This is a genomic window from Actinacidiphila guanduensis, assembly GCF_900103985.1.
GTDB classification, from domain to species: domain Bacteria; phylum Actinomycetota; class Actinomycetes; order Streptomycetales; family Streptomycetaceae; genus Actinacidiphila; species Actinacidiphila guanduensis.
In genome coordinates this window covers 168,429-225,932 of the sequence record NZ_FNIE01000004.1, presented here as the reverse complement: position 1 = coordinate 225,932, position 57,504 = coordinate 168,429, and the positions used below count along the sequence as shown (strand labels likewise).

Sequence of the window (57,504 nt, the reverse complement as noted above, 5' to 3'; positions counted from 1 at the left end):
GCGGCGTGGCGATCGGGTGGCGCTCGACGGCCATTCGGTGCGGGCGCGCATTCTCCGCCCGACACAGGATGATGCCCGCCCTACCCGCCGTGGCCCGTCGCCTTGCCCGCCACGGCAGCGCCCGGGTGACCCTCCGACGCCGTTTGACCTTGACACGGTGACAAGGTCTTGACTGCTTCCCGAGGAGGTGGTCCCGATGACCATGATGAGAGGGGACACGGACGCCGTACGAGCGCTCCAGGGGCTGGAGGACAGTCGCTCGTCCGTGCGGCTGCGGGCCGCTCTGGCGGTCGGTACGGCGCCCGACCCGTGCTTCGTCGACAAGCTCATCGAACGATGCGCGATCGAGCCCGAGTTCTTCGTCCGCGACATGCTGACCTGGGCACTCACCCGTCACCGGGTGTCGCTGACGCTCCCCTTGCTGCTCCGCGAGGTCCGCTCCGAGCGTGCGCAGGCACGCAGCCAGGCGCTGCACACACTGTCCAAGATCGGGGACCGGCGGGCGTGGCCGGCGATCACCCCGGCACTGTTGTCCGACGCCGACGACGAGGTGGCGCGCAGCGCCTGGCGGGCCGCGGTCGTGCTCGTCCCGGAAGGCGCGGAGCCTGCCCTGGCCACGAGCCTGGCGACGCAACTCGGGCGCGGTGAGCGGGAGACGCAGCTGAGCCTCAGCCAGGCGCTGGCGGCACTGGGTGAAGTGGTCGGGCCCGCTCTGCACGCCGCGACGACGGCTGAAGACCCGCGCGTGCGTGCACACGCGCTCGCCACCCAACGGCTGCTGCGGGACCCCGACGCCGGATTCGCCCCGGCGATCAAGGAGGCCAAGCGCGTCGCGGCCCTCGACGGATCCCCCACGGCAGACGATTGACCTGTGTTGATCGGTGAGGTGGCCAAACGGTCCGGGGTCAGTGCCCGCATGCTCCGGCATTACGAGTCGCTGGGCCTCGTGCGGCCTTCGGGCCGTACGGGATCCGGTTACCGGGAGTACTCCGCGGGGGATATCCGGCGGATCTTCCACATCGAGAGCCTGCGGTCGCTGGGCCTGTCGCTGCGTGAGATCGGGCGCGCGCTCGACGATCCCGAATTCAGGCCTTCGGCGCTCGTGGGCGACCTCATCCGCCAGACGCGCGATCGCATCGCGGCTGAGACCGAGCTGCTCACGCTGCTCCGCCGGATCAATGCCGCGGACCCGGTCGGCTGGGAGGACGTGCTCCAGGTCGTTGCGCTCCTCCAAGCGCTGGGGGCGAAGAGCGCCGACACGCGTCAGCGAGCGGTCCTTTCCTCGGGCGACGAGGTTCCGGTGCCGGTGGAGGCCCTGGTCGAGGCGGCACTCAGAGAGACGGAGCCGAACGTCGCCGGGGCCCTGCGATGGGCGTTGGCGCGATCCGACGGCGACGCCCTGTCGCTGCTGGCAGAGGGCCTCGACTCACCGGTGGCCGCGGTGCGGGAGCGTGCCGTTCAGGCCCTCGTCGAGATGCCTGGTGATGAAGCTGCCGCGCAGCTGCGGGATGCCCTTGCGAACCCCGACGCCGTGGTCCGCGGGTATGCGGCTTTGGCGCTCGGTACATGTGGTGTGGCTGATGCGGTCCCGGCGCTCATCGACCTGATCGTGGAGGGAAGGAACGACACCGACGCAGCCGACGCACTGAGCGTGGTGGCGAGCGACACCGGGACGGCAGATCAGATCGCGACCAGGCTTGTCGACCGCCTCGCCGACGACACAACCACGGCACCCGCACGCGGGCGGCTGACTCAAGCGCTGGCGGACATTCCGGGGACGGCAGCGTCACGTGCCCTCGTGGAGCTGTCGCATGACGAGGACCGTGCTGTTGCGCTGACCGCCGCATACCTTCTTCGGCTCCGCGACGTGAGATGCGAGTCGACCGAACCGAACCGGGGCGGTCCTGAAACGCCCTCGTGAAACGCTCCGTGAGCGACGACGTCAAGCGCGTGGAATCGCGAGACTGCCCGATGTCCACCTGTGCGGCCCCCCGCAGGCTCCCCCAGGAAGTTTCTGGTCCATGGCCGCCGGCGGGTGCCCGGCGGTGTCCGCCCCGGGAGTCGGGGCGGCCCCCCCAACCCGCCTCCACCCGACTCCCGTTGTGCCGCACGACCTGGCCCGGAGAGTCTGCGCGGCGGGTGCGAGCCTGCGGTGATCGTATTCAGAGTCCTCGGGGGACGTGGCCCAGGTGTGGGTCGGTGGCTGCGTGCAAGGCCCTGACCTCGGCTGATCGTAGAGGACCGGATCGGATCGTCCCCTGACCAGGGATTTTCATACTTATGTGGATTGGCTGCGCTCTCGCTTCCCTGGCTCATAGCCTGCTCTCGAAAGGGCTCTGAGCAACGGAAGGTAGGAGACCGGCATGGACGTGGCGGAGGACGAACTGCCCGAGGCTTCGTGGTTGCGCTTCTTCGGGGAGGAGCTGCGCCTGATGCGGGAGGCGAGGGGGCTGACCCTGCGGGAGTTGTCGGCGATGACGACGTACAGCTTCCAGCAGATCTCGAACGTGGAGGCGGCACGGCGTACTCCGTCGGAGGCGCTGGCCCGGGAGTTGGACCGCGCGCTCGGCACGGGCGACCGCTTCCAGCGCATCCTCAAGCGGGTCCTCGCCAACCCGTACCCGGACTGGTTCAAGGGCGCGGCGGTGGAGGAGCAGCGGGCGACGGAGATCCGCATCTACGAGGCCCGGGTGGTGCCCGGTCTGTTCCAGACGGAGGAGTACACGCGGGCACAGACACAGTGGATGCAACCGCGTATGCCGGTTGGGCGGGTGGACTCCGTGGTGGCCGGTCGAGCGGCGCGGCAGGAGGCGTTGGCCCGCGAGCAAGGACCCTACGTCTGGGTCATCCTTGACGAGTCGGTACTGCGAAGGCCCATCGGCGGTCCGGAGGTTATGGCAGCCCAGCTTGAACGTCTACTTCTGGAAGCAGAGAAGCCGAAGATCGTGCTCCAGATCGTTCCCTTAAGCATTCCGAACCACGCGGGACTCGACGGCTCATTCACGATCTGGAGCTACAGCGATCGCAGCGATGTCGTGTACGGCGACGGCTGGCACTCCGGGCGGTTGTTCGAGCGTAAGGAGGACATCGCCTTCGCGAACCTGTCCTACGATCTTCTTACGGCGGTGGCCCTGGACCCGGCCAAGTCGCTTGACCTCATCCGCACTCTTGTGAAGGACGAGTACAGCACATGATTGATCGGACCCTGCACGGCGTTGAGTGGTACAAGTCCAGTTACAGTGACAGCTCTGGCGGCGCCTGCGTCGAGGTAGGTCGTTGGCGCAAGTCCAGCTACAGCGACAGCTCCGGCGGCAACTGCATCGAAGTCCAGGACGGCGTGCCCTACCTCGTCCCCGTACGCGACAGCAAGGACCCGCAGGGGCCCGCACTCGCCTTCTCGCGTGAGGCGTGGTCCGCCTTCGTGGGTGCCGTCAAGGACGGCCGCTTCGAGGTCTGAACCTCGTACGTACGCAACCGCCGCCCCCGGCAGGCCCGTTGGCCCGCGTGGGGGCGGCGTCGTATGCGGCACCATGGTCAACGGGCCAGGCGGTGCAGCCAGTCGCGGAGCAGCGCCGTCTCGGTCGGGCGCAGCGGCAGGTCGTCGGCGTCGGCCTGGGTGAGTGCCGCGTCGAGGGCAAGGGCCTTGGGGGCGAGGGCCGTTGGGGAGGCCGGACGCGCTTCGGTCCCCTTCGCCGTACGCTTCCCGGCACCCGTACCGGCTTCGGCTGCCGCGTCCGTGGTGAGCGTGGCGATGACGGCGTCGCGCATCCGCGCGGAGGTCTGCGGGTCGCGGTCCTCGGCGGGCGTGCCGATCAGGGTGAACGTGACGCCCGTGGCGGCGGCAAGCAGGAGCCGGGCGGCCTCGGCGGACGGCACCCGCAGGCGGCCCGCGGCGGCGGTCCGGTCGAGGAAGGCCATCAGCAGGCGGTGCGCCTCCTCGGCCGCGGGCGGGCGGCGGCCGGGCCGGTCGGTGCCGTACATCAGCAGGTAGAACGCCGGGTGGCGGAGCCCGAAGTCGACATGGGCGTCCCAGCCGCGGGCGAGGTCGGCGACGGGGTCGTCGGTGTGCGCGAGCGCCTGCTTCTCGGTGAGGTAGGTCTCGAAGGCGTGGATGGCCAGGGCCGTGAGCAGGCCGTCCTTGTCGCCGAAGAGCTGGTAGAGCGAGGCGGCGCGGATGCCGGCGGCCGCCGCGACCGAGCGCGTCGAGACCGCCTGCGCGCCCTCCCGCTCCAGGAGGTCCGCCGCCACGTCGAGGATCTGCCGCCGGGTCCGGGTCTTCACATCGTCCACGGTTGCGATGCTACGGCATTCCGCGTAACACTGATACGGGGCAGTGCTACGCGATCCAGTGAGGCACTGATACGCCCAGGTGCTTTCGACGACTGAGGAGCAAGCCGTGAACCGGATCGGGTACGGAGCCATGCAGCTGGCCGGGCCGAACGTGTGGGGGCCGCCCGCCGACCCCGAGGCAGCCCGGGGGGTGCTGCGGCTGGCCGTCGAGCTGGGCGTCACCTTCTTCGACACCGCGAACGCCTACGGGCCGCGTGTCGTGAACCGGCTGATCGGGGAGGCGCTGCGGCCCTTCCCCGAGGACGTGATCGTGGGCAACAAGGTCGGCGCCGGGCGCGGCCCCGACGGCTCCTGGCTCATCACCGGCCACCCCGACACCGTCCGCCGCCAGGTGCACGAGGCGCTGGCCGATATGGGCACCGAGACAAGCGAGTTGACGTATCTGCGGCTGTGGGGCGACGCGCCCGTGCCGCCCAGCGACGTGCCGATGGAGGAATCGCTGGGCGTCCTGGTCGAGTTGCGCGAGCAGGGACTGATCCGGCGGATCGGCCTGTCGGGGGCGACCCCGGAGATGCTCGCCCGCGCACAGGACATGACGCCGATCGCGGCCGTGCAGAACCGCTTCAACCTGCTCGACCGCAGCGGTGTCCAGGTCCTCGCGGACTGCGAGGCCCAAGGCATCATGTTCGTGCCGTACTTCCCGCTCGGCGCCGGCAAACTCACCGCGCACGACGCCCTGTCGGGGCCTGCCGCCCGCCTGGGCGCCACCCCGGCGCAGGTCGCGCTGGCGTGGCTGCTGCGGCGGTCCCCTTCGGTCGTGGCGATCCCGGGTACGGCCTCTCCGGACCACCTGCGGTCCAACGTGGCGGCTTCCTCGTTCGCCGAGGAGCTGACCTCGGCGGAGGTGGCGGCGCTGACCGCCCTGGCCGACGAGTCGGCCGCCACGCTGTCCGGGGCCGACTCGTCGGCGAACTAGCCCCGTTGGGCGGCCTTCGCCGCAACCGCGCCTGCGTTTCCACGGGTCGGCTGCGCCGGTGCCCCCGCTTGTGCCGCCGCCCCCGTTTCTGCCCGCGCCGTCGCTTCTGCCTCGGCGGTGCGGGCCAGGCGCTCGACCCAGTCCTGGTGGTAGCGGTAGAGGGCCCCCGGGCGCTTGTGGCCCAACTCCTCCAGGAAGAAGGGGCCTTGCTGAGTCTCCTCGGTCAGCACATGGCAGCCGTCCGCCGTGGGCGTGATCACCCAGCCGTGATACGCGCTGGACCCCGTCTCGTCGCCGTCGACCACCGTCTCCCACGAGAGCCTGCGGTACGGCTCGAACTCCGTCACGTGCAGGCTCATCGGGAAGCCGACCGTCACCCGCGTGTAACGCGTGCCGAGCGCCAGTTCCGTACCTCCGCCCAGGACCTTCACCTGGTCCTCGGGCGGGAACCACCCGGCCCACTGCTCGGCCTCGACCAGCAGCTTCCACACGACCTCGGCCGGCGCGGCCACGTCGATGTCATTGAGCGCGTAGATCGCCGAAGTCTCCGGCCTGTACCGCTCGGGCCACACGACCTTCTCGTACACGGCTCGCCTCTCCTCGTAGCTCCACCCCCGGCCACCGCGGCCGAAAGGGTCCTGCCGAAAAGAGCAACCGCGGCCCGCCGGGCCATCCCTCCACGCCATTCATGTTCCAAGGGCAAGCGATAGATCCAGCGAATACCCTGCTCAGTCCCACCAGAAGGACCACACCTCGTGGTCCAGCACCTGGTTGGCCGCGTAATCGCGGAGGGTTTCGTCGTCGCCCTGGGTGATGGTGTCCGAGGAGAAAGCGAAGTGCTCGGCGGCGACCGCCTCGGCCTGCGCCGGAGTGCGGGGCGGGGCCGCCACCGAGACGGCGAGGCGATCGCCGTCCAGGGTGACGAGCCGTGCCCCGTAACGCTCCTCCCACGAGCGCAGGATCACGCGCAGCTCCTCGGTCTCGAAGAGCCAGCCGCCGGCGAGGCCCAGCTCGTCCAGGAGCCGGGGCACGTCCTCGCTGCGGTACGGGCGGTCCAGGAGGAACGTCAACTCCTCTTGGCGAAGTCCGGCGTGAACGCGGACGGCAACCCGTTCGGCGATCTCCTCCGCGTCCGCTCCGAGTTCGCCGGCGGCGGGCGCGAGTCCGGGCCAGCGCTCGCCGAAGGGCGCGACCACCTCGCCGAACTCCAAGGGCTCCCCGAAGAGTTCGACCACACGTTCCCGCCCGGGGTAGTCCTGCCCCGCCGCTGCGATCGCCTCCCGCGCGTACCGCTCCCAACTTTCGCCCAGCACCTCGTCCGCGCTGCGCACGCCCATGTGTCCTCCCGCCATCCCTCCCACCATCGCCCCACACGCTAACCGCACCCACCGACACCGCCCGCCTCTCGTGGGGCCATCTCAGCGCGCGCTCATGGGCTGTGCCGACGGAATGACCGGCAGGGGCGCGGGTGCCCTTGGTACGGTGCTCCGATGCCGGCGATCAAGAAGTTCCAAGTGACCTTCGACTGCGCGGAACCCGAGCGTCTCGCCCGTTTCTGGTGCGAGGTGCTGGGGTACGTCGTGCCGCCGCCACCGGAGGGCTTTGCCACCTGGGACGACTACCAGCAATCGCAGCCGCCCGAGCAGCGGGGTTCATGGTTCGCCTGCGTGGACCCCTCAGGCGTGGGACCTCGGCTGTACTTCCAGCGCGTCCCCGAGGGGAAGGCCGTCAAGAACCGGGTGCACCTTGATGTGCGGGTCGGTACCGGGCTCGTGGGCGCGGAACGCCTGGCTGCACTGGAAGCCGAATGCGCACGGCTGCTGCCGCTCGGCGCAGTCCACGTGCGCACGCTGTACGACGGCGAGGATTCCTGCATCCCGATGCTGGACATCGAGGGCAACGAGTTCTGCATCGACTGAGCGCACGGCTTCCCTCGGCCGGCGACGGAGGCACCGATGAGTATCGAGTTCACGATGTGGCGCATCAGCCCGGCGACGTACGCCCAGGCGGTGGCGGCCGGCGAACTGGGTCCGGATCACGTCGCCGAGAACCTGCGCGTGGGGAAGGAGTGGGATGTCCTGGCCCGCATCCTCGCGGACGGCCCGGTGCCGGTGCCGGTCACGGGACCGGCGCGGGCCGTCGCCGGAGGCGAGGTGCTGCCGGAGGACCTTCCCGACTACGGAGGCACCCGGGTGCTGTCACCCGCCCTGGTACGGGAAGTGGCCGCACAGCTGTCCGCACTCGGCGACACCGACATCGAGGACCGCTACCGCACCCTCGACTTCACCGGCAGCTACGGCGCGCGCAACGGCGTCCATACACGGCCGGTCGAACAGTATGTGGCGGCCTTCCGGGAGGTCCGAGACTTCTACGCCGCGGCGGCGGAGGCCGGGGACGCGATGGCCGTCTGGCTGGGCTGAGCCGCCGCCGGGAGCGAGCGCGGGACCCGTGCCCGTGTCGGCGGCCTACTCCAACCCGTCAACCGGAACGTTCCGCCTGTTCGGAGCGCCGGCGCAGCTCGTCCAGGTATGCCGCGACGGCGTCGCGGTTGCGCGTCAGCACCTCGATCCGCGCGGTCAGCCGGTCCCGCTCCCGCTCCAGTCTCGCCGTCGTCTCGGGCAGGACCCCCTCGAAGACGATCGGGTCCCGCGGTGACTCCAGGCACGGCAGGATCGCGGCGATCACCTGCGTCGACAGCCCCGCGGAGAGCAGTTCGCGGATCTGCTGGACCCGCCCCAGTGTGGCCTCGCTGTAGTCGCGGTAGTTGTTCGCCCCGCGCCGCGAGGTGATCAGGCCCTTCGCCTCGTAGAACCGCACCTGCCGGGTGGAGGCGCCCGCCCGCGCGGCCAGTTCGCCGATTCGCATACCGATCATCGTACGGCTTGACCTTGACGCACGTGTCAAGGTCGGAGCCTGCTGCCATGACCGAACTGAACGGAACCGTCAGCACCCGTTTCGCGCCTGTCCGCGACGCGGTGGAAAAGCAGCTGCTCAGCGGGGCGGAGGTGGGGCTCTCGCTGGTCGTGGACGTCGACGGCCGGCAGGAGGTGGACCTGTGGGGCGGCCACCGGGACGCCGCCCGTACGCAGCCCTGGGAGCGCGACACGATCACCAACGTGTGGTCCCTCACCAAGACCGTGACGAGCCTGGCCGCCCTGCTGCTCGTCGATGCCGGCGAACTGGACGTCCACGCGCCGGTCGCCCGCTACTGGCCCGAGTTCGCGGCGAACGGCAAGCGGGACGTCGAGGTGCGGCACCTGCTCTCCCACACCTCCGGCCTCTCCGGCCTGGAGCAGCCCGCGCGCATCGAGGACCTGTACGACACGCGCGCGGCCGCGGCCCGGCTGGCCGCGCAAGCGCCCTGGTGGCGGCCCGGTTCGGCGTCCGGATACCACCTGCTCACCTACGGCCACCTCATCGGCGAGCTGGTGCACCGCCTGACCGGCCTGCCGCTGCGCGACTTCGTGGAGCGGCACCTGGCGCGGCCGCTCGGCGCCGACTTCCGGATCGGGGTGGGGGACGCGGATCTGCCGCGGGTCGCGGACGTCGTCCCTCCGGCGGTCGCCTTCGACCCCTCGGCGCTCGATCCCGGTTCCGTCGCCCACCGGACGCTCACCGGGCCGCCGATCGAGGCCGGTGCCGCGAACACGCGGGCGTGGCGGACCGCGGACCTGGGGGCGGCGAACGGGCACGGGAACGCGCGGGCGCTCGCGCGGATCCTGGCCCCGCTCGCCCTGGAGGGCGCCACGCCGGGCGGCCGGCTGCTCGGGCCCGACACCATCGCACTCGTCTTCGACCGGCAGTCCGCGGGGGTGGACCTCGTCAACGGCCTCCCCCTGACGTGGGGCATCGGGTTCGCCCTGGCCTCGGGGCGCACACTGCCGTGGATACCCGAGGGGCGGATCGCCTTCTGGGGCGGATGGGGCGGCTCGATGGCGATCGTGGACCTGGACCGCCGTATGACGATCACCTATGTGATGAACGATATGGGGGCGGACATTCTGGGCTCGGCGCGGGCGGCGGCTTACGTGAGGGCCGTGTACGAGGCGATGGGGGTTGCGTCCGGGCAGGGGTGAGGGTGGTACCGGGGTCGGGGGTGGGCCTGCTGTGGGGCGGCGGCCCCGTAGCGCCTGGTGGGGGCCCGTACCGGGGTCAGGGGCGAGCCCCCCCGTGGGGCCGCGACCCGGCCAGCCCGAGAGGAGCGAGCGCCGTACGAGGGTTGCTGCCGACGCCGACGGGTGGCCCCCGGGACAGGGCCGCGGCCTCCTTCGGGCTGCTCGCCGCGGCCGCCCGCGGGGCCAGGGCCGCCGTCACGGCCGCCCACCCCAAGCGCCCCGCTTGCCACCCCGCCGTCACCGCCGCCCAACCCCGGAGCGCGCGGCTCGGCGCCTCCTCGCTTCCGGGCGCGGCAGCGACACGCGCCTGCCGCCCGTTTGCCGAAGCGGAGGTCTCTCCGTTACCTTGGAGGAACAAGCGGAGAACCCTCCACTTGTTTGCCGAATTGATCGTCCGAGGAGGACGCACCCATGGCTGAAGTGCTGGTGACGGGCGGGTCGGGCTACATCGGAAGCTGGTGCATCCTCGCACTGCTGGAGGCCGGGCACTCCGTGCGCACCACCGTCCGCAGTCTGTCGCGCGAGCCGGAGCTGCGGGCGATGCTGCGGCACGGTGGCGCCGCGCCGGACGCGCCCGTACGCGTCCTGACCGCCGATCTCACGAAGGACGCGGGCTGGCCGGAGGCGGTGAAGGGGTGCGACGCCGTCCTGCACGTCGCCTCGCCGACGCTGACCAGCGTCCCGCGCTCCGACGACGAGATGGTCGGCCCGGCCCGCGACGGTGTGCTGCGCGTCCTGCGCGCGGCCCGCGACGCGGGCGTACGGCGGGTGGTCCTCACCTCGGCGATCGGCGCCGTCGCCTACGGCCACCCGGAGCGGGACACACCGTTCACGGAGGAGGACTGGACGGACGTCGACGCGGGCATCCAGCCGTACCAGAAGTCCAAGACGCTTGCGGAGCGCGCCGCTTGGGACTTCGTCAGGACGCAGGGTGAAGGGCTGGAGCTGGCCACCGTGAACCCCACCGGCGTCCTCGGCCCCGTGCTGGGCCCCGACTACTCCCCGTCCCTCGGGCTCGTCAAGCGCATGCTGGACGGTGCGATGCCGGCGACGCTGAAGTTCGCCACCGGGTACGTGGACGTGCGCGACGTGGCCGACCTGCACCTGCGCGCGATGACCGATCCGGCGGCCGCGGGGGAGCGGTTCATCGCGACCTCGGGGCGGAGCCTTTGGCTGCGCGAGGTCGCCGAGATCCTCCGCGAGCGCCTCGGCGAGCGTGCCGCGGGGGTGCCCACGAGGGAGCTTCCCGTCTGGGCGACCCGGGGCCTGTCCCTGGTCAACTCCGAGCTGCGTCCGCTGCGTTCGATCCTCGGCAAGAACCTCGACGCCACCTCGGCGAAGGCCCAGCGGGTGCTGGGCTGGAAGCCGCGCCCGATCGCGGACACGATCACCGAGACCGCCGAGAGCCTGCTCGCCCTGAACGTGGCCCAAGCGGTCTGACCCGGAAGGAACGGAGCCGAAATGAGCGAGCCCATCGGCCGGTTGGGATCGGTGTCCCTGGACTGCGACGACCCCCGCGCCCTCGCGGAGTTCTGGGTGTCGGTGCTGGGCGGCACGATCACCGTCGAGACGGATTCCTTCTGCGGCGTCGACCTCGGTGGCCTCCTGCTGGTCACGGTCCGCGTCCCCGACCACAAACCCCCGCGGTGGCCCGACGGGGAGCCCAAACAGTTCCATCTGGACGTGGCGGTAGCCGACTTGGACAAGGCAGAGCACCAGGCCCTGGCAGCGGGCGCCACGAAGCCGTCCCACCAGCCGAACCCGGCCGGCTGGCGCGTCCTCCTCGACCCCGCCGGCCACCCCTTCTGCCTCACCACCCTCCTCCCGGCGTAGCGGCGCGGGCCGCTCCGGCGAAGGAGGGCATGCCGGGAGCGACGGAGCACCCCGTCGGTTAGGGTGATGATCATGGTGGAGTGGGGGATGCAGGCTGCCGTCGCGGGGGATGTCGAGGCGGTGGCCGCGTTGAAGGCCGTGGTGATGCGGGGGGATCTGGAGCGGCTGGGGCGGTGGGACGAGGACCGGGCGCGGCAGCGGGTTCGTGAGCGGTTCGATCCGGCGTGGACGTGGATCATCGAGGTGGACGGGGCGTTCGGCGGGTCCGTGGCGCTGCGCCCCGAGGGGGACGCCCACTGGCTCGAGCACTTCTACCTTGACCCGCGGTACCAGGGCGCGGGCATAGGGGCGGCCGTGCTGCGCCGGCTGCTGGACCGCTGCGACCGCGACGGCACCCTGGTCCGGCTGGACGTCCTCCAAGGCAGCGCGGCCCGGCGCCTCTACGAACGCCACGGCTTCGTCTTCGTATCCGAGGACCCCATCGACGTCTTCATGGCCCGCACACCACGGACCGTGACCCCGCAGCGATGATCGTACGGTCGACCCATGGATGAGCCGTCACAGCGGAAGGTCCGCCCCCGTCTCCGTATCCACCAGCCCGACGCCCGTGACGTGCCCGGTGATCAGGGGCAGCGGATGCAGTAACGCGACGGCCTCGCCCTGGGCCGGACCGTCCAGTCCGGTGGCCAGCGTGCAGTGCGGGACCCAGATGTCCGGCCGGAAGTGGCCGAACGGACCGCCCGCGTCACCCCCGATTGCCGCGTGGACGGCCGCGTGCGCCTCCAGCAGCGCCCGCGTGACGGTCACCCCGAGGAACAGCACCCCCTGCGCCCCGCCGAACACGCCGACCGACTCCATCCGCACGGCCAGCGTCTGATCGGCGATCTGCCCCGGCACCCCAGGTTCGCCCAGCACGATCCGCTCGGCCACGGCCACGGTGATGTGCGGCCGCCCCAGGACCGGCGAGCCGCCCGCCCCGAGAACCCCGCCCCCCACCAACCGCTCCCGCAGCCCCTCGACAGCAGCCTCGGCCGAGCCGTCAAGAAACATCACCAGCGCCTGCCCCACGACCGGCCACCCTCCCACACCCCTGCCGACCCGCGCACAAGGAACCTCTGTCGGTGGGGTGTTGTACGTTCGGTGAGGTGATCGTCGGCGAACAGGACCGGCGTTTTACGGAACGGGGGACGGGGCCCGGTGAGCATCGAGCTGACCCTGTGGGGCGTGACTCCGGCGGCATTCGAGGACTGGCTCGAGGGGAATCCGTCACGCGCGGGCCTCACCCGCGAGTGCCAGGAGATCGCCAAGGGATGGGCGGTCCTCCACCACGTCCTGGAATCCGGCAGTTTCCACCCGGGCCTGGCCGCTGTCGCCCTCGGCGGCGGCCTCCCCCTGCTCGACGGCCACGCGGACTACGGCGGGACCTTCGGCATCACGCCCCGCGTCGTGCGGGCCATCGCCGAGGAGTTGCGCGGCGGCGCAGCCGGGAGCTACGAGGACGACGACATCCGCGAGAGGTACGAGAAGCGGCGCGCATCCCTGCGCGGCCTGTACGGCGCGGCCCCGGAGGACCCGCACGAAGTCGAGGTGGTGGTGGACAACTTCCACACCTTGCGCGACTTCTACGCCGCGTGCGCCGCGTCCGGCGATGCCGTGGTGAAGTGGCTCGGCTGACCGCAAGCCGCGCCCCGGGCCGCAGCAGACGCGGCACCGGTGGCCTATTGGTCGTTTCGGAATCACGAGGCCGCTGAAAGGGACCGGGGACAGGTCGGCTCATCGGTCACGGGTGGCTCAGCTTGTTATTTAACCTTTGCGAGCCTTTGATCCGATTACGTTCGGCGATGGAGTCAGGGCGCCTGGTCGTTCTGCCCACGTCGTGACGGGTGGCCGGGTGTCGGTTCTTCGAGCCGACTGGCCTGCCTGGTCCGGGAGTTGAGAGTTTCGGCGCACGGGCCGGGCCCGGGTGGGTGATCCAGTGCGAGCCCCGTTCGGGACCGGATCGGCTCGTGGTCGTAGGTCCGATGGCCAGTCGCTCCTGAAGCTCGGGGCCGATGCCGTGGCGGGTCCCCGCGCATACGCTGCCACAGCCAGAACATGATCACTGACGAGGAGCATTCCATGCCTGCCACCGGCCAGAGCCACATCCGCATCGCCCGGCCGTCGCGCGACCTGGTCGCTGCAGAAGACTTCTGGGTCGGTGGGCTCGGACTGAGCGTTCTGTTCCGCGCGGAAAGCGCAGGAAGGCCGGACCACCACGATCTGTTGATGATCGGCTGGCCGGACGCCTCCTGGCACCTGGAACTCGTCCACGACGCCGCCGTAAAACCGCGGCCTACCGAGGAGGACCTGCTCGTCGTCTACCTCGACGGCCAGGTACCGGAAACGCTTCTCTCACGTCTGGAAGCCCACGGCGGCAAGCGTGTGCAGGCTCGTAATCCGTACTGGGACAACTGGGGCGCCAGCATCGAAGATCCAGATGGCTACCGATTGGTTCTCAGCACCCGCAGCTGGACCAACTCCTGACCTTCGGAAGGTCGAGGTCGTAGAGCCCTTGACGCCGATCTCGATGTAGATCCGCCGCAGGAGTGCGGGCAGCGGACGTCCGATGACGTGCTCCGCAGCGTCGACGTCCCGTGGCGTGATCGGCGGGAACAACGGGCCGCGCGCCGCGTCCACGAAGTAGGCCGTCACCTCCTCGGCTTGCGACCTGAGCGTGATCGTCCCGTTGCTGCCGTACGCGACGATCCGGCTTCGAAGGTGTTCCAGGCGCTCAACGCCGAAGCGCTCCTCGATCCACGCCCGGGGGACAACCGCAGTGTCGAACCGCCGCCCCGGGTCCCATGCTAAAGGGCTCGCTCGTAGCGGACTTCGGGGATGGGGACTCCGTCGTAGGACTCCGTCTGGGCGGTGCCGTCCGGTGTGTAACCCGCTCGCTCGTAGAAGCGGCGGGCCCGGGTGTTGTCGCGGAGGACCCACAGGCGGATCGAGGTGAAGCCGTGGGTACGGGCGTGGGTGTGGGCCGTGTCCATCAGGGCGCGGCCGATTCCGGAGCCGATCAGCGGGGGCCGTACGTAGAGGGCGTACAACTCGCCCGGGGCCACCTCGCCCCGATAGGGGCCGACGCACGCCCACCCCACCACCTCGCCGGCACCGTCCACCGCGACGAAGTCGGCCACCCCCTCCCGCGCATGCGCGAACCGTCGGTGGCGCTCCCGCGCATCCCCCTCCACCGTCATACCGTCCAGGTACGACTGCGGAAGGAGCCCGGCGTACGCCGCCTGCCACCCTGCCACCCGCAGCGCCGACACCGCGCGGACATCGGCCTGCGTCATCACCCGTACGGTCGTCATACCGGCACCGTAGAGGGCGCGGCGGCGAGCGCGCCTCCGGAATAAGGGTGAGCGCCCCCGACAAGGATGCGCCCTCGGGAATCAGGCGGCCGACCGTTCACCCAGGAAGCGCCGCCGCAGGCCCGGGACCGTGAGGGGCGGCGGCGCGTAGGACTGGTCGAGGGCGCCGACATCCGTACCCGGCGGGACGATCGCGTCGATCCGGTCGAGGAGATCGTCGGTGAGGGCGACGTCGAGCCCGGCGAGCAGGGCGTCGAGATGGGACATCGTCCGGGCGCCGACGAGTGCGCTGGTCACGCCCGGGTGGGCGATCACGAACGCCAGGGCGAGCTGCGCCGGGGCCAGCCCCGCCTCCTGGGCGAGCGCGGCGAACCGCCCCGCGGTCTCGATCCGGTGCTCGTCGTTGAGGTGGCGGAGGAACTTCGCACGCCGCAGCCCGTTCGCCTCGCCCGCGCGGACCCGCCCGGTGAGCAGCCCCTGCGCGAGCGGACCCCACACCAGCGTGCCCATCCCGTAGCGCTGCGCGACCGGCAGTACCTCGCGCTCGGCACCGCGGTTGAGCAGCGAGTACGCCGGCTGCTCGGTGCGGAAGCGGACGAGGGCGCGCCGCTCGGCCGCCCACTGGGCCGCCACCATGTCGGACGCGGGCATCCCCGAGGTGCCGATCGCCCGCACCTTCCCGGCGCGGACCAGGTCCGTGAGCACCGACAGGGTCTCCTCGACATCCGTGTCGGGGTCGGGGCGGTGGATCTGGTAGAGGTCGATGTGGTCGGTCTGCAGGCGGCGCAGCGAGTTCTCGACGGCGGTGGTGATCCAGCGCCGCGAGGCACCCTGCTGGTTCGGGTCCTCGCCCACCGGGCGGCCGCACTTGGTGGCGAGGACGACGTGCTCGCGCCGCCCCTTGAGCGCCCTGCCGACGATCTCCTCGGAGTCCGCGTAGGCGTCGGCGGTGTCGATGAGGTTGATCCCGGCGTCCAGCGCCTTGTGGATGACACGGACCGAGTCCGCGGGGTCGGGGTTGCCGACGGACGTGGCGAACATCAGCGCGCCGAGCCCGTAGGGGCTCACCTTGATCCCGGTCCGGCCGAGTGAACGGTACTGCATGCGAAAACGCCTCTCCTCGCAGGTGAAGGGGGGTGGATACCGCTCCGGGGCCACCGCCGGCGCAAGCCGTACGGCGGTCTGCCCGCAGCCCGGCGGCAGCCCCGCCGGTGGTCGGGCCCCGTACGGACCCCGGTCCGCCTCCCAGCCTGCGGCAGCTCCCGCGCCCCCGGGAGGGACGTCCTTGTCCAGGGACCCGCTCTCCCTGGCTGGGCCCGCCGCCGCGCGGCATGGTGGAGGTGTGGACAGAAACGAGCTGGCCGGCTTCCTGCGCCGCTGCCGCACCCGACTCGCCCCCTCCGACGTGGGCCTCCCGCAGGGCGCCCGCCGCCGCACCCCGGGGCTGCGCCGGGAAGAGGTCGCGCAGCTCGCGGGGATGTCCACCGACCACTACACCCGGCTGGAGCAGGCCAGGGGCTCCCGTCCCTCCCGCCAGATGCTCACCGCCGTCGCCCGCGCACTGCGGCTGAGCGACGACGAGCGCGACCACCTCTTCCACCTGGCCGGCGAGGAGCCGCCGAGCAACCGCGCGCCCACCGAGCACGTCCGCCCCGGCCTGCTCCTCGTCCTCGACCGGCTCACCGACTCGCCCGCGCAGGTGGTCAGCGACCGCGGTGACGTCCTCGCGCAGAACGCCATGGCCAAGGCGCTGCACGGCGACGCCTCCGCCCGGCCCGAAGCCGAACGCAACGTCGTGTGGCGTTACTTCACCGACCCGGAGGCCCGTGAACTCTTCCCGCCCGAGGAGCGCGACCGCGGCGTCCGCGCGGCCGTGGCCGACCTTCGCGCCACCCTCGCCCGCCGCCCCGACGACGCGCGGCTGGCCGCGCTCGTCCGCCGACTGCGCGCCCGCAGCGAGGAGTTCGCGGCACTGTGGGACACCCACGATGTCGCCGTACGCCGCTCCGACGTCAAACGCTTCCAGCACCCGGTCGTCGGCCCGCTGGAACTCGACTGCGAGGTCATGCTCAGCCCCGAGCACGACCAGCGGCTGGTCCTCTACACCGCGCGCCCGGGCTCGGAGTCGTACGATCGCCTCCAACTCCTGCGCGTGATCGGGCTGCAGAGCCTGACGAGTTGACACCACCGTGCCGCGGTCCGCGGGTCCGGGCGGGGGCGGGGAAAAACAGTGGAACGGCGCCTCGTACGCCCTTATGGTGCTGCCCGCCGGAGTCGTCGGAGGAAGGGTCGGCCGTTGTACACCAAGTGAGACCTCCCGAGTGCTGAATCGTCGCGCGTCGCGCCCTGTGCGCCGCGCTGCTTTTTGCTGCGGACTTCTCACTGAAACGGTGTATCCCTGTGCTCCACAGCTGGGTGGTCATGCCCACCTGCCTTCCGCTCGTCCGCCGCCGCTGCCATGCCTGCGGCTGCGAGCGCTTCCGCACCGGCGGAAAGTTCCGGATCAACGCCCACCGCAAACTCCTCGACGTCTGGCTCCTCGTGCTGTGCACGACCTGCGAGGACACCGTCAAGCTCACCGTCCTGGACCGCACGAGCGTGCGCGCGGTGCGGCCCGCGCTGCTGGACCGCCTGCACGCCAACGACATCGGCCTCGCCGTCGAACTCCTCCAGGACCCGGCCCTGCTCCACCGCAATCGCGTCGCCCTCGACTGGCAGGACGCCTGGCGCCTGGAGACGGGCGGCACCGCCCACCTCGACCAGGAGTCGATCGACGTCTCGGTCCGCTTCGCCGCCGCGATCCCCATCCGGCCGCTCCGCCTGATCGCCGAGGGCTGCGCCCTCACCCGCGCGCAGGCCGACCGTCTGGCGAAGGAGGGAAAACTGGTCTCGGCCGTCCGCCTCAACACCAGATCGGCAGGTGACTTCACCTTCACCCTGAAACGCTGAGGCGGCTGTTCACCAAGGGGGCCGGGCGGGCCCAGTACGGCGCCCGGCCCGCTCCCGGGCCCGGCCGCTGTCCGCCGGGACGGTCATCGGAACGAGGCGCACCGGCCTCGCGCTCAGGGGTGCCGCCGTGGCAGGGTGGCCCCTGTGACGCGTCGGCGTGCGGTCGACCGGTGACGCGTGCGGGCAGCGTTGGGAAGGACACGATGAAGCTTCTCCTCACCGACTCCGGCATCAAGAACGCGAGCATCCAGGCGGCGCTGGTCGACCTCCTCGGCAAGCCGATCGCCGAGTCCTCCGCTCTGTGCATTCCCACCGCCGGGTACGGCGGTCCCTACGCCGATCCGGGCGGGCCCTGGCGGTTCGTCAGCGGACAGTCCCCGAACCCCATGACCGGGCTGGGGTGGAAGTCGGTGGGCGTACTGGAACTCACCGCCCTGCCCAGCCTCGACGAGGCGCTCTGGGTCTCCTGGGTCCGCGAGGCCGACGTCCTGCTGGCCAACGGGGGAGACGCGCTGTACCTGTGCCACTGGATGCGGGAGTCCGGGCTGGCCGAACTCCTGCCGTCACTGCCGGACACGGTCTACGTGGGGCTGAGCGCCGGGAGCATGGTGATGACCCCGCGCGTGGGGGAGGAGTTCGTGGGGTGGAAGCCGCCCACAGGCGGCGACAGCGCGCTGGGCGCAGTCGGTTTCTCGATCTTCCCGCACCTGGACCATCCCTCCTGCCCGGAGAACACCATGGCCGACGCGGAACGCTGGGCGGCCCGCATCGGCGGCCCCGCGTACGCGATTGACGAACAGACCGCCATCAAGGTGGCCGACGGCACCGTGGACGTGATCTCCGAAGGCCACTGGCGGCTGTTCCAGTGAGCCGGCGTCCTGTGTGATGCGAGGGGCGTTTGGAGCCGCGGTGTTTGTCGAAGCCTTGGCCTCGGGCAGCGCACAAGCGTCGGCTTGCGGCGGGCGGTCCCGCAGCAAGTGCCCGCACATCCGCTGAGAGGTCCGCGACGACGCGCACGAGGCAGTCCGCAAGCTCGCCTGCCCGCCGACCTACTGTGACAACGATGTCGAAGGGGGCTCACCGGCCCCGTACCCGCCCCGAGGAACCGCCGCACGCCCAACTCCCGCCCCCCGTCGAAGGGTTGCCCATGGTCCGACAGTGGCGCTCCGCCCTCCTCAGCGTGCTCGCCCTGCTCGCCGCTCTCCTCGCGGCCGTTCCCGCCGCCGCCCAGGCGGCCCCCGAGCGCTCGCCCCACGCCGCAGGCACGCAGATCACCCTCAACGGGACCAAGGGCGGGCGGACCTTCGACGGGATCGGGGCCATCAGCGGGGGAGGGGGCAACTCCCGGCTGCTGAGCGACTATCCGCCCGCCCAGCGCGCGCAGATCCTCGACTACCTGTTCAAGCCCGGGTACGGCGCCGACCTTCAGTTGCTGAAGCTGGAGATCGGCGGCGACGCCAACTCCACCGACGGGTCCGAGCCTTCGATCGAGCACACCAAGGGGCAGATCAACTGCGACGCGGGGTACGAGTTCCAGCTCGCCGAGCAGGCCGAGGCCCGCAACCCGCACCTCAAGCTGTACGGCCTGGCGTGGGCCGCGCCCGGCTGGATCAACGGCGGCTTCTGGTCCACCGACACCATCGACTACCTGATCTCGTGGCTGGGGTGCGCCAAGCAGCACGGCCTGACGATCAGCTACCTCGGCGGCTGGAACGAGCGCGGCCACGACGCCGACTGGTACGTCCAGTTGCGCTCCGCGCTCGACGCCGCCGGCTACCGCTCGGTGCAGATCGTCGCCGACGACAGCGGCTGGAGCGTGGCCGACGACATGGCCGCCGACCCCGCGTTCAACGACGCCGTCTCGGTCATCGGCGCCCACTACCCCTGCGCGGGCGGCGACGGCGGCAGCGCCGACACCTGCTCCAGCACCGACACCGCGAAGAACAACGGCAAACCGCTGTGGGCCTCGGAGAACGGCTCCCAGGACATGGACTCCGGCGCGCCCGCCCTCGTCCGCTCCATCGTCCGCGGTTACGTGGACGCCAAGATGACCGCCTACCTCAACTGGCCCCTCGTCGCGGCGATCTACCCCAACCTCCCCTACGCGACCGTCGGATTGGCGACCGCCGGATCGCCCTGGTCGGGCCACTACACCATCGGCGAGAACACGTGGGCGACCGCGCAGTTCACTCAATTCGCCCAGCCCGGCTGGACGTTCGTGGACTCCGCCTCCGGCTACCTCGGTGGCGCCGAGAGCAACGGCTCCTACGTCAGCCTGAAGTCGCCCGACGGCACGGACTGGTCGACGGTGCTGGAGACCACCACCGCGACCACCGCGCAGACGGCGAGCATCCACGTCGAGGGCGGCCTGTCGGCCGGCACCGTCCACGTGTGGGCGACCGATGTCGACCACCCCAGCGCCGCAACGGACTTCGTGCACACCGCCGACCTCACGCCCACCGGCGGCACCTACGCGCTGACCCTCCAGCCGGGCTGGGTCTACACGCTCACCACCACGACCGGCCAGGGCAAGGGCACCGCGACCGCACCGGCCGACCACGCCCTCGCGCTGCCGTACTCCGACAGCTACGACAGCGACGCGACCGCCACCGAGGCCCGCTACCTCTCCGACATGCAGGGCTCGTTCGAGGTCCGGCCGTGCGCCGCGGGCCGCTCCGGGCAGTGCGTGCAGCAGGTGACACCGGTCAAACCCATCGAGTGGCAGGACGACTCCGACGCCTTCACCCTCGGCGGCGACCCCACCTGGTCGGACTACACGGTGAAGACCGACGTGGACCTCCAGCAGGCCGGCACCGTCGAGTTGATCGGCCGCGCGGGCACCCAGCAGCGCCCGCAGAGCCACCAGGCCGCCTACGAGCTGCGGATCAGCGACACCGGCTCCTGGTCGATCGCGCGCAGCTCCACCGCCGGCACCCTCACCACCCTGGCGTCCGGCAGCCGCGCCGCCCTCGGCCTGAACTCCTGGCACACCCTCGGCCTCGGCTTCTCCGGCGACACCATCACCGCCACCGCCGACGGCGCCACCCTCGGCACCGCCACCGACAGCGCCTACCACCGCGGCCAGATCGGCTTCGGCACCGCCGGCTACCAGACCGACCAGTTCGACAACCTGTCGGTGACCGCGAACCCGCCCGGCGACATCGGCGGCGTTCTCAAGGGCCGCCAGTCCGGCCTGTGCGCGGACGTCACCGGCGCGAGCCGGGCCGCGGGCACGGCCGTCGAGCTGTGGGACTGCAACGGCGGCGGCAACCAGCACTGGACGGCCACCCCCGCGGGCCAGTTGACCGTCTACGACGACAGCACCTGCCTGACGCCCGCCGGCGGCGCCACCGCGGACGGCACCGCCGTGCAGATCGCCCCCTGCACCGGCAGCGCCGCCCAGAAGTGGACGGTCGAGGACGACGGCAGCGTCGTCAACGGCGCCTCCGGCACCTGCCTGGACGCCACCGGCCAGGCCACCGCCCCCGGCACCGCGCTGGAACTGTGGGGCTGCAACGGCGGCCCCAACCAGCTGTGGGACCGCGGCGACACGACCGCCCTGCTGCGCGGCCGGCAGTCGGGGCGCTGCGTGGACGTGCCCGCGCTCAGGCAGGACGACGGCACGCAGCCCGCGCTGTGGGACTGCAACGGCGGCGCCAACCAGCTGTGGACCTCCACCGCGACGAACCAGCTCACCGTCTACGGCACCAAGTGCCTCGGCACGGTCGGCGGCGCCACCGCGGACGGCACCGGCGTGGAGATCCGCACCTGCTCCGGGACGGCCACCCAGCAGTGGCGGGTGCGCTCCGACGGGACGGTGCAGAACGTCGGCTCCGGCACCTGCCTGGAGGTGACCGGCGGCGCGACCGCGAACAGCAGCCCGCTGGAGATCTCCGGCTGCACCGGGGCCACGAACCAGGAATGGGACCGCGCCTGAGCCGGCCCGGCCGGTGAGCCTGACGCAAGGACTGCCGCACGCCGGCGGGGCCGCGGCCGGGTGGTCGCGGCCCCGCGCGCGTGGGCGTGGGGTCAGGAACTGGCGTAGAGCGCGGCGACCTGGCTCGCGGTGAGCGCGCCGGGGTAGGCGCGCACGTCGCTGACGCTGCCGGTGAGCTGGTTGTACAGGCTGTTCGGCGCGCTCGCGGTGGCGATGGCGCCGATGGTCAGCGGACCGCCGGGGCTGTACTGGGGTGTGGTGTTGGTGGCGGTGTCGGCCAGGGAGCCGTCCAGGTAGAGCTGCATGGTGCCGCTGCCCGCGGTGTAGACGCCCGTCAGGTGCTCCCAGGTGCCGATCAGAGCCGGAGCCGAGGTGGTGATGATGGTGGCTGTGGTGCTCGGGTCGTTGGTGGTGGTGCGGAAGACCCAGCCGTCGGTGGAGCTGAAACCGAGGTAGAACGCCTGGTGGTACGTGGTGCCCTGGCCCGCGCAGAACTGGGTGGTGTCCAGGGTCTGCACCTCGATCCAGCACGAGACGGTGTAGCTCTTGGTGGTGTCCATTGCGGGCGCGGTGGCGCGGATGACGCCGTCGCTGCCGTCGAAGACCGCGGCCGCGCCCGGGGTGCCCTTGTGGTTCGGGCCCCATGTGACGCTCGCCGAGGGGCTGGAGGGGTTGAGGCCGGCGGCATCGTCGCCGCCCGAGGCACTGGTGAGCGTCCACTGGTCGGCGTAGTCGTACGCGGTGCCGGTCGCCCACACCGGCATGCCGTCGTCGAGGTAGATGACGAGGTTGCCGTCGGGTTGCAGCAGCATCGCCCCGCCCTGCCCGAAGTTGGTGTTGCTCGCCCACAGGGCGCCGCTCTGGGTGGTGGCGTCGGGGTAGGCGACGAGGTTGCCGTCGGTCTGGAAGCTCAGCGTGGCGGCCGGGGTGGTGGCGGTGCCCTTGGTCCACATCGGGGTGCCGGCGACCGTGACGGTCAACCGGCCCTGGTCGAAGGCGACCGTGGTGGCGTTGCGGGTCCAGCTGCTGCCGCTGGCGTAGCGGGTGGAGTCGTTGGGGAACAGGGTGAAGTTGCCGTTCGTCTCGGTGCCCGCGACCTGGGTGGGTGTCAGCACCTGTTTCCAGGTCCGCAGTTGGGAGACCGCGCCGTCCAGGAAGGCGGTCATGGCGCCGTTGCTGAGGTAACCGCCGATCACCAGGGCGCCGTTGAAGGCGGCGGTGGTCGGGGTGTGGGCGATGCTTCCGGCGTCCACACCGTTGACGTACAGGGCCATCATCTTGTTGGCGGCGTCGTAGGTGACCGTCAGGTGGGTCCAGGTGCCGAGGTCGACGTGGGAGCCGCGGGCGCAGTCCGTCGTCGGGCTCGCGACATCGCTGGCCGCCATGCAGAAGTACCACTCGCCGGTGGCCTTGTCGGCGTAGACCTTCATGCCCGCGGTGTGGGTGCCGCTCTGGGAGACGATCGCGTCGCCGGCGATGGTGGGCTTGGCCCACAGCGAGAGGCTGAAGCTGCCGGAGAGGTCGAGCGGGGCCGCCGAGGAGGTCAGGGTTGCGGTGGTCGCGCTCACCCCGGTGTTCAGCTGGATGTCGGGGCTGAACAGGTCGCCGGTGGACCACATCGCGGCGCTGCTCGCCGAGGTGATCACCGGGCCGGTGGGCGAGGTCTGGTCGGCGGAGCCGGCGGTGGAGCCGACCGTGCCGTCGGTCTGCTCGTCCAGGTCCCAGATGTGGCTCTGGGCGGCGAGGGTGTCCTGGGTGACGGCGCTGCGGAAGCCGCTGTCGTCGGCCGCCATCAGCCCCGCGGTCACCTTGCCCGAGGCGTCGGTGCTCCACAGGTCGGGGGTGCCGTCGCCGTCGATGTCGGCCGCCTGCAGGGTGCGGCTCGCGCCGGTGTTCCAGTCGGTGGAGACGTGGTGCGAGGTGAAGGAGAAGGCGCCGGTGTCCGGGTCGTAGGACAGGCCGGTCCACAGGTAGAGGTCGCCGGTGGCGCTGTCCCACAGGTAGAGCGCGGTGCCCGGGGTGGGGCTGCTCGCGGGCAGCACAGTGCTCGCCAGCGTCCAGTCCTGCCAGTCGGTGCCGCCGGTGGGGGTCGCAGTCGTCAGCAGCGGAAGGGAGTTGTCGACGCCGCCGGGGCCGCTGCCGTAGGAGCCGACGGTGCCGGTGTCGCCGGTGTAGAGGTTGAGGTAGTAACCGTTGGTGGTGTCGCCGGAGATGCCGATCAGGTCCGGATAGGCGCTCTGGCCGCCGGAGTTGTCGCCCGTGACGCCGTCGGCGTCGGCGAGTTGGAGTGGCGCGTCGCCGAACGGGTCGTCCAGCGAGCCGGAGAGGATGTCGGCGGGGTTGCCGGCGTCCAGCGCGGAGCCGTCGCCGTTGCCGTGCAGGATCTCGCCGGTGCCCGCGTGCGGGCCGGAGGGGTAGTAGACCAGCACGTCCTGGAGGTTGTCGCGGGTGAACAGCCCGGTGAAGGCGATCGCCCCGTCGTAGTCGGCCGGGGTGCCGAATCCGGTGGCGCTGTCGGCGTCGACGCCGCTGCCGTACATGCCGATGTCCGTGGCGGCGGAGTCCACGTGGCCGTTGCCGCTGTGGCCGGGACCGGCCTGGCCGGTGGCCATCCACAGCCCCGAGGGCAGCCCGTTGACGGACTTGGCGCCCACCTCCAGCAGGTCGGGGGTGCCCTGGCCGGTCAGGTCGCCGTCGGCGGCCGCGCTCTGCGGCGTCGCGGAGTCGAAGACCAGGCTCGCGGTGTCGCCGTAGTTCGCGCCGGCCGAAAGGCTCGTGACCGTGAGGGTGTTGGTGAACCGCTCGGGGGTCAGCACGATCCGCCCGCTGGAGGCGCCGAGCGTGTGCGCGGGCCCGCCGTTGAGCTGGTAGACGTACGCCGTCGGGGTGACGGCGCCGCCCGGGTCGGGGCTGATCGTGAACGAGCAGTGGCTGCCGATGGTGCCGACCGTCGGCGGGTCGGTGCTGTCGTCGGCTGGCGGCGTCACCGGGCACTCGGCCGAGGTGTTCGGCAGGGTGATCACGGGTGCGCCGGGCCTGCTGGGGTCGAAGGTGAAGGAGCAGGTCCTGCTCCAGGCGCTGGTGAAGTGGAAGTCGGTGTCCTGGGCCTTCCAGTCGATCTGCAGCGCCTTGATGCTCGCGGTGCTCTCCAGTGTCGCCTTGGGGATCTTCAGCGAGAAGGTGCTGCCCGAGGACGCGGTCAGCGAACCGGAGCTGCTGCTCGCCACGGTGGCGCCGGTGGCGTGGTTCACCGCGGAGAACGCCACGCCGACCGTGCCGCCGTCCGGGTCGGACGCCTTGACATGCAGCGTCACATCGCCGTCGCCGACCGTGCTGGTGGTGCAGGAGGTGACTGGCGAGGTGCTCATGGTGTTGGGCACGGTGGGCGCGTGGTCGTAGGTGGTGCTGACGCTCACCTTGTCGGAGAACTCCTTCCAGCCGTACGCGTCCGACTCGTCCGAGGCGCGCAGGCCGAAGGTCAGGCTCGCCGACTTCGCGGTGGCCGCGCTCTGCATGGCGCTGCCGATGTCGAAGCCGACACCCGCCGCGGGGCAGGAGGAGTCATGGCCGTGCGCGACCGTCGCGCTGTCGATCTCGCTGCTCAGCGTCGGCGGGTTGTCGTACGTGGTGCCCGAGGAGATGCCGGAGGACTTCCACAGCTGCACGCCGGTGGCGGTGCAGGAGGGCGACCACTCCTCGGTGAAGTTCAGCTGCGAGGACAGCACGGTGGCGCCGTAGATCTTCGAGGGCACCGAGATCTGCACGAACGAGCGGGCCTTGAAGGTCGGCTCCTGCCAGTCCTGGTAGCCGACCCGCAGCAGGTCGCCCGACTTCCAGTAACTCGCGCTGTGGTAGTAGGAGTTGGTCTGCGTCCAGGCCTGCAGCGAGCTGCTTGCGGAGGGCGCGGTGAAGGTGGGGTCGATGTAGACCGGGTACACCGTGGAGGGGGCGCCGAGCAGAGCGGCCGGGGGAGTCAGGGTGATGCCCGCGGTCTTCGCGGCGAGCTTCAGGGCGGCGGTGTGGGCGTGCTCGCCGGGCGCGGCGGGGGAGGAGCGCAGCGGCAGGCCGCTGGCGGCATCGACGGCGGTGCCGGTCAGGGGGTCGGTCACGGCCTGTCCCGTCGGGGGGCCCGCCGACGTGCTCGCGGCGGACCCCTTGGCCGGGTCGCCGGCGGCGCTCTTGCCGGTGCTCGTCGGTGCCTGGGGCGCGGCGGCGTCCGTTGCCGAGTCCCACACGCGCGGAGCGGTGGCCGTGAACACCGGGCGTCCGGTGCGGTCCTTGGCGGCGACGTTCCCGGTGGCGTCCGCCGAGAGGCGCACGCCGTGCGCCTTGGTGGCCAGCGTCAGCGAGCGCAGCTCGGGGTCGGCCGCCGCGGCGGCGTCCTTCACGACCAGGACCTCGGAGAAGCCGCCCTGCTCGTCCGCGGTGACCGACAGGTCCACGCCGTCGAGGACGTCCGGGTAGGTGGCCGTCGCACCGGAGAGCCGGGGCGCGGGCAGGCGCATCGGCAGCGTGAAGGACAGCGAGGACGTGCCCGCGCTCATCGTCGCCAGCGGCCCGCTGCCGCCGGGCGAGAAGTCGATCCCGCCGGTCGAGACCGCGGGTGAAATCCGCCCGTCCGCGGTACGCCGCAAAGTCGGGTCGAGGCCCTTCCACTTTCCGCCGATCTTCTTGCGAACCGGAATCGTGAATTGGCGCACGGTCAGGGTGCCATTCGGATTCGCGGTGACCGTACTTGTCGCGGTTGTCGCGGAAGTGACCGCAACGGCTTTTCCGGAAGCGGAAGCACGGGCGAGCGCCGCCTGCGTGCCGATTCCGTCCTCCGCCGCGCGGGCGGAGGCGCGCGGTGCGTTACGGCCGGCGTGGCCGCCGGGCGCGGTGGCGCCCGCGGGTGCGGCGAGCGCCGAGGCACCCCCGGTGAGCAGGCCGAACACGGCAAGTGCGCCAAGCAGGCGGCGGCCGCGGGATGTTCTGCGGCGGCTGCGGAGTCCGTTCACGGAAAGTCGCCCCCCTTCCATCGGGGGCCCGACGCCCCCGGACAGTCGGCAACGGTAAGGGAGCGGCCCGTCCGCCTCCAGTGTCAATTTCCCCTCGGCCGTTCCGCGAGTGGCGGATGGGACGATCGGCTGCCGTCTTGTGGTGACTTGTCAGGTATTCGGGCGGGGACGTTGCCAGCTTTTTGCCATTCCCCGAGTGGCCGCCGCTGCCGCACTCGTGAAATCTTGCTCATCGCTGCCCTCGTGGGCATGCGGTGCACTTCTTGCGTCACTTCTGTGTTCGGCCGCTTTGTGTTGGCTATGGGGGAGTCCAGTTGATGTCGTGGGGTGGGGAAGTGCGCGCGCTGCGCCGTGCGCGGTCGCGCTGGCTGGTCGTCCTGCTGGCCGTGATGGCCTTCTGCACAGGGGGTGCTGCCTACGCGGAGACCGCCTCGGCGGCCGCCGTGCAGCAGGCGCACACCGCGGCGCCCCCGGCGCCGCGGGCGCCGTCGGTCAGGCATGTCACGTCCGTGGTGCCGCACATCGCCCCGGCGAGGAACACGAAGGGCACGCCCTACCGGGCGACGAGGACGCACTTCCCGGCGGTGGGGACAGCGCGGGTGCCGGTGGCCGACTCGGCGACGTCCTCGGGGAGTTCGGCCGCAGCCGGCGGGACTTCCCCGAAGGCGCCGGGCCGTTCGGCGCCGCCCGCCACCACCGCCGTGCCCGTCACGCTTCGCGCCGCCACGCCGAAGCACGCCGCCTACGCCGGCCCGGCGAGCGCCGACGTCGCGATGCGCACCCGCACCGCCGCCACCCGCGCCGGCGTGGACGTCCTGTTCACGGTCACCCCCGTCGGCGCCGGCCATGGCACGGCCCGAGTCGGCCTCGACTACTCCTCGTTCGCCCAGGCGTACGGCGGCGATTACGGCTCCCGCCTGCACCTCGTACAACTCCCGGCCTGCGCCCTGACCACGCCGCAGCTCGCCGCCTGCCGCACCCAGAAGCCGCTCGACTCCCGCAACGACACGGCGGGCAAGGCGCTTTCGGCAACCATCGCGCTGACGGGTGCAGTTGACGCCACGTCACACGCGAGCCCCCTCGTCCTGGCCGCCGTCTCCGGCACCGGGGAGGGCGACGGCGGCGGCCCGTCCGGCACCTACGGGGCCACCACGCTCAAGCCGTCCGGCTCCTGGTCCAGCGGCGGCTCCTCCGGCTCCTTCACCTACACCTATCCGCTCACCACACCGCCGGCCGCCTCCAGCCTCGTGCCCAAGGCCGAACTGAGCTACGACTCCGGCTCGGTGGACGGCCAGACCTCCGCCACACAGGCGCAGTCGTCCTGGGTGGGCGACGGCTGGAACACGCCGCAGTCCTACATCGAGCAGAGCTTCACCTCCTGCAGCGACAGCCCGGAGGGCACCGCCTCGCCGGTCTCGACCCCCGACGAGTGCTACGACGGCCCGGTGCTGACCATCTCGCTCAACGGCTCGTCCTCCTCGCTGGTGTGGGACGCGGCCAAGAAGGTGTGGAAGCCGCAGGACGACAACGGCGAGGTCGTCAAGCACGTCACCGGCTCCGGCCTCGGCCAGGGCACGTACAACACCGACTACTGGACGGTGACCGAACAGGACGGCACCGCCTACACCTTCGGCCGCAACGAACTGCCCGGCTGGTCGGCGGGCAAGCCCACCACCGACTCGGTGGACTGGATGCCGGTCTACTCCGCGCACTCCGGCGACCCCTGCTACGACTCCGCCGGATTCACCTCGTCCGTCTGCGACATGGCCTACCGCTGGAACCTCGACTACGTCACCGATGTCCATGGCGACGCGATGGCGTACTACTACAAGCAGAACACCAACTACTACGGCGAGGACAAGGGCGCGCACAACGTCGCCTACATCCGCGACTCCCACCTCGACCACATCGACTACGGGTTCACCGATCCCGGCGCCTACGGCACCGTGCCCGACCGCGTCCAGTTCACCACCGGCGACCGCTGCACGACCGGCACCTGCGACCCGCTCGGCAGCAGCACGAAGGCCAACTGGCCCGACGTGCCCTACGACCTGGTGTGCGCCTCCGGCGCCACCTGCACCGCCCACGCCCCCTCGTTCTTCTCCACGGTGCGTCTGACCACCATCGCCACCCTCCAGTACTCCACTGCCACCTCCGCGCTCGCGCCCGTCGACTCCTGGGCGCTGAGTCAGACCCTGCCGGTCTCCGGCGACGGCAACGCCACCTTGTGGCTGTCCTCGATCACCCACACCGGCCAGGACACCGGCGGCGGCGGACCGAGCACCGCGAAGGCGCTGCCGCCCGTGCAGTTCGGCATGCAGGACCTGCAGAACCGGGTGGACACCGTCACCGACGGCCTCCCGCCGCTCTACCGGTACCGGATCGGCACCGTGACCACCGAGACCGGCTCGGTGATCGGCGTGCAGTACGGCAGGACCGCCGCCTGCTCCGCCCCGGTCACCGTCACCCCCTCGGCCAACACCTCCTCCTGCTACCCGGTGTACTGGACCCCCCAGGGCTACAGCGCCCCGATCCTGGACTGGTTCAACAAGTACGACGTGGAGAAGGTCACCCAGACCGACCCCACCGGCGGTGCCCCGATCGAGGCCACCTCCTACCACTACGCGCACCCCGCCTGGCACTTCGACGACGACGAGGTCGTGAAGGCCAAGTACCGCACCTACGGCCAGTTCCGCGGCTTCCAGGACGTGCAGACCCGCACCGGCGACGGCGTCAACGACCCGCAGACCCTCGACGAGACGACGTACTACCAGGGGATGTCGGACGACAACGACTCCACCGACGTCACCCTCACCGACTCCCAGGGCGGCAAGCACGAGGACGCCGACCAACTCCAGGGCGAGACACTGGAGTCCACCGCCCGCCTCGGCGACGGCGGTCCTGTCGACCACTCCACCATCACCTCGTACTGGATCTCCGCGCCCACCGCGACCCGCGACCGCACCGGACTGCCCGATCTCGTGGCCACCATGGTCCAGCCCGCCGAGACCTTCACCCGCCAGGCCGTCACCGACGGTGGCACCACGACCTGGCAGGACACCGAGACCGACACCACCTACGACACCGGCGTCACCGACCCCGACTTCGGCCTGGCCACCACCGTGTACACCCACACCGTCCCGGTCAGCCCCGCCTACGACACCTGCACCCGCACCACCTACGCCCCGGTGAACACCGCCGAGAACCTCGCCGGGCTCACCGCGAGCACCGAGAAGGACTCCGTCGCCTGCGGCGGCTTCACCGAGGGCGCCACCCCCAGCGTCCCCGCCGCCCTCAACTCCCTGACCGCGCCCACCGACGTGGACCGCCCCGCGCAGGTGGTCTCCGCGACCCGCACCTTCTACGACGACGCCGCGCTCGCCACCACCTGGCCGCAGCCGGCCACCCCCGCCTTCCCGCAGACCACCGCCCCCACCACCGGCGAGGTCTCCGTCCAGCAGACCGCCTCGGACTACACCGGCGGCGCCTTCACCTGGCAGACCACCAAGGCCGCCGTCTACGACGCGCGCGGCCGCGCCACCGCCTCCTACGACGCGGCGGGCAACAAGACCGGCACCGTCTACACCGACAACAGCGTTGGCGTGCCCACCGCGACGACCACCACCAACCCCCTCGGCCAGAGCTCCGCCACCACCCTGGACCCCGCCCGCGGCCTGACCCGCACCGCCACCGACGCCAACGGCGTGGTCACCACCGTCCAGTACGACACGCTGGGCCGCACCACCGCCGTGTGGAACCACTCGCGGGCCACCACCCTGCCCGCCGACGACACCTACGCCTACACCGTCTCCAACACCGGCGACACCGCGGTGACCACCGAGAAGCTCAACGACGCCTCCGGCTACACCGCCTCCACCACGATCTACGACGCCCTGCTGCGCACCCGGCAGACCCAGACCGCGACCCCGCAGGGCGGCCGCCTGGTCACCGACACCTTCTACGACACCCGCGGCTGGAAGTACGCCACCTACAACGGCTGGTGGGACCCCGCGACCGGCCCCGGCACCACCCTCGCCTCGGCCGCCGACCTGAAGGACGAGGTCCCCAACCAGGACTACTTCTCCTACGACGGCCTCGGCCGCACCGTCCTGGACCAGTCCGAGAAGGACAACCAGCCCGTCTCCGCTACCCGCACCGTCTACAACGGCGACCGCACCACCACCATCCCGCCGGCCGGCGGCATCACTGAGGCCACCGTCACCGACCCGCTCGGCCGCACCGCCGAACTCGACGAGTACACCGCCGCGCCCACCCTGCACCCGGCCGCCGACCCCTTCGACGGCGTCTCCTACCTCACCGGCGGCACCCGGCAGGCCACCGTCTACGGCTTCGACGGCCACGGCAACCAGTCCGCCACCACCACCGGCGGCTCCACCTGGACCAACACCTACGACCTGCTCGGGCAGATCACCACCAAGCAGGACCCCGACGCCGGCACCACCCACCTGCGCTACGACCGGGCCGGCAACATCAGCCAGACCACCGACGCCCGCGGCGACACCGTCAGCTACAGCTACGACGCCCTCGGCCGCAAGACCGGCAGCTTCGACTCCGACACCGACCATCAGGTGCCCGGCGTAACCGGCAACGAGATCGCCGCCTGGGTGTACGACAACTCCGATGGCGCCGTGCCCGGCATGAGCGACCCGGTCGGCGAGGTCACCACGCAGACCGCGTACTCCGGCGGGCAGGCCTACACCACGCAGGCCAAGGGCTTCAACGTCTTCGGTGAATCCCTCGGCGAGACGGTCACCGTGCCGGCCTCGGCGGCGACCGGCGCGCTCGCCGGGACGTACAGCTTCTCCGACACTTACAGCACCACCGCCGGGCTGCCCGCCAAGAGCACCTTCCAGGCCGCCGGCGGCCTGGGCGCCGAGACCGTCTCGCACGGCTACACCGGCGCCCTCGACCTGCCCAGCGCCATCGGCGGCCTCAACACCTACGCCGCGTCCACCTCCTACGACGCCTTCAGCCGCGCCACACAGGAGACGCTGGGCACCGGGACCAGCACCGCGGCCGTCACCCAGACCTACGACCCGCACACCGGCAAGGCCACCGACCAGCTCGTCACCCGGACCGTCGGCACGCCCTCCGCCGTGGACGAGACGCACTACACCTACGACCTGTCGGGCAACATCACCCAGCAGTCCGACACCCGGATGGCCTCGCCGAGCAGCGCCGAGACGCAGTGCTACCAGTTCGACGGCCTCGACCGGCTCACCCAGGCCTGGACCGCCACCGACTCCTGCTCCGCCACTCCGACCCCGGGGGCCAGCGCCACCGTCGGCGACAACGCCGACCCCTCCGGCGCCTACTGGACCCAGTGGAGCCTGGACGCGCTCGGCAACCGCATGGGCGAGACCGACCACTCCACCACCGGCGGCGCCGACACCACCACCGGCTACGCCTACGACGGCAACGGCGGCGGCCAGCCGCACACCCTGACCTCCACCAGCGGCGCGCCCACCGGCGCCACCTCCTACGGCTACGACGCCGACGGCGACATGACGACCCGCACGGCGCCGGGCACCGGCACCCAGACGCTCACCTGGAACGACGCCCAGCAGCTCACCGGCATCACCGGTGGCACCAAGGGCGACAGCCACTTCGTCCACGACGCCGACGGCAGTGTCCTGCTGGAGCAGGACCCGGGCGCCACCACGCTCTACCTGCCCGGCGAGCAGCTCACCCTGGACACCGGGACCGGCACTGTCTCCGGCACCCGCTACTACCAGCTGCCCGGCGGCGGCACGGCGGTGCGCACCGGCAGCACAGGCGGCGGCTCCGCCTCCTACGGCTACGAGTTCGCCGACCAGCACGGCACGAACGGCTTCTACCTCGACTCGACGTTCCAGCACCCGCAGTGGCGGCTGCTCACGCCCTACGGCGCACCACGCGGCACCACGACCGGCTGGGTGGACAACCGCGGGTTCCTCGACAAGCCCACCGACGCCGACACCGGGCTGACGATCGTAGGCGCGCGCCAGTACGACCCCGCGACCGGGCGGTTCATCAGCCTGGACCCGCTCTTCGAGGCCACGAGCCCGCAGGAGCTCAACGGCTACGGCTACGCCGGCGACAACCCGGTCACCAACAGCGACCCGACCGGCAAGCGGCTGTACGACCCGGACACCGGGTGCAACGGCTCCACCGCGGAGGTCGAGCAGTGCATCCGGCAGCAGGAGGGCGGCGGGCACAGCGGCGGCAGCGGCGGTGGCGGAGGGGGCGGAGGCGGCGGAAACAGTGGCGGCGGTGGCGGCGGGAGCTACCCCATCAACAGCAACGGCGGTGTGGGCTCCACCCCGTACGGGCCCTTCGCCCCGCCCGCCGCGGCACCGGGCAACGGCTGCGACTACGTCCTCATCGACCCGTGCGGCACCCACAGCTCGCACCTGACCTCGCCCGCAGCGCAGAACGGCACCGTCCCCTGGTACCTGTCGCCCTACTGCACCGGGCCCGGCTGCACCATCGCCAACGTCACCGACATCGCCAGCAGCGTGGGCGTCTCGCTGGTGCCGGCCGCCCGCGGAGCCGCCAAGGGACCGCTGCTGTCCCCGCTGTACCGTGCCGCCTCCCAACCGCCGCCCGACAGCGGGCTGATGAAGAACATGAGCCAGGAGGCGGCCGACCGGCTCGCCGCGAGCACCCTGCAGAAGAGCCAGGGCCTGTCCAGCGCGGGCAAGTACGTGAAGACGGGCGGCTACGGGCTGTCCCTGCTGGGCGGCGGCGTGTCGGCCTACGGCGAGTGGAACTCCTCGCACGACGCCTTCCGCACCGCGGCGGTCGGCGTCGGGGACTCCGGGGTCAACGCCGGTGCCGGTCTGTTCGGCGGAACGATGGGCGGTATGTTGGTCGGCGGCGAGACAGGGGCGGAACTGGGCGTATGGGCCGGACCGGTGGGCGTCGTGGCCGGGGCGCTGATCGGCGCGGGCGCCGCCTACGTCGGCGACGACCTCCTCAACAAGGGCATCGACACGGTGTCCCACCTCTTCCACTGGTAAGGCGCTGATGAACGTCGTCGACCTGCTCGGCACCGCGGCATTCGCGGTGATGGGGACCGTCTTCCTCCGGCTCGCCCGGCGCAGCTGGCGGGAGCGGTTCTCCTACGCGTACCGGATGCGCCTGGTGCCGCTGCCCGACGAGTTCAAGACCGGTATGGAGCGGGCCTTCGCCGTCGCCTCGGCCTTCTTCTACCTGCTCTGCGGGACCGGGGTCGCGGTCCTGGCGACCCCGTCCGGCGCCTCCTCCACCCCCCTGTGGGCCGCCGTCCTGCTCGCCGTCCTCATCGTCCTGGTCCTGCTCAGCGTGGCCCTGATGTTCGCGATCATCTGGTTCAACCGCCCCCGCTTCCTGGTCCCGCCCCACATGCGGCAGCAGCCGGGGACGGTGGGGCCGCGCCGCCGCTAGTCCTCCGGGTCAGGAGCCCCACCGCTCGGAGACCTTCAAGTCCTGGCACCGGGTCGTCACCCGGCTCCAGTCCCTGGCACCGGGTCCGAGCCCGGTGATCACGGGCGGGGCCTTGGCGCGGCGGGGGTACACCACGACGCTGCAACCGTTGAGCAGGGGCGAAGCCCATGCCGATCGTGGTGAAAGGCATCGCGCCGTGGCCACGAGATACCGCAAGCTCGCGGTCCGCCATGAGGCGACCGTCCTCGTCGCAGCCGGCAACGAGTGGCCGTGGCCACGCGCGCGCACCGCCTCTTCGATAATCCGTTGCCCAGGCGCCAATCGGCCGGCTAGGTTCACCCAGCCGCCTGCATCGGTGCAGGTCGGCGCTGTCGACGAGGAGGTGTGGAGCACATGCGCAGGAGTGCCCAGGTGTTGAGCTCGCGTACTGACCTTCGCCACCTCCTCACGACGGAGACATCTTGTTCCTTCGCATCACCCCACTGACCGACCCCGCTCACAGGGCGCACGGCCGGCGCCTTGCCTGGCTGGCATCGGACGCGGATTCCATCCCCGCCGGGACGGCCTTTCTGCGCCTGTTCGATGGCGGACAAGAGCACCTGGCCGAACTCGACCTCCGTGTTCATCCCGCGGAGCGCCGCAAGGGCATCGGCTCCCGGCTCCTCGACGCCGCCGTGGCCACCGCCCGGGACAATGCCCGACGCTGCGTTGTCGCGCAGGCAGAAGCCGGATCGCCCGGCGACCACTTCCTGGCAGCACGCGGTTTCCGGAAGGTCCTCACCCTGAGGTTCACCCGCTTGCCACTGGCTGACGTGGATACCGCCGTCCTCGCCGAGATCATCGAGCGTCCGCATCCCGGCTACCGGCTGATGTCATGGCGGGGAACCGTCCCCGACGACCTCGCCCGGACGTTCGCCGCCTCACGCCGCGCCATGGACGACATGCCCATGGACGACACCGACTACGGCACCGCGAGCTGGGACGTGGACCGCGTGCGGGCCGCGGCGAAGGCCGTCGAACAGCGCGGCGACCATTTGCACACCGTCGTCGCCATCGACGTCACCAATGGCTCGATCGCCGGGTTCACCGAACTCGTCATCCCCGGTGACGGCGCAGGTGACGGCCAGCACTACGGTACCGGTGTGCTGCCCGAGCACCGGGGACACGGCCTCGGCCGATGGATGAAGGCCGAGTCGATCAGACAGGCCCGTAGGGACTATCCGGACCTCGGTGGCCTCCTGACCGACACCGCCGACAGCAACGTGCACATGCGACGGATCAACGACGGTCTCGGCTACACGCCCACGCACACGACACACCAGCATCAGCTCGACCTTTAGCAGAGAGCGGACGGGCCGGACCGGGGGCATCACCCCACCCGGCCCGTCCGCGCTTTCGATACACACCCGAGGTGTTCTGTCCGGGGGCGCCGGCCCCAGCCGCGGGAGAGCGCGAGACCGTGCGTGGGGCGTACGGTGTTCGTGCATCGGCGAACGGTGTTCGTGTTCTTCGGTATGCTGTTCGTCAGTGCGTAGGCGGAGCCGCGACGAGGAACGGAGCCCACAGGTGAAGGCAGCTTGCTTCAGCAGGTTCGGTGGGCCGGAGGTCCTGGAGATCGTGGAACTCGCCGATCCGCACCCCGGTCCCGGGCAGGTGCGGATCGCGGTACGGGCGGCGGGGGTCAACGCGAGCGACTGGAGGAAGCGCGCGGGCCTGATGGACGAGGGGCTGCCGCAGACCCTCGGGTACGAGGCGGCCGGCGTCGTGGACGAGGTCGGCGCGGGCGTCACCGACGCGGTCGTCGGCGACCGCGTGTTCGGCCTGTCCGCCGACGGGGCGGCCCAGGCCGAACTCGCGGTGCTCTCCTTCTACGCCCCGATCCCGCCGTCTCTGGACTTCGCCCGGGCCGCGGCCCTGCCGGCGGCTGTGGAGACGGCCACCCGCGCGCTCGACCGGCTCGGCGTCGGCAGCGGTGACACGCTGCTGGTCAACGGGGCTTCCGGGAGTGTCGGCAGTGCCGCGGTCCAGCTCGCCGTGGTGCGCGGCGCGCGCGTCATCGGCACCGCGAGCCCCGTCAACCACGCGTACCTGCGCTCGCTGGGGGCCGAGCCCGTCGCGTACGGGGCCGGTATGGCCGAGCGGGTGCGGGCCCTCGCACCGGACGGTGCCGACCGCGCGCTCGACGTCGCCGGCAGCGGCGTCCTGCCCGAACTCATCGCACTCGCCGGCGGCGCCGACCATGTGGTCACCCTTGCCGACTTTGCCGGCGCCGAGCGCTACGGGGTGACCTTCAGCCGGGGCGACACCGGCCGCGCGCTGCACGCGCTGAGCGGGATCGGCGAGTTGATCGCCTCCGGCCGCTTCGCGCTCCCGGTGGTACGGACCTTCCCGCTCGCCGGGATCGCCGCGGCCCACCGCTTCGGCGAGAACGGCCATGCGCGCGGCAAGCTCGTCCTGGTCGTCGGCTGAGGGCCCCTCGACGAAGCGCGCGGTTCGCGGCCGGGCCGGCGGCATCGTTCGGGCGGGGCGAGTCAGGGTGCCCGGCCGGAGCCGCCCCGCAACGGCGCGCCGCAGGGTGATCGCGGCGGGTGGTGATCGCCTGGCGGGTCAGGCCCGCAGGCGCGCCCCCGGGGCGAGTTCGGCCGCGCGCGTCTGCACCTCGTCCAGGGCCGCCGCGGCATGGAGCCCGAACGGCTCGTCCTCCCGTGCCCTCATCCAGCGCTCCACGGCGACCCGGAAGGCGAGCATCGCCACTTCCGCGCCCAGCCGGGCGGTCAGCTCGTCGGTCCCCCGTGCGCGCAGGGCGGCGCTGATCGCCGCGGCGATCCTGGCGTGCTTGAGCAGACCCCGCTCCTGGACCTCCGAGTTCGCCGCCAGCACCTGGACGCGCTTGGCGGCCTTCGCCCGCTGCGCCGGGGTCATCACGGCGTCGGCCGCCGCGAACGCGGCCCGCAGGCACTCGGTGGGCGTCGCCTGCGCCGGGGCGTCCCGGACGGCGTCGCCGAAGAGGCCGGCGAGCACGTCCTCGCCGCCGAACAGCACCTCCCGCTTGTCGGCGAAGTGCCGGAAGAACGTGGCCCGGTTGAGGCCGGCGCGCTCCGCGATCTGCGCGACGGTCGTCGCCTCGTACCCGTTCTCCACGAACAGGTCCAAGGCGGCGCTCTCCAGGCGTTCCCGCGCGTCCGGTGCCCATCTGCTCACGGCCACAGCATAGGCGAGGCGACCGGGTCGCATCATCCGCGACGGGTGATGCGACGCCGTCGCATAACTGTGTTAGCTTGATGCGACCGGGTCGCATCGCTGTCCCGGCCGCGGCCTGTGCCGCGCGTTTCTCGCACTCCACGCCCGACCAAGGAGATCTTTCATGCGCATCTTCGTCACCGGTGCCTCCGGCTGGATCGGCTCGGCGGTCGTTCCCGAGCTCCTGGCCGCCGGCCACCAGGTCCTGGGCCTGGCCCGCTCGGACGCCGCCGCCGAAACCGTTGCCGCCCTCGGCGCCGAGGTGCTGCGCGGCGACCTGACCGACACCGGCGTCCTGCGCGCCGGCGCCCTCGACAGCGACGGCGTCATCCACCTCGCCTTCCTCGTGCCCAGCACGAGCGAGGCCGCGACACGGGCCGACGCCGGCGCGATCGAGGCGTTCACCGCCGCCCTGGCCGGCTCGGGCAAGCCCCTGGTCGTCTCCGGCGGCACCCTCGTCAGGCCCGGCCGTCCCGCGACCGAGCGCGACGAACTCATCGCCGCCGGGCCGATCGCCGCCCGCATCACCAACATGCGCGCCGCCCTCGCCGCGGCCGACGCAGGGGTGCGCGCCTGCCTGGTCATGCTGCCCCGCTCGGTGCACGGCGAAGGTGAACGGCACGGCTTCGTCCCGCAGTTGATCGCCAGGGCCCGGGCCAAGGGCGTCTGCGGCTACATCGGCGACGGGGCGAGCCGCTGGCCCGCCGTCCATGTGAAGGACGCCGCCGCCCTCTACCGGCTGGCGGTCGAGCAGGCGCCCGCCGGCGCGGTGCTCAACGCCGTCGGCGACGAGGGCGTGCCCGTCCGCGAGATCGCCGAGGCGATCGGCAAGCAGCTCGGCCTGCCCGCGCGGTCCCTGCCCGCCGCGGAGTTCGAGGGCATGCTCGTCCACCTGCTCGGCACGGACATGCCCGCCTCCAGCGCCCTCACCCAGGAACTCATGGGCTGGAAGCCGACCCACCCCGGCCTCATCGAGGACATCGAACAGGGCCACTACTTCCGCTGACCGGCTCCGACCCTGCCGGCTCTGCCCAACCGGCAGGGTCGGAGCCGGTGCGGCGAGGCCGTCGCCGGCGGCAACCCGGCCGCGCTCGGGCTCCGGGCGCGCTGTCCAGGCGGGTGCCGTGTCAGCGCGTGAGGGGGACGACCATCTGCGGCAGCACCCTGCCGGCGATGGAGCCCGAGGGGACGCTGCCCACCCGGACGGCACCCATCGCGCGGTAGAAGGGCTCGGCGTTCGGGTCCGCGTCGATCGTGAGGCGGGTGAACCCCAGGTCCCGTCCAGCGGCGACGGTGCGTTCGAACAGCAGGCGGCCGATCCCCTGGCCGATGGCGTCCGGCTCGACGAACATCATGCCCAGCACACCGCTGGGCGGCTCGCCCTCCAGCGTGGTGAAGCCGAGGACGCGGCCGTCCCTGTCGGCCACCATGGCCCGTCGGCGTGCGACCTCGTGCGGGGCAACGGTGAGCTCGTCGCGACACGCTTCCAGGAAGTCGGCGCCGTAGCCCCAATGCCCCTTGGACCGAAGCGCCAGCTCGCTGAGCATCCCGGCTTCGGCGGCCCGTGCGGGCCTGACCACCACGTCCACGTACGCCCCCGTTCCGGTGTGAGTCCTGCGATCTTCGCACCCGGCGGGCGGCCCGGAACAGTGGGCGACGGCGTTTCCGCACAGGCGGTCCCGCCCGCGCTCGGCAGTCGGGCCGCGACAGCTTGCGGCCGGCCCACTGCGGGCGAGGTCGGCTCGCGATGACCGCAGCCTCGGCTATTCACCTGCCCATGGGGCCGTGGGGACTTCGCGGGCGGCCCATGAATCGAAGGACGTGGGCGGGCGGGAGAGGACGCGGGCCACTCCGTCGGACAGATAGGCGTCCGCACCGGAGCGGATGCCGTCCAACATGGCCATCCGCCACCGGATGTAGCCCTCGGGGGTGCCCGCCGCACGCAGGGCGGCCTCGTGGTCCGCCGGGGACTGCGGGACGAAGCGGATACGGCGGCCCGAGGCCGAGGAGAGGACGGCGGCGGCCTCGGCGAAGGTCAGGGCGGTGGGGCCGGACAGGGCGAGGTGCTCGCCGGTGAAGGACGTCGCGGACAGGACGCGGGCGGCCACCTCGGCGACATCGAGGACGTCCACGAAGGGCTCGGCGCCGGTGCCCACCGGGGCGGTGACCAGGCCGTCGACGGGGGCGAACATCGCCTCGGTGAAGTTCTGCGCGAAGTGCGCGGGCCGCAGCACCGTCCACGGCACGGGCCCCGCCGCCAGCGCCCGCTCGGCGAGGTCGACCGCGCCGCCCGGCAGGAACTCCACCCCGCGCGCCGACAGCAGGACCGCGTGCTCCACTCCGGCCGTCGCGGCGGTGCCGAGGAAGCCGGTGAGCGCCCCGCTCCAGTCCCGCGCGGAGCCCGGCCCCACGACGAACACCCCCTTCGCACCTGCGAGCGCGGGCTCCCAGGTCGAGGTGTCCTGCCAGTCGAACCGCACCGACGAACCGCGGCTCGCGGCCACCCCTTCGTGCCCGTACTCCGCCAGCGCGGCCACCAGACGGCGCCCGACTTTGCCGCTCCCACCGAGAACAACGAAACGTGTCATACATCCCACGCTAAGAGCAGGGCGAGGGACGATGGATAGGCGATCTGCCGGAGAACATTCGTGATCGTCTAGCCTGGGAGAGGTGGACGTCCTCAGTGACCAACTCGCCCGCGCCCGGGCCCGCGGCGCCGTCTTCTCCACGCTGCGCCGGACCGCCCCCTGGGGCCTGGAGTTCTCCGGCCGCCGCCCGCTGACCGCGCACATCCTCTTCGACGGCCCCGGCTGGCTGAGCCCGGCCCGGGCCGAGCCCTTCCCGCTCGCCGCGGGCGACCTGGTGCTCGCCACGGCCGGAGACCCGTACCGGCTGGTCAGCGAGGTCGGCGCGCCGGCCGAGACGATCGGCGACGCCCGCCGCCGCGGCAGCGACGACAGCCAGGGGCCGGCGGTGCGCGTGCTGTGCGGGTCCTACGTCGTGGAGGGCAGCGTGGGCAGGAGCCTGCTGACCGCGCTGCCCCAGTTCACCCGCATCCCGTCAGCGGCGCAGCACCCCCTGCACCGCGACGCCATCGCCCTGCTCGCCGCGGAGGCCGGCGGCAGCGGCGCCGGGCAGCAGGTCCTGCTCGACCGGCTCCTCGACCTCAACCTCGTCTACGCCCTGCGCGCCCGGTGGCAGCAGGACGAAGGGCGGGCCCCCGGCTGGTACCGGGCCCTGGCCCACCCCGGCCTCGCCCGCGTGATCGAGGCCGTCCACCGCCGGCCCGCCGACCGGTGGACGCTGGAGGCGATGGCGCAGACCGCGGCGATGTCCCGGGCCGCCTTCGCCGCCGCCTTCAAGACGGTCGTCGGCCGGAGTCCCGGCGCCTACCTCACCGACCTGCGGATGGGCCTGGCCGAGGACGCGCTGCTGCGTACGGACGCCACGGTGTCCACGGTCGCCACGAGCGTCGGCTACACGAACGAGTTCGCCTTCGCCACCGCCTTCCGCCGCGCGCACGGGCTGGCGCCCGGGCGGTGGCGGGCCGAGCAGCGTACGGCGGCCGCGGGGGACAGGGCACAGGACCCGACGGCGTAAACGGCCACCCCTCAACGGCCCTCGTGCACACGGAGTTGGCCAACCGGCTCCCGTGAGCGGGGAGTTCGGCAGGGCGGCCGCGCGCGGCCACGGGATTCCGGGCCTTGCGCGGGCGGACGTCGGAGAAGCAACACCGCTGTGCTGCCCGGGACATGCGCGCGAAACGGCGTCAACAGATTGTTGATCCCCGTTCCCGACCTCGCGTCCGCGCCCGACCTTCCGGAGGCCGCCGTGTCCCAGCCCCCTGGCCCCGCCATGCCCGCGCAGCCGTCAACTCCCGCACCTGAGGAGGCAGAAGAAGCCGCGACCAAGGCCGTACCCGAACCGGCACCGGACCCGGCGGCCCCCGCCCGCCACCCCGTCGACCAACTCCTTCCCCCCACCCGCCTCGGACTGCTCGGCCTCCAGCACGTCCTGGTGATGTACACCGGCTGCGTCACCGTCCCCCTCGTCTTCGGCTCCGCGGCCAAGCTCGACACCTCCACCATCGGCCTGCTGATCAACGCCGACCTCCTCGTCGCCGGCCTCATCACGCTCCTGCAGGCCTTGGGCCTGGGCAAGGTGGCCGGTGTGCGGCTGCCGGTCGTCGCCGGCGCCACCTTCACCGCGGTCAGCCCGATGATCCTCATCGCCGGCGACTACGGCATCCAGGCCGTCTACGGCGCCATGATCGCCGCGGGCGTCTTCGGGCTGCTCGTCGCGGTGCCCTTCGCCCGCGCGGTGCGCTTCTTCCCGCCGCTGGTCAGCGGCACCGTCATCACCGTCATCGGGCTCTCGCTGATCGGCGTGGCCGCCGGCCTCATCGCCGGGCAGGACCCCGCCGCCAAGGACTACGCCCGGCCCAGCCACCTCGCGCTGGCCGGCGGCATCGTGCTGCTCATCGTCCTCGTGCAGCGCCTCACCCGGGGCTTCCTCGCCCAACTCGGTGTGCTGATCGGCCTGGTGGCCGGCACGCTGGTCGCCGTGCCGATGGGGCTCACCGACTTCTCCTCCGTCGGCGGCGCCGACTGGTTCGGCCTCGCCTCGCCCTTCCACTTCGGCGCCCCGCACTTCCCCGTCGCCGCAGTGATCTCCATGTGCGTGGTCATGCTCGTCACGTACACCGAGTCCACCGCCGACATGCTCGCCGTCGCGGAGATGACCGGCCGCGACCTCTCGCGCGGCGACCTGGCCCGCGGACTGGCGGCCGACGGCCTCTCCGGCATCTTCGGCGGCGTCATGAACGGCTTCCTGGACACCGCCTTCGCGCAGAACGTCGGCCTGGTCGGCATGACGAAGGTCCGCAGCCGCTACGTCGCCGCCGTCGCGGGCGCGATCCTGCTCGCGCTCGCCCTGATCCCCAAACTCGGCCAGATCGTGGCCTCACTGCCGGGCCCGGTCATCGGCGGCGCGGGCCTGGTCATGTTCGCCACCGTCACCGCGGTCGGCATCGCGACCCTGCGGACCGTGGAGTTCGACGGCACGGGCAACCTGCTGATCGTCGCCGTCTCCATCGGCCTCGGCATGCTCCCCGTCGTGGCGCCGTCCTTCTACCACGCCTTCCCGACGTGGGTGCAGATCATCGGCGGCAGCGCCATCACCAGCGCGACGATCGCGGCCTTCGCCCTCAACCTGCTCTTCCACCACACCCCGTCCCGCACACAGCGCCCGGCGCCACCGGCCGAGGCACCGGCATCCTGACGGGCGCCCCCAACTCCGGTGCGGCTACGAGCAGATGCCGCCCAGGTCGGAGTTGCCCGGGTCGCAGTGCTCGCCCCCGGGCGGCCCGTCGTAGGCGCGGGCGACGAGCACGCCGAGCACGGCAAGGATCAGGGCTGCGACGGCCAGCACCGCGAACCGCCGCCACGATCTGTTCACTCCGGGTCCCGACATGGCACCTCCTCCTGGCTGCGAGGGCGTGTCTGACAAATAGCGGCGTCCGCCGTGAGGGCGGGGGCGGCGGGGTCTGGTGCGTGCTCTCGGAAGGCGGAGGGTGGGGGTACCTCCCGGGCCGCAAGGCCCAGGGGGAGAGAGCGCAGCGGGCTGCGCCGACGACCGACAACGCGGCGAGAGTGCGTGCCAGGGCCCGCCGCCCAGGCGGGATTTGTCAGACGCGCCCCGGGACCCCGCCGGCCCGCCATCGGTTCCGGCCGCACCCGGCCCGCGTCCAGCAGCCGCACGGCATGGGCGGCCGGCGGCGAGAGCACGGCGTCGAACAGCTCCGCCCTCGGCACCCAAGCGGCCGCCTCGCAGGAGCCGTTGCTCTCGGCCACCAGCGTGCCGGCGGCGAGGTCCATGGCGTAGAAGAGCGCGGTCAGGCTCCACGTCGCCCCGCCGCGGCGGGCGGTGTACGTACGGGCGTCGAGCAGGCGAACGGAGACGGGGCTCAGCCCCGTCTCCTCGCGCACCTCCCGTACGAGTGCGTCCGCGGGCTGCTCACCGGGATCGATCCCGCCGCCCGGAAGGTGCCACAGGCCGGGCGCGAAGACCGGCGAGGACCCCGACAGCCGCACCAGCAGCAGCCGTTCGGCCTCGGCGGCCATCCCGTACGCCGAAATCCTGCTCCGCACAGCTCCGTTCACAGGTCCCCCGTTCGCCCTGCACGCACTCTATGCGCCCGCGGGCCGCCGTCAAGGCAACGGACGCAGCACCGTGAAGCGGCGGGAGCCGGAAGCCCAGGACGTGCTGAACCGCCAGCCGCCGGCGGCGGCGTGCCGCAGCAGGGCGCCCGGGCCCACCCGCGCCCAGGGGAAGGGCTCGCCGCGGGGGCCGGAGCCGTCGTCGAAACGGGCCTCGAAGCGCTCGTCGAGGTCGTCCGGCAGGCCGGGCGCCACCGACTCGGCGATCAGCCGGCCCCGCGGGTGCACCAGCCGGCGGGCCCGCGCCAGCAGGGCGGCCGGGTCGCCGCCGATGCCGATGTTGCCGTCGAGCAGCAGCACCGTGTGCCAGGCGCCCTCGCCGGGCAGCGGCTCGAACACCGAGCGGCGCAGCGCTCGGCCGCCCGCGGCCACCGTCCGCCGGACGGCCTCGGCGCTGACGTCCACGCCGAGCGCGGGCCGGCCGCCGGCGGCCAGCGCGGCCACCATGCGGCCGGGGCCGCAGCCGACGTCGAGTACGGCTCCCCGGCAGGCGGACAGCACGCGCCGGTCGTCGGCGTCCGGCGGTGCGCACCAGCGGGCGACGTCCAGCGGGTGCCGGCGGCCGTCGCCCTGCCGCAGGTAGAGGGGACCGTGCCCGGAGCGCAGGGCCGCGGCGTACGCGTCACCGCCGGACCAGGGATCAGCCTCGCCGGGTGCCGTCCGCCGGCCCGGAACCGTGACGAGCAGGCCGCCGGGGGACGGGGGCGCCGACGAGCCGTGGACGTGGGCGAGTGAGGCGTGAGGGTGCATGTCGTGCGGTTCGTCGGGTTGGTGGTCGAGGTGGACGGTGTGGGGGTGGGCGCGTGAGGCGTGCATGTGGTGCGGTTCGTCGGGCTGGAGGTCGACGTGGACGCCGTGGGGGAGGGCGTGTCGGGGGTCGCGTTGCCCGTCGAGCAAGGGGCCGGGTTCCGCGGCGGGTTCCGGGCCGAGTTCTGCGCCGGGAGGCTGGGCAGGCGAGGGGCGGAGCTGTACGTCGTGCGGCTCATCGGGCCGGGGACCGCCTGGCGCGTCGCGCTGTCCGTCGAGCAAAGGGGTGAGGTGTGCACCGATCGACGGCGCCGCCGCCGTCACGCCGCCGCCCCGGGTGCACAGTGCGCGACCGCCGCCGCGAACCTGCTGCCAGGAACCAGCCGGGCGACCTCCTCGGCGTCGGCGGGCGTGTCCACGTCCCGCAGTTGGGGCAGCAGCCGCACCGACAGGCCCGCGCCGGCCAGCCGCTCGTACTGGACCCGGCCGGTCTGCGGCGTCGACATCGGTACGCCGCGCAGGAGTTCGGGGTCGGGCCGGGTCAGGCCGAGCGCCCAGAATCCGCCGTCCGCGGCGGGGCCGAGCCAGGCGTCGGCCCGGCCGGTTCCCTCCAGCGCGGGCGCCAGGAGCGCCGGCGTGACCTGCGGGGTGTCCATGCCGACGAGCAAGGCCGGGCCGCGGCAGGCGCCGAAGGCCGCGGCCAGCCGCTCGTCCAGCCCGCCCGCCACCTGCGGCACCACGTCGAACCCGGGTGGGAGCCAGGGCCCGGGGCGGCCGTCGAGCACCAGGACGTGCCGTTCGGCGGGACATCGCAGCACCGCGTCGAGCGTGTCGGCGAGTGCGGCCTCGGCGAGAGCGGCGGCCTGCTCGGGGGAGTAGTGCGGCGTCAGCCGCGTCTTGACGCGCCCGGGCACGGGTTCCTTGGCAATGACGAGGAGCGTGGTCATCGGGCACCCGCCTCTGCGGTTCGTACGGCTGTGGGGCGTACCGGCGGGGCCGCCGGCGCCTGATTTGTGGGCTGTTCGGGGGCGTGCCGGGTCGGCCGGATCGTGGGCCGCTCGCGTGCGGGTTCTTTTGCGGTCACCAGCTGTGTGGTCATCGGGCACCTGCCTCCACTGCTCGCACGCCCGTCGCCCGCACGGGCGGAGCCGCCAGGACCTGGCGCATGTCGGCCACCGCCTGCCACGTGCCCCGCCAGGTGCCCGTGACCTTCGAGCGGCCCTCGCGCGGGTGGTACGGCACGTCCCGCTCGGCGACGCGCCAGCCCGCGTCGGCCGCCCGGACCACCGCCTCCAGCGGGTAGCCGCTGCGCCGGTCGCGCAGGTCCAGGCCGAGCAGGTCGGTGCGGCGGGCGGCCCGCAGCGGGCCCAGGTCGCGCAGGCGCAGGCCCGTGCGGCGGCGCAGCATGCGGGTGAGGGCGAGGTTGCCGGCCCTGGCGTGCGCGGGGAAGGCGCCGCGGGCGGTGGGGCGGCGCCGGCCGAGGACGAGGTCGGCCTCGCCGTCGGCGATCCGCCGGACGAAGTCGGGCAGCAGCGCCGGGTCGAGGGAGGCGTCGCAGTCGCAGAAGCAGACGAACTCGGCTTCCGCGGCGAGGAGTCCGGCGTGGCAGGCGGCGCCGAAGCCGCGCCGGGGCTCGCGCACCACGGTGGCGCCCAGTGTCGCGGCCAGCTCGGCCGAGCCGTCCGTGGAGCCGTTGTCCACGACGATCGCCCGCCACCCGGGCGGGATGCGGCCGATCACCCAGGGCAGGGCGGCCGCCTCGTCGAGGCAGGGGAGTACGACATCGGCTGTGGGGGTCATCGGAAGTCCCGTGGTGGTGTGGGTGGTCGGGCGGGGTATCGGTTGCGCGGCCGCCCGCACGAAGGCGTGCGCGACCGCCTCGCGGACCGCTCGGGGGCGGGCGAGTCATCGGTTTGCTGTGGGATCAGGGGCGGTCGGCCGCGTGCGGCGACAACCGGCGGACAGGGGCGGGGTGTTCAGGCGGTTGGCCGTACCCGGTGGCAAGCGGTGGGTACGGACGGGGACGTGGGCGGGCCGGTCGGCGGCAAGCAACGGATACGGACGGGGAGTCGGTGCTGGTCCGGGGCGGGGGTCTGGTCCCGCCCCGGACGGCTCGGGTGGGTGCCCGGACTACACCTGCGACGGCTTCGCCCGCGGCACCCGGGCGCTCGCCTGCCGCTGCGGCGCCCTCGCGAACTCCGCGACACCGTCCGCGAATTCGACCTGCGGCCGCCATCCCAGTTCGGTGCGCAGCCGCTGGGAGGACGCGGTGATGTGCCGCACGTCCCCCAGCCGGTAGCCGCCCGTCACCACCGGCGCCGGGCCGCCGTACGCCTCGGCGAGCGCCGCGGCCATCTCGCCGACCGTACGGGGGCTGCCGCTGCCGGTGTTGTACGCCCGCAAGGTGCCGGGCGGGCGGCCCGCGACGGCCTCCAGTGCCGTGACGGTGGCCGCCGCCACGTCCCGGACATGGACGAAGTCCCGCCGCTGGGCGCCGTCTTCGAACACCTGCGGCGCCTCGCCGCGGGCGAGGCTGGAACGGAAGAACGAGGCGACCCCCGCGTACGGGGTGTCGGAGGGCATGCCGGGGCCGTACACGTTGTGGTAGCGCAGCGCGATCGCGCGGCTGCCCGTGGCGCGGGCCCAGGAGCCGGCCAGGTGCTCCTGCGCGAGCTTGGTCGCGGCGTAGACGTTGCGCGGGTCCGTGGGCGCGTCCTCCTCGACCAGGCCGGGCACGAGGTCGGCGCCGCAGTCCGGGCAGCGCGGCTCGAACCTTCCTGCGGCCAGGTCGGCTTCGGCGCGCGGGCCCGGCCGGGTGCGGCCGTGCACGGGGCAGTCGTAGCGGCCCTCGCCGTAGACCACCATCGAGCCGGCCAGCACCAGGTCGGCGACGCCCGCGCGGGCCATCGCGGCCAGCAACTCCGCCGTTCCCAGGTCGTTGCAGCCCACGTAGGCGGGCGCGTCGGCGAAGTCCCGGCCCAGGCCGACCATCGCGGCCAGGTGGCAGACGGCGTCCACGCCGCGCAGCGCCCGGTCGAGCACCACCGCGTCGCGGACGTCGGCGTGCACGAAGTCCCGGTCCGGCCGGCGGGGCGGCGGTACGGGGTGGGCGGTGGGCAGCAGGGCGTCGTAGACCACCACGTGGTGGCCGCGGGCGGCCAGGGCCGGGACGACGTGCGAGCCGATGAAGCCCGCGCCGCCGGTGACGAGAACGCGCATGCGGCGACCTTAGGCGCGCACCGGCCACCACAGGCGCCCAGCGCGCCTCACGCCACGGGTTCGTAAGGAATTCGGCTCGCCGGTGGGCGCCCGGCGCGCGTAGCGCCGGTCACCCCGTGGGGGCGAGGTCCCCGGCCGGCTCGGACTCGGTGAGTCCGACGCGGTCGTGCAGGCGCCGCAGCGGGCGGGGGGCGGTCCATGCGTGGCGGCCGAGGACCCGCATCGCTGCCGGGACGAGGATGCCGCGGATCAGCAGGGCGTCCAGCAGGATGGCCAGACCGCAGCCGAGGCCGAACATCTGCAGGAAACTCACCGACGCGGTGCCGAAGGCGAAGAAGCTGACCGCGAGCAGCCCGGCCGCGGTCGACACGATCCGCCCGGTGCGCGCGAGCCCTTGGGTGACGGCCTCGGTGTTGCCGGCGCCGCCGTCGCGCAGCTCCTTGATGCGGCTGGTCAGGAACACCTCGTAGTCCATGGACAGGCCGAAGGCGATGCAGAACAGGGCCACCGTCATCGCCGTGTCCATCGGGCGCGGGGTGAACCCGAGGAGCGAGGAGAAGTGGCCGTCCTGGAAGATCCACACCATCGCGCCCACGGACGCCGATATTCCGAGCGAGTTGAGGATCAGGGCGCGCAGCGGCTGGGCCACGCTGCCGGTGAACAGGAACAGCACCAGCAGTGTGGTGAGCCCGACCAGGCCGGCGGCGTAGGGGAGCCGGGTGCCGATCGCGTGATTGGTGTCGACCAGCCGGGCGGCGTCGCCGGTGACCAGGAAGGTGGCGCCGTGGGGCGCGGGCAGGGCGCGGATGTCGCGGACGAGGTGCTGGGCGGCCGTCGAGTGGCTGCTCAGGTCGGTGGAGACGGTCAGCAGGTCGGTTCCGGCCGCCGTGCCCGTGCCGGGGCGGTCCGTGACGCGGACGACGTGCGGGAGGTCCCCGATGCGTTGGGGCAGTGCGGCCGGGGCGCCCTGGACGACGACCTGGAGGGTGGTGGCCTGGTCGCCGGTGAACTCGGTGCGCAGCGCGTCGGAGGTCTGACGGGCCGGGGCGGAGGAGGGCAGCACGCCCTCGTCCGGGGTGCCGAAGACGGCGTGGGTCAGCGGGCCTGCCATGGCCAGCAGCAGGGCCAGGGGCGCGAGGGCCACCAGGGGGCGGCGCATGACGCCGCCGGCCAGCCGTCCCCAGAACGGCGCCTCGCTGCCGCGCCGGTTCCTCGACCACGGCAGCCGGCCCGCCTCCACACGTGGGCCGAGGACGGTCAGCAGCGCGGGCATGAGCACCAAGGCGGCGAGCGCGGCGACGGCGACCACGCCGATGCCCGCGTAGGCGAAGGAGCGCAGGAAGTACAGCGGGAAGATCAGCAGGGCGGCCAACGCGGCGATCACCGTCGCGGCGGAGAACAGGATGGTCCGGCCGGCGGTGCGCACTGTGGTCACCACGGCGGTGCGCGGGTCCGCTCCCTGGGCGGCGAGTTCCCGGTAGCGGGCCACCATCAGCAACGCGTAGTCCACGCCGAGGGCGAGGGCGAGAGCGGTGGTGAGGTTGATCGCGTACACGGCCACGTCGGTCACGCGGCCGAGCAGCGACAGTTCGGCGAAGGTGCCGAGGACGGCCACCAGGCCCACCGCGAGCGGCAGTGTGGCGGCCACGAGGCCGCCGAAGGCGAGGACCAGCAGGAGCAGCGTCAGGGGGACGGCTATCGCCTCGGCGCGGCCGAGGTCGCTCTTCACGTGGGCGTTGACGGTGCGGTTGACGACGGCCGCGCCGCCGGCTCGGACGGTGACGGCGCCCGTGTCGCGGGCGTAGGTGTCCACGAGGTGGTCGACCAGCGTGTTGTCGTCGTCATCGATGGTGGCGACGATCTCGGCGGCGGTGCCGTCCTTCGACTTCAGGGCGGCGCTGCGGGTCTGCCAGTAGGAGGTGACCTCGTGGACCCCGCGCTCCTTGGCGAGCGAGGCGGCAAGGGAGGTGCCTGTGGCGGTCGTGGCGGCGGAATCGACGGTTCCGCTGCGTGCGCCGACCAGCAGGACCAGATTGGGGGAGCCGCCGAAGGTGTCGTCCACGATGCGGGTCGCGCGGGTGGACTCGGCGCCCTCGGCGTCGAAGCCGCCGGACTTGAGCCGGCTGAACGCCCCGGCGCCGAGGGCGCCCATGACGACGAGCACGACCGCGGACAGCACCAGGACGAGTCTGGCTCTGCGATGGATGAGGGTGGCGAAAGCAGTCAACATGATCGAACTCCTGTTCGAATGAAGGGGTGGGCCGAGGCCCTGCCCGGACGTGGGGGCGGCCCGCCCGCCTGTGCGGACAGAGGCGGCCCGCCTGCTCATCGGCGGCGGGCCGCGGACGGCTCAGGCGGTGGCGGCCGCCTTCGCGTTGTGGACGCGCAGCGTGAAGGCCGCCGCCTCCAGGCGCGGCACGGCGAGGCCGAACCCGCCGGCCCGGTGGATCAGGTCGCCGAGGACGTTCTCCACCTCCGTGTGCCCGCCCGCGAGGAGTTCGCGGGACAGGGACGAGGTGATCGGGGCGCCGGCCGCAGTGACCAGGCCGCGGTAGGCGGTGAGCGCGCCCTCGTCCAGCGGGTGCCCGGCCGAGGCGGCGACGGACGCCGCCTCGTCGAGGGTCGCCGTGGCGAAGGCGGCGCCGCCCTCGACGGCGGCGGCGTCCCCGATGGTGCCGCGGGCCAGCGAGGTGACGGCGCCGATCGTCGCGATCATCACCCACTTGGACCACATGGCGGCCAGGATGTCGTCAGACACCGTCACCGTGAAGCCGGGGATCGACAGCGCCTGCGCCACAGCGGCAGCGCGGTCGGACGCGGGGCCAGGGGTCTTGCCGACCTCGCCGACCTCGATCTGCCCGCCCGGCGTGAACTGGCGGATGGCGCCGTCCGGGTCGAGCTGGGTGACGACCCTGAGCGTGCCGCCGAGGACCGCGCCGCCGAATCGCTCGGTGAGCAGTTCCAGGTGCCGCATCCCGTTGAGGAAGGGCACCACGGCGGTGTCCTCCCCGATGGCCGGCGCCAGGTCGTCCGCCACCGCGGGCAGGGCGTCCGGTTTGACGGACACCAGGACGAGGTCGTACGGGCCGGTCAGCTCGCCGGCCGTGCGGCAGGCGACGTCGATCGTCTCCACCTGCGTGCCGTCCGTGATGCGCAGCCCCTCGGCGCGCAGCCGCTTCGCCCGCCCGGGCCGGACGAGGAAGTCGACGTCACGGCCGGCCTGCGCGAGCCGCCCCCCGACGAAACCGCCGACGGCACCCGCGCCGGCCACCAGAATCTTCATGACGTGTTTCCTTGCAGACGTACGGTGAACGAAATCGGACAAAAGTGAAGAGATAGGGGTGGGGGAAGCATCGGCCCACCGGTGGTGGACGCGCTGTTCAACACGCCGTGTCGGCGCGGGAATCCCGAGGGCGCCGGGCCGCTCCCTGCCGTCCGGCGCCCCTCGGCGGTCACCGCTGGTGACCAGCGGCGGACCCGGCCTGCTCCCGGTCCCGTGCGGCCTGCTCGGACGGCACGTCCGCGGCGGGCTGCTGCGGGGGCTGCGCGGGAAGGAAGGCCGCGGCGACCAGCGCGCCGGCGACCGCGACCAGGCCCGCCACCACGCAGCCGACGCTGAGGCCGTGGTCGAAGGCGGCGATGGCGGTCTGCCGGACGGCGTCGCCGACCGCGGGCTGCCCCTGCTTCGCCAGCTGGTCGGAGACGCCGAACGCGGCCCCGACGGACTGGTGGGTGAGGTCGGCGAGCCGGGCGGGCAGCGCGGACGGCAGGGCGCTGTCGAGCCGGGTGCCGTAGACCGTGGCGTAGATGCTGCCGATGACCGCGACGCCGAGGGTGCCGCCCAGCAGCCGGGTGGAGTCGTTGACGGCGGACCCGACGCCGGCCTTGTCGGCCGGGACGGCTCCCATGATCGCCTCGGTGGCCGGCGCCGAGGTCAGGCCCATGCCCAGCCCGTACACCACCATCTGCAGGGCGATCACGCCGTAGCCGAGCGTCGGGGAGATGGTGCCCGCGGCCCAGAAGTAGAAGGCCGCCTGGAGCGCCAGCCCGGCGGTGACGATCGCCTTGGTGCCGATGCGGACCGCCAGCCGGGTGCCGAGAGTGGAGCCCACGGCGACGGAGACGGCGACCGGCAGCAGGTGGACGCCGGTGGACAGGGGGCTGTAGGTGCGGATGAACTGGAAGAACTGCGTGATCAGGAAGATGAAGCCGAGCAGGGTGAAGAACGCCACCGTGACCGCGGCGCTCGCGGCGCTGAAGCGCATGTTGCGGAAGAGCCGCACGTCCAGCATCGGCTCGGCGGACCGGCGCTCCCCGACGACGAAGCCGGCCAGCAGGACCACGGCGCCGGCGAAACCGGCGAGCGAGGCGGCCGAGGACCAGCCGCGGGTCGGGGCCTCGATGACGGTGTAGACGAGCAGCCCCATGAAGCCGGCCGACAGCACCAGGCCCGGGTAGTCCAGCCGGTGCGGGGCGGGGTTGCGGGACCTGCGGACGAAGAGGGCCACCAGGGCGATGCAGGCCGCCGCGACCGGGCCGAGCACGTAGAAGATGCTCGACCAGCTGTAGTGCTCCAGCAGGAAGCCGCCCACGATCGGCCCGAGCGCGATGGCGACGCCGGCGGTCGCGCCCCACAACCCGATGGACAGGGCGCGTTCCTTGCGGCTGGTGAAGACGCCGGTGAGCAGGGCGAGGGTGGCGGGGAAGGTCATCGCGGCGCCGAGGCCCATCACGGCGCGGGCCGTGATCAGCTCCCCGGGCGAGGTCGCGTAGCCGCCGACGAAGCTGGCCGCGCCGAAGACGAACAGGCCCGCCATGAGCATGCCCTTGCGGCCGAACCGGTCCGAAAGGCTGCCCGCGGTCAGCAGCAGCGCGGCGAAGACAAGGTTGTAGGCATCCACCACCCACTGCAACTGCGAGGTGGAGGTGCCCAGTTCGCGGGTGAGCGTCGGCAGGGCGACGTTCACCAGCGTCGTGTCCAGGTTGATCAGGAACGACGCCAGCAGCAGGGCGACGAGCAGAAGGGGTTTGGATGTCGAACGCGTCATGCTTGAAGAATAGACACAGCTGGTTGATTTTTTCCACTCAATGCTTGAATCGATGGCGTACGCTGTGTCCATGCGTAGTTATGGTCAGTACTGCTCGATCGCCCGTGCCCTCGATGTGGTGGGGGACCGGTGGACGCTGCTGATCGCCAGGGAGCTGCTGCTGCAGGGGTCCTGCCGGTTCACGGACCTCAAGAACGGGCTGCCGGGGATCGCCACCAACCTGCTGTCGAACCGCCTGAAGGAGCTGGAGGAGGCCGGGCTGGTCACCCGCGAGGACGCGCCGCCCCCGGTCGCGACCGTCCTGTACTCGCTCAGCGACAGCGGCCGCGCCCTGGAGCCGGTGCTCCAGGCGCTCGGGCTGTTCGGGCTGCGGTTCATGGCCGAGGAGCGGGCGGACGACGCGTTCCAGGCGCGGTGGCTCGCCTACGCGCCCGAGTGGTTCGTCACCGACGCCGACCCCGACGGCCCGCCCGCCGTCATCCAGCTGGCCGCCGGCGGCGAACTCGCCGTCATCGAGCTGCGGGACGGCGAGGCGCACAGCCGCCTCGGCCGCGCCGACGACCCCGACCTGGTCCTGGAGGGGCCGCCGCGCGCCGTGCTCGGCCTCGTCAACGGCCTGATCGACCTCCAACGCGCCGAGCGGATCGGCCTGACCGCCACCGGACAGCGCGACCTGCTCGCCCGGCTCCGCCCTGCGGCGCGGGAAGCGGTCCCGGCCCGGTAGCGGGGACCGCGTCCCGCGGGCGGGTCCGCCACAGGCGCCAGCACAGGTGCAGGGCGGACAGCGCGAAGAGCACCGCGGTGACGGCCAGCCAGCGGGTCCGGAAGACGTCCAGGGAGCGACCGGTCGCGTTGTGGTAGCGGGCCGCGCCCACGTCCCGCGAGACCAGCGGCCAATAGACGAGCAGGAGCAGCAGCGAGACGAAGGCCGGCACCCGGATGTGGTTCACCACCGCGATCCGCCGCGGCGAGGAGGGCGCGCCGAGCCGCAGCACGCGGTGCAGCACCCAGTCGGCGCCGCCGTACAGCGGCACCAGGACCAGGTCGTGCAGGAGCGCGGCGCCGACGATCCACTTCGCCACGCCGTACCAGTCGTCGGCGAGCAGCCGGTCCAGCGCGTAGCCGCACAGCGCGAACGAGGCGAGCAGCAGTGCCAGATGGAGCGGCGACTCGCCGTACAGCGCGCGGAAGGCGCGCAGGACGCGGGACTTGACGCCGCGCAGTGCGTGGCGGGCGCGGGCCGCTGCCGCCCGCGGTGTCGGGCCCTTCATGCCCGCTCCTCGAAGTACGTGGCGCCGAAGGTGAGTTGGCGCACCCACTTGGTGTTCATCACGCCCGGCGCGTCGGGCACGATGACCCGCGCCGGGTAGCCGTGGTCGGGGGAGAGGTCGGCGCCGTTGACCCGCAGCGCGAGCAGCGAGCGCGGGTCGCGCACCTGGTTGGCGCGCAGGGCCACCGCCCGGAAGGAGCCCGCGAGTTGGGCCGACTCCACGAACACCCCGGGCGGGTCGTCGTGGAAGCCGACGAGAGCCGCCAGGTCACGAAGCCGCACTCCCTCCCAGTGCTGGTCGCCGGAGGACCAGCCCTCAACGCACGCGATCGGCAGGGCCGCGCCGTGCCGGGCCATCGCCGCCAGCTCCGTCCGGCTGAGCTGCACACTGCGCCCGTTGCTGCCGCGCACGGTCAGCCGCCAGTCCTCGCCGACGTCCTGCGGGCGGATGTGGGCCAGCGCGGCCGTCTTGTTCACCTGGAAGTCCGAAGGCCCGGTGCCCTGTTCGCCGCCGTGCGGCGCCAGCAGCGCCGCGCGCCGCAGCGGACCGCCGATGCTCTGCCCGCCCGTGACGACGAACAGCACCAGGGAGCCGAGCCCTACCATGCCGAGGGCGCCGCGCCGCGAGACGGTCGGCTCGGCGGGCTCCGCGGCCACCAGCCCGCTCTCGTCGGCCGGTTCGGGACGGGTGCGCGAGCGCGGGGTGCGCAGCTCCTCGCGGAAACTGCGGCTGCGCAACGACCGTACGGCCAGGGGCAGTTTGAGAGCCACATGGGCGAGGACCGCGCCGAAGAACACCCAGGCGCCGTAGAAGTGCAGCGGGTAGAAGGAGCCCGGGAAGATGTAGTCCAGCTGGGTGTTGAGGATGCCGGTGGCGAACTCGAAGATGCCGCCGCCGACCAGGAGCAGCAGCGACAGCCGCTCCAGCGCGTGCCCCACCGAACGCACCGGCGGCAGCGCGAACAGCTTGGGCACCACCGACCACAGCTTCGCCAGCAGCACCGGCACCAGCACCACGCCGAGCGTGACGTGCACCCCTTGCGTGACCCGGTACAGCCAGTACGGGTGGGTCGGCCAGGAGAACAGGTAGAAGCCGAGCAGCCCCTTGCCGGGCGTCTTGTCGTTGATCCGCGACAGGTCCGGGTTGTACGCGGCGTACGACAGCAGGCCGGTGACGAACAGCACGGGGATGCCGACGAGCAGCACCGTGCCCAGCACCGAGGTCAGCCAGGGCCCCCGCAGCGGGCTGCGGAACGGGCTGCGGACCCGGGGGAGTGGCACGGGCGGGCGGAGGCGGGGCGGCACCAGGCGTGCGGCACCGCGGCGGGGGCCGCCGGACGGGCCCCCGCCGGACGGGAGGGAGGTCATGCCACGCGACCCTAGGCGCACCACCGGCCGTACAGGGGGTGGCGACTCATGACGAAAGTCTGACGTCCTGCCGCGCCGCAGGTCCGGGCCCCTGCCCGCTCCCTAGGGTGTCGGACGTGAACGTCCCCCCGCCCTCCTCGCTCCCGCCCGCCCGAGCCGGCACGCCGTCCCCCCCGCCGGCGGCCACCGCGGACGGCACTCCGCCCGTTGCGACGGGCACGCAGGCCCCCGACGGCACCGGGCCGGCCCCCGCGGGCACGCTGCCTGTCGCGACAGGCACACCGCTCCCGACCGGCACCCCGCCGTCCCCGACCGACAACTCGCCCGTCCCCTTGCCCGCCGCCGCGCCCCTCACCCCCGCGGTCCCTGGCCCGCCCGCTCCCGCAAGCCCCGCCGAGCCCGCCACGGCCACCGGCCGCGCCCGCCGCCGCGACCTGGCAGCCGGCCTCGGCGCCGTCCTGTTCTTCCTCGCCCTGGCCGGACTCGGTGGCCTGCTCCAGCGCGACCACCAGGTGCTCCAGTCGCCCTTCCCGCCGCTGGAGGCATGGTGGCGCCCGCACACGGGCCCGGGCACCCCTTTCGCGATCACTGTCGCCGTGCTCGCCGTCGCCTACGGCCCCGCCCTGGCCGCGCGGCTGCCCTGGCGGGCGGTGCCCTGGGCGGCCTGGGCCGCTGCCATGGCCTGGACGTGGTCGCTGGCGCTGGTCGACGGCTGGCAGCGCGGCATCGCCGGGCAACTGACGGCGAACGGCGAGTATTTGACGCAGCTCAACCGGTTCGATCCCCTCGGCCCGGCCCTGCGCACCTACACCGACCACATCCTGATCAACTCCCCGGAGCACTGGACCACCCACATCGCGGGCCACCCGGCCGGCGCCGTGCTCACCTTCGTGGTCCTGGACCGGATCGGCCTCGGCGGCGGCGTCGCCGCCTCGGTCTTCGTCCTGACCACCGCCACCTCCACCGCGGCCGCCGTCCTGGTCGCCCTGTGGCTGCTCGCCGGGGAGGAGCGGGCCCGGGCGGCAGCCCCGTTCGCGGCGCTCGCCCCCGGCGCCGTATGGGTCGGGGTCTCCGGCGACGGCTACTTCGCGGCCGTGGCCGCCTGGGGGCTGGCGCTGCTCGCGCTCGCCGCCACCCGCACCTCCCGCGCGGCCACCGCCGCCGCGGGCCTGGCCGCGGGTGTGCTGCTGGGCTGGGCCTGCTACCTCTCCTACGGGCTGACGCTGCTGGCCGTGCCCGCGGCCGTGGTCCTGCTCTGCGCGCGCTCGGCCCGCCCGCTGCCGTACGCGCTGGCCGGCGTGGCGGCCGTGGCGGCGGCCTTCACCGCGGCGGGCTTCGACTGGCTCCAGGCCTACGGCCTGCTGCACACCCGCTACTACCAGGGCGTGGGCGGCCGCCGCCCCTACAGCTACTGGATCTTCGGCGATCTCGCCACGGTGGTCGCCGCCGCGGGCCCGGCCGCCATGGCGGGACTGCGGCGCTCGACGGCCGCGCTGCCCGCCGGGGTCCGGGCCCTGCGGACCGGACGCGACCGCGCCGCAACGGCGGCCGTCCTGCTGCCGTACGGCTTCCTGCTCGCGATGCTCGCTGCCGACCTGTCGGGGATGAGCAAGGCGGAGACCGAGCGGATCTGGCTGCCGTTCACCCTGTGGCTGCCCGCCGCGGCCGCCTTCCTGCCCCGCCGGGACGCCCGCTGGTGGCTGGCCGCCCAGGTGGCCGCGGGCCTGTTCCTCAACCACCTGCTGCACACCGTGTGGTGAGCGGCGCGCCACTCCCCGGGCCCCGCGGCCGGCGGCCGCGTGCAGCCGCCGGCGGACGGGGGTTCAGTGGTGGCCGCCGTGGTGCCTTCCGGGCTCAGCGGCCGGAGAGCCGTGCTCCCCGTGGCCGGCGTGGTCGTCGCCGTCGCCGGGTGAGCCGCCCATCATGCGCAGCATCCCCGCGCCGCCGGTGCGGAAGAACCGCCACAGCAGGGCCGCGGCCAGGACCAGGAAGACGATGTTCAGAACGGTCGTGTAGTTCCAGGTGACGCCTTCGGCGGGGAGGGTGGCATCGGCCTGGTCGGGGACGAGGCCGAGACCGCCGAAGACCAGCTCGACCGCGTAGCCGGCCACGACCATGGCGGCGTAGAAGGTGCCGAGCAGGAACAGCGCCATGCGGGCCCCGTAGTACTTCCGGTAGATGTTCAGGATCGGCAGGATCAGCAGGTCGGCGAAGACGAACGCCACCACGCCGCCGAAGCTGATGCCGCCCTTCCAGAGCACGACGGCCAGCGGCACGTTGCCGATCGAGCACACGAACGAGGCGATCGCCACCAGCGGCCCGACCAGCGGGCCCCACACCTTGGACGCCAGCGGGTGGCCGGAGAAGAAGAAGTGCTGCCAGAAGGCGTCCGGCACCCAGGCCGCGATCGCCCCGGCGATGAGCAGCCCGACCACCAGGTCGCGCAGGATGGCGGCCCACTCCATGACGAAGACGTGGCTGGTGGAGGTGAAGCCCTCGCGGGAGAGCAGGCGGTGGGT

49 protein-coding genes (1 of these 49 cut by a window edge) are annotated in these 57,504 nt (G+C 72.6%); 26 read left to right on the top strand and 23 right to left on the bottom strand.

Annotation, left to right across the window (positions count from 1 at the left end; genetic code table 11):
- The first annotated feature begins 196 nt into the window (after positions 1-196).
- From BLR33_RS10070 to BLR33_RS10055, 4 genes are all read left to right on the top strand, one after another.
- The gene (locus tag BLR33_RS10070; protein WP_093783990.1) at positions 197-868 is read left to right on the top strand and encodes a HEAT repeat domain-containing protein; all 672 of its coding nucleotides are present in this window, start codon (positions 197-199) and stop codon (positions 866-868) included.
- 3 nt (positions 869-871) lie between these two features.
- Entirely contained in the window at positions 872-1,921 is a 1,050-nt protein-coding gene (locus BLR33_RS10065; protein ID WP_093783989.1) for a MerR family transcriptional regulator, read from the top strand.
- Positions 1,922-2,363: 442 nt separating this feature from the next.
- A complete protein-coding gene (locus BLR33_RS10060; protein WP_093783988.1) occupies positions 2,364-3,194 on the top strand; it encodes a helix-turn-helix domain-containing protein in 831 nt (276 codons plus the stop codon).
- Positions 3,191-3,457 (top strand): DUF397 domain-containing protein, encoded by a 267-nt coding sequence (locus BLR33_RS10055; RefSeq protein WP_093783987.1) that lies wholly within the window; start codon positions 3,191-3,193, stop codon positions 3,455-3,457. Before BLR33_RS10060 ends, BLR33_RS10055 begins: the two co-directional genes overlap by 4 nt.
- 77 nt (positions 3,458-3,534) lie before the next feature.
- Here BLR33_RS10055 and BLR33_RS10050 read toward each other — a convergent pair whose 3' ends face one another.
- Positions 3,535-4,290, bottom strand: a complete 756-nt coding sequence (locus BLR33_RS10050; RefSeq protein WP_093783986.1) for a TetR/AcrR family transcriptional regulator — start codon at positions 4,288-4,290, stop codon at positions 3,535-3,537.
- 106 nt (positions 4,291-4,396) lie between these two features.
- Here BLR33_RS10050 and BLR33_RS10045 point away from each other — a divergent pair, with 106 nt between their 5' ends.
- Complete coding sequence (locus BLR33_RS10045) at positions 4,397-5,266, top strand: aldo/keto reductase (RefSeq protein WP_093783985.1); 870 nt, start codon at positions 4,397-4,399, stop codon at positions 5,264-5,266.
- Here BLR33_RS10045 and BLR33_RS10040 read toward each other — a convergent pair.
- On the bottom strand, positions 5,263-5,853 hold the full coding sequence (locus tag BLR33_RS10040) for an SRPBCC family protein (protein WP_093783984.1): 591 nt from the start codon (positions 5,851-5,853) through the stop codon (positions 5,263-5,265). The two genes, BLR33_RS10045 and BLR33_RS10040, sit on opposite strands and share 4 nt — an antisense overlap.
- 141 nt (positions 5,854-5,994) lie before the next feature.
- Positions 5,995-6,603 carry a DUF4253 domain-containing protein gene (locus BLR33_RS10035; RefSeq protein WP_245771319.1) on the bottom strand — a complete coding sequence of 203 codons (609 nt, stop codon included), beginning with the start codon at positions 6,601-6,603 and terminating at the stop codon, positions 5,995-5,997.
- A 153-nt stretch (positions 6,604-6,756) separates the two neighbouring features.
- Here BLR33_RS10035 and BLR33_RS10030 point away from each other — a divergent pair, with 153 nt between their 5' ends.
- Both BLR33_RS10030 and BLR33_RS10025 read left to right on the top strand, forming a co-directional pair.
- A complete protein-coding gene (locus BLR33_RS10030) occupies positions 6,757-7,185 on the top strand; it encodes a VOC family protein (RefSeq protein WP_093783982.1) in 429 nt (142 codons plus the stop codon).
- A 36-nt stretch (positions 7,186-7,221) separates the two neighbouring features.
- The gene (locus tag BLR33_RS10025; RefSeq protein ID WP_093783981.1) at positions 7,222-7,686 is read left to right on the top strand and encodes a DUF1877 family protein; all 465 of its coding nucleotides are present in this window, start codon (positions 7,222-7,224) and stop codon (positions 7,684-7,686) included.
- A gap of 58 nt (positions 7,687-7,744) precedes the next feature.
- Here BLR33_RS10025 and BLR33_RS10020 read toward each other — a convergent pair whose 3' ends face one another.
- Positions 7,745-8,131: a MerR family transcriptional regulator gene (locus BLR33_RS10020; RefSeq protein WP_093784284.1), complete on the bottom strand. Its 387-nt coding sequence runs from the start codon at positions 8,129-8,131 to the stop codon at positions 7,745-7,747.
- Positions 8,132-8,187: 56 nt separating this feature from the next.
- On the opposite strand from BLR33_RS10020, the gene BLR33_RS10015 reads away from it, so the two are divergent.
- The 4 genes from BLR33_RS10015 to BLR33_RS10000 all read left to right on the top strand — a co-directional run bounded on the left by BLR33_RS10015 (position 8,188) and on the right by BLR33_RS10000 (position 11,745).
- Positions 8,188-9,342, top strand: coding sequence for a serine hydrolase domain-containing protein (locus BLR33_RS10015; protein ID WP_093783980.1), 1,155 nt, complete (start codon positions 8,188-8,190; stop codon positions 9,340-9,342).
- Between the two features lie 450 nt (positions 9,343-9,792).
- Positions 9,793-10,821 (top strand): SDR family oxidoreductase, encoded by a 1,029-nt coding sequence (locus BLR33_RS10010; protein ID WP_093783979.1) that lies wholly within the window; start codon positions 9,793-9,795, stop codon positions 10,819-10,821.
- Between the two features lie 21 nt (positions 10,822-10,842).
- Positions 10,843-11,214 carry a VOC family protein gene (locus BLR33_RS10005; RefSeq protein ID WP_093783978.1) on the top strand — a complete coding sequence of 124 codons (372 nt, stop codon included), beginning with the start codon at positions 10,843-10,845 and terminating at the stop codon, positions 11,212-11,214.
- Positions 11,215-11,286: 72 nt separating this feature from the next.
- On the top strand, positions 11,287-11,745 hold the full coding sequence (locus BLR33_RS10000) for a GNAT family N-acetyltransferase (protein ID WP_093784283.1): 459 nt from the start codon (positions 11,287-11,289) through the stop codon (positions 11,743-11,745).
- Between the two features lie 27 nt (positions 11,746-11,772).
- On the opposite strand, the gene BLR33_RS09995 is transcribed toward BLR33_RS10000, so the two are convergent.
- Complete coding sequence (locus BLR33_RS09995) at positions 11,773-12,282, bottom strand: 2'-5' RNA ligase family protein (RefSeq protein WP_093783977.1); 510 nt, start codon at positions 12,280-12,282, stop codon at positions 11,773-11,775.
- 129 nt (positions 12,283-12,411) lie between these two features.
- On the opposite strand from BLR33_RS09995, the gene BLR33_RS09990 reads away from it, so the two are divergent.
- Together BLR33_RS09990 and BLR33_RS09985 are read left to right on the top strand one after the other, a co-directional pair.
- Positions 12,412-12,888 (top strand): DUF1877 family protein, encoded by a 477-nt coding sequence (locus BLR33_RS09990; RefSeq protein WP_093783976.1) that lies wholly within the window; start codon positions 12,412-12,414, stop codon positions 12,886-12,888.
- Between the two features lie 444 nt (positions 12,889-13,332).
- Positions 13,333-13,737, top strand: coding sequence for a VOC family protein (locus BLR33_RS09985; RefSeq protein WP_093783975.1), 405 nt, complete (start codon positions 13,333-13,335; stop codon positions 13,735-13,737).
- 320 nt (positions 13,738-14,057) lie between these two features.
- Here the strand turns inward: BLR33_RS09985 and BLR33_RS09975 are convergent, their stop codons facing one another.
- Together BLR33_RS09975 and BLR33_RS09970 are read right to left on the bottom strand one after the other, a co-directional pair.
- Positions 14,058-14,564: a GNAT family N-acetyltransferase gene (locus tag BLR33_RS09975; protein WP_245771318.1), complete on the bottom strand. Its 507-nt coding sequence runs from the start codon at positions 14,562-14,564 to the stop codon at positions 14,058-14,060.
- Between the two features lie 81 nt (positions 14,565-14,645).
- Entirely contained in the window at positions 14,646-15,668 is a 1,023-nt protein-coding gene (locus tag BLR33_RS09970) for an aldo/keto reductase (RefSeq protein WP_093783974.1), read from the bottom strand.
- Between the two features lie 238 nt (positions 15,669-15,906).
- On the opposite strand from BLR33_RS09970, the gene BLR33_RS09965 reads away from it, so the two are divergent.
- From BLR33_RS09965 to BLR33_RS09950, 4 genes are all read left to right on the top strand, one after another.
- The gene (locus BLR33_RS09965) at positions 15,907-16,746 is read left to right on the top strand and encodes a helix-turn-helix transcriptional regulator (RefSeq protein ID WP_093783973.1); all 840 of its coding nucleotides are present in this window, start codon (positions 15,907-15,909) and stop codon (positions 16,744-16,746) included.
- A gap of 239 nt (positions 16,747-16,985) precedes the next feature.
- A complete protein-coding gene (locus tag BLR33_RS09960) occupies positions 16,986-17,513 on the top strand; it encodes a DUF1062 domain-containing protein (RefSeq protein ID WP_176930229.1) in 528 nt (175 codons plus the stop codon).
- Between the two features lie 203 nt (positions 17,514-17,716).
- Entirely contained in the window at positions 17,717-18,382 is a 666-nt protein-coding gene (locus BLR33_RS09955; protein WP_093783971.1) for a Type 1 glutamine amidotransferase-like domain-containing protein, read from the top strand.
- Between the two features lie 278 nt (positions 18,383-18,660).
- Positions 18,661-21,450, top strand: coding sequence for a ricin-type beta-trefoil lectin domain protein (locus tag BLR33_RS09950; protein ID WP_093783970.1), 2,790 nt, complete (start codon positions 18,661-18,663; stop codon positions 21,448-21,450).
- Positions 21,451-21,542: 92 nt separating this feature from the next.
- Here BLR33_RS09950 and BLR33_RS09945 read toward each other — a convergent pair whose 3' ends face one another.
- The gene (locus BLR33_RS09945; protein ID WP_143031666.1) at positions 21,543-26,150 is read right to left on the bottom strand and encodes a LamG-like jellyroll fold domain-containing protein; all 4,608 of its coding nucleotides are present in this window, start codon (positions 26,148-26,150) and stop codon (positions 21,543-21,545) included.
- A 614-nt stretch (positions 26,151-26,764) separates the two neighbouring features.
- Between BLR33_RS09945 and BLR33_RS36705 the strand changes: the two genes are divergently transcribed.
- From BLR33_RS36705 to BLR33_RS09920, 4 genes are all read left to right on the top strand, one after another.
- Positions 26,765-33,469 carry an RHS repeat domain-containing protein gene (locus BLR33_RS36705; RefSeq protein ID WP_143031665.1) on the top strand — a complete coding sequence of 2,235 codons (6,705 nt, stop codon included), beginning with the start codon at positions 26,765-26,767 and terminating at the stop codon, positions 33,467-33,469.
- A 7-nt stretch (positions 33,470-33,476) separates the two neighbouring features.
- Positions 33,477-33,875, top strand: coding sequence for a hypothetical protein (locus BLR33_RS09935; RefSeq protein ID WP_093783967.1), 399 nt, complete (start codon positions 33,477-33,479; stop codon positions 33,873-33,875).
- 461 nt (positions 33,876-34,336) lie between these two features.
- Complete coding sequence (locus BLR33_RS09925; RefSeq protein WP_093783965.1) at positions 34,337-35,215, top strand: GNAT family N-acetyltransferase; 879 nt, start codon at positions 34,337-34,339, stop codon at positions 35,213-35,215.
- A 226-nt stretch (positions 35,216-35,441) separates the two neighbouring features.
- On the top strand, positions 35,442-36,344 hold the full coding sequence (locus BLR33_RS09920) for an NADP-dependent oxidoreductase (protein WP_093783964.1): 903 nt from the start codon (positions 35,442-35,444) through the stop codon (positions 36,342-36,344).
- Between the two features lie 138 nt (positions 36,345-36,482).
- On the opposite strand, the gene BLR33_RS09915 is transcribed toward BLR33_RS09920, so the two are convergent.
- Positions 36,483-37,076, bottom strand: a complete 594-nt coding sequence (locus BLR33_RS09915; RefSeq protein ID WP_093784281.1) for a TetR/AcrR family transcriptional regulator — start codon at positions 37,074-37,076, stop codon at positions 36,483-36,485.
- Positions 37,077-37,239: 163 nt separating this feature from the next.
- Between BLR33_RS09915 and BLR33_RS09910 the strand changes: the two genes are divergently transcribed.
- On the top strand, positions 37,240-38,121 hold the full coding sequence (locus BLR33_RS09910; RefSeq protein WP_093783963.1) for an SDR family oxidoreductase: 882 nt from the start codon (positions 37,240-37,242) through the stop codon (positions 38,119-38,121).
- Between the two features lie 121 nt (positions 38,122-38,242).
- On the opposite strand, the gene BLR33_RS09905 is transcribed toward BLR33_RS09910, so the two are convergent.
- Together BLR33_RS09905 and BLR33_RS09900 are read right to left on the bottom strand one after the other, a co-directional pair.
- Positions 38,243-38,662, bottom strand: coding sequence for a GNAT family N-acetyltransferase (locus BLR33_RS09905; RefSeq protein WP_093784280.1), 420 nt, complete (start codon positions 38,660-38,662; stop codon positions 38,243-38,245).
- A gap of 216 nt (positions 38,663-38,878) precedes the next feature.
- Positions 38,879-39,703 carry an NAD(P)H-binding protein gene (locus BLR33_RS09900; protein WP_093783962.1) on the bottom strand — a complete coding sequence of 275 codons (825 nt, stop codon included), beginning with the start codon at positions 39,701-39,703 and terminating at the stop codon, positions 38,879-38,881.
- Positions 39,704-39,785: 82 nt separating this feature from the next.
- Between BLR33_RS09900 and BLR33_RS09895 the strand changes: the two genes are divergently transcribed.
- A complete protein-coding gene (locus BLR33_RS09895; RefSeq protein ID WP_093783961.1) occupies positions 39,786-40,715 on the top strand; it encodes an AraC family transcriptional regulator in 930 nt (309 codons plus the stop codon).
- A gap of 231 nt (positions 40,716-40,946) precedes the next feature.
- Complete coding sequence (locus tag BLR33_RS09890; RefSeq protein WP_245771317.1) at positions 40,947-42,395, top strand: nucleobase:cation symporter-2 family protein; 1,449 nt, start codon at positions 40,947-40,949, stop codon at positions 42,393-42,395.
- A gap of 24 nt (positions 42,396-42,419) precedes the next feature.
- Here BLR33_RS09890 and BLR33_RS35140 read toward each other — a convergent pair whose 3' ends face one another.
- From BLR33_RS35140 to BLR33_RS09850, 9 genes are all read right to left on the bottom strand, one after another.
- The gene (locus BLR33_RS35140) at positions 42,420-42,587 is read right to left on the bottom strand and encodes a hypothetical protein (RefSeq protein ID WP_176930211.1); all 168 of its coding nucleotides are present in this window, start codon (positions 42,585-42,587) and stop codon (positions 42,420-42,422) included.
- Complete coding sequence (locus tag BLR33_RS36055) at positions 42,569-43,264, bottom strand: NUDIX hydrolase (RefSeq protein ID WP_245771316.1); 696 nt, start codon at positions 43,262-43,264, stop codon at positions 42,569-42,571. Before BLR33_RS36055 ends, BLR33_RS35140 begins: the two co-directional genes overlap by 19 nt.
- A gap of 60 nt (positions 43,265-43,324) precedes the next feature.
- On the bottom strand, positions 43,325-44,230 hold the full coding sequence (locus tag BLR33_RS09880) for a methyltransferase domain-containing protein (RefSeq protein ID WP_322987154.1): 906 nt from the start codon (positions 44,228-44,230) through the stop codon (positions 43,325-43,327).
- A 170-nt stretch (positions 44,231-44,400) separates the two neighbouring features.
- On the bottom strand, positions 44,401-45,027 hold the full coding sequence (locus BLR33_RS09875) for a TIGR04282 family arsenosugar biosynthesis glycosyltransferase (protein ID WP_093783958.1): 627 nt from the start codon (positions 45,025-45,027) through the stop codon (positions 44,401-44,403).
- Between the two features lie 148 nt (positions 45,028-45,175).
- The gene (locus BLR33_RS09870; protein ID WP_093783957.1) at positions 45,176-45,880 is read right to left on the bottom strand and encodes a glycosyltransferase family 2 protein; all 705 of its coding nucleotides are present in this window, start codon (positions 45,878-45,880) and stop codon (positions 45,176-45,178) included.
- Between the two features lie 330 nt (positions 45,881-46,210).
- Positions 46,211-47,299: an NAD-dependent epimerase/dehydratase family protein gene (locus BLR33_RS09865; protein ID WP_093783956.1), complete on the bottom strand. Its 1,089-nt coding sequence runs from the start codon at positions 47,297-47,299 to the stop codon at positions 46,211-46,213.
- Positions 47,300-47,408: 109 nt separating this feature from the next.
- Entirely contained in the window at positions 47,409-49,529 is a 2,121-nt protein-coding gene (locus BLR33_RS09860) for an MMPL family transporter (protein ID WP_093783955.1), read from the bottom strand.
- A 120-nt stretch (positions 49,530-49,649) separates the two neighbouring features.
- Positions 49,650-50,582, bottom strand: coding sequence for a ketopantoate reductase family protein (locus BLR33_RS09855; RefSeq protein ID WP_093783954.1), 933 nt, complete (start codon positions 50,580-50,582; stop codon positions 49,650-49,652).
- Between the two features lie 169 nt (positions 50,583-50,751).
- Positions 50,752-52,347: an MFS transporter gene (locus BLR33_RS09850; protein ID WP_245771315.1), complete on the bottom strand. Its 1,596-nt coding sequence runs from the start codon at positions 52,345-52,347 to the stop codon at positions 50,752-50,754.
- A gap of 70 nt (positions 52,348-52,417) precedes the next feature.
- Between BLR33_RS09850 and BLR33_RS09845 the strand changes: the two genes are divergently transcribed.
- Complete coding sequence (locus BLR33_RS09845; RefSeq protein WP_093784277.1) at positions 52,418-53,071, top strand: winged helix-turn-helix transcriptional regulator; 654 nt, start codon at positions 52,418-52,420, stop codon at positions 53,069-53,071.
- Here the strand turns inward: BLR33_RS09845 and BLR33_RS09840 are convergent.
- Positions 52,956-53,618, bottom strand: a complete 663-nt coding sequence (locus BLR33_RS09840) for a hypothetical protein (protein WP_176930210.1) — start codon at positions 53,616-53,618, stop codon at positions 52,956-52,958. The genes BLR33_RS09845 and BLR33_RS09840 overlap by 116 nt on opposite strands.
- Complete coding sequence (locus BLR33_RS09835; RefSeq protein ID WP_093783953.1) at positions 53,615-54,985, bottom strand: molybdopterin-dependent oxidoreductase; 1,371 nt, start codon at positions 54,983-54,985, stop codon at positions 53,615-53,617. The genes BLR33_RS09840 and BLR33_RS09835 overlap by 4 nt, the downstream gene beginning before the upstream one ends.
- A 332-nt stretch (positions 54,986-55,317) precedes the next feature.
- Here BLR33_RS09835 and BLR33_RS09830 point away from each other — a divergent pair, with 332 nt between their 5' ends.
- On the top strand, positions 55,318-56,745 hold the full coding sequence (locus tag BLR33_RS09830) for a hypothetical protein (protein ID WP_407639660.1): 1,428 nt from the start codon (positions 55,318-55,320) through the stop codon (positions 56,743-56,745).
- A 63-nt stretch (positions 56,746-56,808) separates the two neighbouring features.
- Here the strand turns inward: BLR33_RS09830 and BLR33_RS09825 are convergent, their stop codons facing one another.
- A protein-coding gene (locus tag BLR33_RS09825; RefSeq protein ID WP_093783951.1) for a permease crosses the window boundary here: on the bottom strand, positions 56,809-57,504 show its 3' portion. The gene runs 516 nt beyond the window's last position; 696 of the gene's 1,212 nt are visible here — the last part of the coding sequence; the start codon falls outside the window, past its right edge — the gene reads right to left on this strand; the stop codon is at positions 56,809-56,811.

Excerpts from the sequence above, each read along its gene's own strand:
- BLR33_RS09840 (WP_176930210.1), bottom strand. The coding sequence starts at position 53,618 with ATGAAGGGCCCGACACCGCGGGCGGCAGCGGCCCGCGCCCGCCACGCA.
- BLR33_RS10055 (WP_093783987.1), top strand. The coding sequence starts at position 3,191 with ATGATTGATCGGACCCTGCACGGCGTTGAGTGGTACAAGTCCAGTTAC.
- BLR33_RS09975 (WP_245771318.1), bottom strand. The coding sequence starts at position 14,564 with ATGACGACCGTACGGGTGATGACGCAGGCCGATGTCCGCGCGGTGTCG.
- BLR33_RS10070 (WP_093783990.1), top strand. The coding sequence starts at position 197 with ATGACCATGATGAGAGGGGACACGGACGCCGTACGAGCGCTCCAGGGG.
- BLR33_RS09985 (WP_093783975.1), top strand. The coding sequence starts at position 13,333 with ATGCCTGCCACCGGCCAGAGCCACATCCGCATCGCCCGGCCGTCGCGC.
- BLR33_RS09855 (WP_093783954.1), bottom strand. The coding sequence starts at position 50,582 with ATGAAGATTCTGGTGGCCGGCGCGGGTGCCGTCGGCGGTTTCGTCGGG.
- BLR33_RS10030 (WP_093783982.1), top strand. The coding sequence starts at position 6,757 with ATGCCGGCGATCAAGAAGTTCCAAGTGACCTTCGACTGCGCGGAACCC.
- BLR33_RS09845 (WP_093784277.1), top strand. The coding sequence starts at position 52,418 with ATGCGTAGTTATGGTCAGTACTGCTCGATCGCCCGTGCCCTCGATGTG.
- BLR33_RS10020 (WP_093784284.1), bottom strand. The coding sequence starts at position 8,131 with ATGCGAATCGGCGAACTGGCCGCGCGGGCGGGCGCCTCCACCCGGCAG.
- BLR33_RS10010 (WP_093783979.1), top strand. The coding sequence starts at position 9,793 with ATGGCTGAAGTGCTGGTGACGGGCGGGTCGGGCTACATCGGAAGCTGG.
- BLR33_RS09860 (WP_093783955.1), bottom strand. The coding sequence starts at position 49,529 with ATGTTGACTGCTTTCGCCACCCTCATCCATCGCAGAGCCAGACTCGTC.
- BLR33_RS10060 (WP_093783988.1), top strand. The coding sequence starts at position 2,364 with ATGGACGTGGCGGAGGACGAACTGCCCGAGGCTTCGTGGTTGCGCTTC.
- BLR33_RS35140 (WP_176930211.1), bottom strand. The coding sequence starts at position 42,587 with ATGTCGGGACCCGGAGTGAACAGATCGTGGCGGCGGTTCGCGGTGCTG.
- BLR33_RS10005 (WP_093783978.1), top strand. The coding sequence starts at position 10,843 with ATGAGCGAGCCCATCGGCCGGTTGGGATCGGTGTCCCTGGACTGCGAC.
- BLR33_RS09835 (WP_093783953.1), bottom strand. The coding sequence starts at position 54,985 with ATGACCTCCCTCCCGTCCGGCGGGGGCCCGTCCGGCGGCCCCCGCCGC.
- BLR33_RS09850 (WP_245771315.1), bottom strand. The coding sequence starts at position 52,347 with ATGACGCGTTCGACATCCAAACCCCTTCTGCTCGTCGCCCTGCTGCTG.
- BLR33_RS10000 (WP_093784283.1), top strand. The coding sequence starts at position 11,287 with ATGGTGGAGTGGGGGATGCAGGCTGCCGTCGCGGGGGATGTCGAGGCG.
- BLR33_RS09960 (WP_176930229.1), top strand. The coding sequence starts at position 16,986 with ATGCCCACCTGCCTTCCGCTCGTCCGCCGCCGCTGCCATGCCTGCGGC.
- BLR33_RS09865 (WP_093783956.1), bottom strand. The coding sequence starts at position 47,299 with ATGCGCGTTCTCGTCACCGGCGGCGCGGGCTTCATCGGCTCGCACGTC.
- BLR33_RS09900 (WP_093783962.1), bottom strand. The coding sequence starts at position 39,703 with ATGACACGTTTCGTTGTTCTCGGTGGGAGCGGCAAAGTCGGGCGCCGT.
- BLR33_RS10015 (WP_093783980.1), top strand. The coding sequence starts at position 8,188 with ATGACCGAACTGAACGGAACCGTCAGCACCCGTTTCGCGCCTGTCCGC.
- BLR33_RS09935 (WP_093783967.1), top strand. The coding sequence starts at position 33,477 with ATGAACGTCGTCGACCTGCTCGGCACCGCGGCATTCGCGGTGATGGGG.
- BLR33_RS10025 (WP_093783981.1), top strand. The coding sequence starts at position 7,222 with ATGAGTATCGAGTTCACGATGTGGCGCATCAGCCCGGCGACGTACGCC.
- BLR33_RS09870 (WP_093783957.1), bottom strand. The coding sequence starts at position 45,880 with ATGACCCCCACAGCCGATGTCGTACTCCCCTGCCTCGACGAGGCGGCC.
- BLR33_RS09955 (WP_093783971.1), top strand. The coding sequence starts at position 17,717 with ATGAAGCTTCTCCTCACCGACTCCGGCATCAAGAACGCGAGCATCCAG.
- BLR33_RS09950 (WP_093783970.1), top strand. The coding sequence starts at position 18,661 with ATGGTCCGACAGTGGCGCTCCGCCCTCCTCAGCGTGCTCGCCCTGCTC.
- BLR33_RS09910 (WP_093783963.1), top strand. The coding sequence starts at position 37,240 with ATGCGCATCTTCGTCACCGGTGCCTCCGGCTGGATCGGCTCGGCGGTC.
- BLR33_RS09970 (WP_093783974.1), bottom strand. The coding sequence starts at position 15,668 with ATGCAGTACCGTTCACTCGGCCGGACCGGGATCAAGGTGAGCCCCTAC.
- BLR33_RS36705 (WP_143031665.1), top strand. The coding sequence starts at position 26,765 with ATGTCGTGGGGTGGGGAAGTGCGCGCGCTGCGCCGTGCGCGGTCGCGC.
- BLR33_RS10035 (WP_245771319.1), bottom strand. The coding sequence starts at position 6,603 with ATGGGCGTGCGCAGCGCGGACGAGGTGCTGGGCGAAAGTTGGGAGCGG.
- BLR33_RS09905 (WP_093784280.1), bottom strand. The coding sequence starts at position 38,662 with ATGCTCAGCGAGCTGGCGCTTCGGTCCAAGGGGCATTGGGGCTACGGC.
- BLR33_RS09875 (WP_093783958.1), bottom strand. The coding sequence starts at position 45,027 with ATGACCACGCTCCTCGTCATTGCCAAGGAACCCGTGCCCGGGCGCGTC.